Annotated in this window: 52 protein-coding genes and 1 riboswitch (2 of these 53 cut by a window edge); of the genes, 33 read left to right on the forward strand and 19 right to left on the reverse strand. The window is 72.2% G+C overall.

The annotated features are described in order from the left end of the window. Nucleotides 1–348: the start of an alpha/beta hydrolase gene (locus tag Sri02f_RS05095; protein ID WP_109000190.1), read on the reverse strand. The gene continues 432 nt to the left of window position 1, outside the view; the window shows 348 of its 780 coding nt (coding positions 1–348); it begins with the start codon at nt 346–348; the stop codon falls past the left edge of the window. Between the two features lie 160 nt (nt 349–508). Here Sri02f_RS05095 and Sri02f_RS05100 point away from each other — a divergent pair, with 160 nt between their 5' ends. From Sri02f_RS05100 to Sri02f_RS05115, 4 genes are read left to right on the forward strand one after another with little or no spacing between them, the layout of a single operon-like run. Continuing rightward, entirely contained in the window at nt 509–1267 is a 759-nt protein-coding gene (locus Sri02f_RS05100) for a lysophospholipid acyltransferase family protein (protein WP_069771245.1), read from the forward strand. Between the two features lie 23 nt (nt 1268–1290). Further along, complete coding sequence (gene macS / locus Sri02f_RS05105) at nt 1291–2529, forward strand: MacS family sensor histidine kinase (RefSeq protein ID WP_108999868.1); 1239 nt, start codon at nt 1291–1293, stop codon at nt 2527–2529. Nucleotides 2530–2555: 26 nt separating this feature from the next. Further along, the gene (locus Sri02f_RS05110) at nt 2556–3203 is read left to right on the forward strand and encodes a response regulator (protein WP_108999869.1); all 648 of its coding nucleotides are present in this window, start codon (nt 2556–2558) and stop codon (nt 3201–3203) included. A gap of 53 nt (nt 3204–3256) precedes the next feature. Then, on the forward strand, nt 3257–4285 hold the full coding sequence (locus tag Sri02f_RS05115) for a 6-phosphofructokinase (protein WP_108999870.1): 1029 nt from the start codon (nt 3257–3259) through the stop codon (nt 4283–4285). Nucleotides 4286–4289: 4 nt separating this feature from the next. Here Sri02f_RS05115 and Sri02f_RS05120 read toward each other — a convergent pair whose 3' ends face one another. Together Sri02f_RS05120 and Sri02f_RS44000 are read right to left on the reverse strand one after the other, a co-directional pair. After that, a complete protein-coding gene (locus tag Sri02f_RS05120) occupies nt 4290–6167 on the reverse strand; it encodes an anthranilate synthase family protein (RefSeq protein ID WP_108999871.1) in 1878 nt (625 codons plus the stop codon). A 116-nt stretch (nt 6168–6283) separates the two neighbouring features. Continuing rightward, on the reverse strand, nt 6284–6340 hold the full coding sequence (locus Sri02f_RS44000; RefSeq protein WP_350818382.1) for a trp operon leader peptide: 57 nt from the start codon (nt 6338–6340) through the stop codon (nt 6284–6286). A gap of 107 nt (nt 6341–6447) precedes the next feature. On the opposite strand from Sri02f_RS44000, the gene Sri02f_RS05130 reads away from it, so the two are divergent. Both Sri02f_RS05130 and Sri02f_RS05135 read left to right on the forward strand, forming a co-directional pair. Further along, entirely contained in the window at nt 6448–7800 is a 1353-nt protein-coding gene (locus Sri02f_RS05130; protein ID WP_108999873.1) for a class II 3-deoxy-7-phosphoheptulonate synthase, read from the forward strand. Nucleotides 7801–7915: 115 nt separating this feature from the next. After that, nucleotides 7916–8161 carry a (2Fe-2S)-binding protein gene (locus Sri02f_RS05135; RefSeq protein ID WP_108999874.1) on the forward strand — a complete coding sequence of 82 codons (246 nt, stop codon included), beginning with the start codon at nt 7916–7918 and terminating at the stop codon, nt 8159–8161. Nucleotides 8162–8176: 15 nt separating this feature from the next. Here Sri02f_RS05135 and bfr read toward each other — a convergent pair whose 3' ends face one another. Beyond that, nucleotides 8177–8656 (reverse strand): bacterioferritin, encoded by a 480-nt coding sequence (bfr, locus tag Sri02f_RS05140; protein ID WP_108999875.1) that lies wholly within the window; start codon nt 8654–8656, stop codon nt 8177–8179. 186 nt (nt 8657–8842) lie between these two features. Between bfr and Sri02f_RS05145 the strand changes: the two genes are divergently transcribed. Next, nucleotides 8843–9475, forward strand: a complete 633-nt coding sequence (locus Sri02f_RS05145) for a sulfite oxidase-like oxidoreductase (protein WP_108999876.1) — start codon at nt 8843–8845, stop codon at nt 9473–9475. A 13-nt stretch (nt 9476–9488) separates the two neighbouring features. Here Sri02f_RS05145 and Sri02f_RS05150 read toward each other — a convergent pair whose 3' ends face one another. From Sri02f_RS05150 to thiO, 5 genes are all read right to left on the reverse strand, one after another. Then, nucleotides 9489–10376: a deoxyribonuclease IV gene (locus Sri02f_RS05150; RefSeq protein ID WP_108999877.1), complete on the reverse strand. Its 888-nt coding sequence runs from the start codon at nt 10374–10376 to the stop codon at nt 9489–9491. Nucleotides 10377–10410: 34 nt separating this feature from the next. Further along, nucleotides 10411–12339, reverse strand: coding sequence for a Stk1 family PASTA domain-containing Ser/Thr kinase (pknB, locus tag Sri02f_RS05155; protein ID WP_167467487.1), 1929 nt, complete (start codon nt 12337–12339; stop codon nt 10411–10413). Nucleotides 12340–12461: 122 nt separating this feature from the next. Then, nucleotides 12462–13256, reverse strand: a complete 795-nt coding sequence (locus Sri02f_RS05160) for a thiazole synthase (RefSeq protein ID WP_108999879.1) — start codon at nt 13254–13256, stop codon at nt 12462–12464. Nucleotides 13257–13259: 3 nt separating this feature from the next. Then, nucleotides 13260–13460, reverse strand: a complete 201-nt coding sequence (thiS, locus tag Sri02f_RS05165; RefSeq protein WP_109000191.1) for a sulfur carrier protein ThiS — start codon at nt 13458–13460, stop codon at nt 13260–13262. A 17-nt stretch (nt 13461–13477) separates the two neighbouring features. Next, complete coding sequence (gene thiO, locus Sri02f_RS05170) at nt 13478–14644, reverse strand: glycine oxidase ThiO (protein WP_108999880.1); 1167 nt, start codon at nt 14642–14644, stop codon at nt 13478–13480. Next, a riboswitch (TPP riboswitch) is annotated at nt 14642–14753 on the reverse strand. (Overlaps the previous gene by 3 nt.) A 52-nt stretch (nt 14754–14805) precedes the next feature. Here thiO and Sri02f_RS05175 point away from each other — a divergent pair. From Sri02f_RS05175 to Sri02f_RS05200, 6 genes are all read left to right on the forward strand, one after another. Continuing rightward, on the forward strand, nt 14806–15213 hold the full coding sequence (locus Sri02f_RS05175; protein WP_108999881.1) for an avidin-fold protein: 408 nt from the start codon (nt 14806–14808) through the stop codon (nt 15211–15213). 27 nt (nt 15214–15240) lie between these two features. Next, nucleotides 15241–16488 carry an NAD(P)/FAD-dependent oxidoreductase gene (locus Sri02f_RS05180; RefSeq protein WP_108999882.1) on the forward strand — a complete coding sequence of 416 codons (1248 nt, stop codon included), beginning with the start codon at nt 15241–15243 and terminating at the stop codon, nt 16486–16488. A 75-nt stretch (nt 16489–16563) separates the two neighbouring features. Then, nucleotides 16564–16929: an Rv2175c family DNA-binding protein gene (locus Sri02f_RS05185; RefSeq protein ID WP_108999883.1), complete on the forward strand. Its 366-nt coding sequence runs from the start codon at nt 16564–16566 to the stop codon at nt 16927–16929. Nucleotides 16930–17005: 76 nt separating this feature from the next. After that, on the forward strand, nt 17006–17653 hold the full coding sequence (thiE, locus tag Sri02f_RS05190) for a thiamine phosphate synthase (RefSeq protein WP_108999884.1): 648 nt from the start codon (nt 17006–17008) through the stop codon (nt 17651–17653). A gap of 191 nt (nt 17654–17844) precedes the next feature. Beyond that, entirely contained in the window at nt 17845–18768 is a 924-nt protein-coding gene (gene metF / locus Sri02f_RS05195) for a methylenetetrahydrofolate reductase [NAD(P)H] (RefSeq protein WP_108999885.1), read from the forward strand. A 56-nt stretch (nt 18769–18824) separates the two neighbouring features. Beyond that, nucleotides 18825–19847, forward strand: coding sequence for an SCO2102 family sporulation regulator (locus Sri02f_RS05200; protein ID WP_108999886.1), 1023 nt, complete (start codon nt 18825–18827; stop codon nt 19845–19847). A gap of 60 nt (nt 19848–19907) precedes the next feature. On the opposite strand, the gene Sri02f_RS05205 is transcribed toward Sri02f_RS05200, so the two are convergent. From Sri02f_RS05205 to Sri02f_RS05225, 5 genes are all read right to left on the reverse strand, one after another. Further along, nucleotides 19908–21380 carry a phytoene desaturase family protein gene (locus Sri02f_RS05205; protein ID WP_109000192.1) on the reverse strand — a complete coding sequence of 491 codons (1473 nt, stop codon included), beginning with the start codon at nt 21378–21380 and terminating at the stop codon, nt 19908–19910. A 38-nt stretch (nt 21381–21418) separates the two neighbouring features. Next, complete coding sequence (locus tag Sri02f_RS05210; protein WP_108999887.1) at nt 21419–22036, reverse strand: DUF4126 domain-containing protein; 618 nt, start codon at nt 22034–22036, stop codon at nt 21419–21421. A 424-nt stretch (nt 22037–22460) separates the two neighbouring features. Then, complete coding sequence (locus tag Sri02f_RS05215) at nt 22461–23087, reverse strand: TetR/AcrR family transcriptional regulator (RefSeq protein WP_108999888.1); 627 nt, start codon at nt 23085–23087, stop codon at nt 22461–22463. A 44-nt stretch (nt 23088–23131) separates the two neighbouring features. Next, nucleotides 23132–25216: a YhgE/Pip family protein gene (locus Sri02f_RS05220; protein WP_108999889.1), complete on the reverse strand. Its 2085-nt coding sequence runs from the start codon at nt 25214–25216 to the stop codon at nt 23132–23134. Beyond that, nucleotides 25188–26099: an ATP-binding cassette domain-containing protein gene (locus Sri02f_RS05225; RefSeq protein ID WP_108999890.1), complete on the reverse strand. Its 912-nt coding sequence runs from the start codon at nt 26097–26099 to the stop codon at nt 25188–25190. The genes Sri02f_RS05220 and Sri02f_RS05225 overlap by 29 nt, the downstream gene beginning before the upstream one ends. 174 nt (nt 26100–26273) lie before the next feature. Here Sri02f_RS05225 and Sri02f_RS05230 point away from each other — a divergent pair, with 174 nt between their 5' ends. From Sri02f_RS05230 to Sri02f_RS05240, 3 genes are all read left to right on the forward strand, one after another. Continuing rightward, entirely contained in the window at nt 26274–26846 is a 573-nt protein-coding gene (locus Sri02f_RS05230) for an SAV_6107 family HEPN domain-containing protein (protein WP_108999891.1), read from the forward strand. Nucleotides 26847–27200: 354 nt separating this feature from the next. Then, nucleotides 27201–28028, forward strand: a complete 828-nt coding sequence (locus tag Sri02f_RS05235) for a class I SAM-dependent methyltransferase (RefSeq protein ID WP_167467488.1) — start codon at nt 27201–27203, stop codon at nt 28026–28028. Between the two features lie 276 nt (nt 28029–28304). After that, complete coding sequence (locus Sri02f_RS05240) at nt 28305–28709, forward strand: SCO2097 family morphological protein (RefSeq protein WP_108999892.1); 405 nt, start codon at nt 28305–28307, stop codon at nt 28707–28709. 190 nt (nt 28710–28899) lie between these two features. Here the strand turns inward: Sri02f_RS05240 and Sri02f_RS05245 are convergent, their stop codons facing one another. From Sri02f_RS05245 to Sri02f_RS05260, 4 genes are all read right to left on the reverse strand, one after another. Next, entirely contained in the window at nt 28900–31398 is a 2499-nt protein-coding gene (locus Sri02f_RS05245) for a transglutaminase TgpA family protein (protein ID WP_108999893.1), read from the reverse strand. Continuing rightward, nucleotides 31395–32777 (reverse strand): DUF58 domain-containing protein, encoded by a 1383-nt coding sequence (locus Sri02f_RS05250; protein WP_108999894.1) that lies wholly within the window; start codon nt 32775–32777, stop codon nt 31395–31397. The genes Sri02f_RS05245 and Sri02f_RS05250 overlap by 4 nt, the downstream gene beginning before the upstream one ends. Continuing rightward, the gene (locus tag Sri02f_RS05255) at nt 32777–33808 is read right to left on the reverse strand and encodes an AAA family ATPase (protein WP_108999895.1); all 1032 of its coding nucleotides are present in this window, start codon (nt 33806–33808) and stop codon (nt 32777–32779) included. The genes Sri02f_RS05250 and Sri02f_RS05255 overlap by 1 nt, the downstream gene beginning before the upstream one ends. Nucleotides 33809–34100: 292 nt before the next feature. Continuing rightward, a complete protein-coding gene (locus Sri02f_RS05260) occupies nt 34101–34646 on the reverse strand; it encodes a beta-class carbonic anhydrase (RefSeq protein ID WP_108999896.1) in 546 nt (181 codons plus the stop codon). A 326-nt stretch (nt 34647–34972) separates the two neighbouring features. Between Sri02f_RS05260 and rsmH the strand changes: the two genes are divergently transcribed. The 16 genes from rsmH (at nt 34973) to Sri02f_RS05345 (ending at nt 52957) form a co-directional block, all read left to right on the forward strand. After that, entirely contained in the window at nt 34973–35929 is a 957-nt protein-coding gene (gene rsmH, locus Sri02f_RS05265; RefSeq protein ID WP_108999897.1) for a 16S rRNA (cytosine(1402)-N(4))-methyltransferase RsmH, read from the forward strand. Between the two features lie 44 nt (nt 35930–35973). Then, complete coding sequence (ftsL, locus tag Sri02f_RS05270) at nt 35974–36513, forward strand: cell division protein FtsL (RefSeq protein ID WP_167467489.1); 540 nt, start codon at nt 35974–35976, stop codon at nt 36511–36513. 5 nt (nt 36514–36518) lie between these two features. Beyond that, nucleotides 36519–38480 (forward strand): penicillin-binding transpeptidase domain-containing protein, encoded by a 1962-nt coding sequence (locus tag Sri02f_RS05275; RefSeq protein ID WP_281261882.1) that lies wholly within the window; start codon nt 36519–36521, stop codon nt 38478–38480. A 126-nt stretch (nt 38481–38606) separates the two neighbouring features. Further along, nucleotides 38607–40277 (forward strand): UDP-N-acetylmuramoyl-L-alanyl-D-glutamate--2,6-diaminopimelate ligase, encoded by a 1671-nt coding sequence (locus Sri02f_RS05280; protein WP_373865069.1) that lies wholly within the window; start codon nt 38607–38609, stop codon nt 40275–40277. A 4-nt stretch (nt 40278–40281) separates the two neighbouring features. Further along, nucleotides 40282–41712 carry a UDP-N-acetylmuramoyl-tripeptide--D-alanyl-D-alanine ligase gene (locus Sri02f_RS05285; protein ID WP_108999901.1) on the forward strand — a complete coding sequence of 477 codons (1431 nt, stop codon included), beginning with the start codon at nt 40282–40284 and terminating at the stop codon, nt 41710–41712. After that, on the forward strand, nt 41709–42782 hold the full coding sequence (gene mraY, locus Sri02f_RS05290) for a phospho-N-acetylmuramoyl-pentapeptide-transferase (protein ID WP_069772583.1): 1074 nt from the start codon (nt 41709–41711) through the stop codon (nt 42780–42782). Before Sri02f_RS05285 ends, mraY begins: the two co-directional genes overlap by 4 nt. Further along, nucleotides 42764–44191: a UDP-N-acetylmuramoyl-L-alanine--D-glutamate ligase gene (gene murD / locus Sri02f_RS05295; protein ID WP_108999902.1), complete on the forward strand. Its 1428-nt coding sequence runs from the start codon at nt 42764–42766 to the stop codon at nt 44189–44191. Before mraY ends, murD begins: the two co-directional genes overlap by 19 nt. Nucleotides 44192–44281: 90 nt before the next feature. Further along, complete coding sequence (gene ftsW, locus Sri02f_RS05300) at nt 44282–45649, forward strand: putative lipid II flippase FtsW (RefSeq protein ID WP_108999903.1); 1368 nt, start codon at nt 44282–44284, stop codon at nt 45647–45649. 6 nt (nt 45650–45655) lie between these two features. Then, nucleotides 45656–46753, forward strand: coding sequence for an undecaprenyldiphospho-muramoylpentapeptide beta-N-acetylglucosaminyltransferase (gene murG, locus Sri02f_RS05305; protein WP_069772586.1), 1098 nt, complete (start codon nt 45656–45658; stop codon nt 46751–46753). A 26-nt stretch (nt 46754–46779) separates the two neighbouring features. Further along, nucleotides 46780–47574 carry a cell division protein FtsQ/DivIB gene (locus Sri02f_RS05310; protein ID WP_108999904.1) on the forward strand — a complete coding sequence of 265 codons (795 nt, stop codon included), beginning with the start codon at nt 46780–46782 and terminating at the stop codon, nt 47572–47574. 277 nt (nt 47575–47851) lie between these two features. Next, nucleotides 47852–49048: a cell division protein FtsZ gene (ftsZ, locus tag Sri02f_RS05320; RefSeq protein ID WP_108999905.1), complete on the forward strand. Its 1197-nt coding sequence runs from the start codon at nt 47852–47854 to the stop codon at nt 49046–49048. Continuing rightward, complete coding sequence (pgeF, locus tag Sri02f_RS05325) at nt 49045–49773, forward strand: peptidoglycan editing factor PgeF (RefSeq protein WP_108999906.1); 729 nt, start codon at nt 49045–49047, stop codon at nt 49771–49773. The genes ftsZ and pgeF overlap by 4 nt, the downstream gene beginning before the upstream one ends. 5 nt (nt 49774–49778) lie before the next feature. After that, the gene (locus Sri02f_RS05330) at nt 49779–50498 is read left to right on the forward strand and encodes a YggS family pyridoxal phosphate-dependent enzyme (RefSeq protein ID WP_109000194.1); all 720 of its coding nucleotides are present in this window, start codon (nt 49779–49781) and stop codon (nt 50496–50498) included. 128 nt (nt 50499–50626) lie between these two features. Further along, a complete protein-coding gene (locus tag Sri02f_RS05335; RefSeq protein WP_108999907.1) occupies nt 50627–51268 on the forward strand; it encodes a cell division protein SepF in 642 nt (213 codons plus the stop codon). Between the two features lie 62 nt (nt 51269–51330). Beyond that, on the forward strand, nt 51331–51615 hold the full coding sequence (locus Sri02f_RS05340; protein ID WP_020129925.1) for a YggT family protein: 285 nt from the start codon (nt 51331–51333) through the stop codon (nt 51613–51615). Between the two features lie 52 nt (nt 51616–51667). Then, entirely contained in the window at nt 51668–52957 is a 1290-nt protein-coding gene (locus Sri02f_RS05345; protein ID WP_108999908.1) for a DivIVA domain-containing protein, read from the forward strand. A 614-nt stretch (nt 52958–53571) separates the two neighbouring features. On the opposite strand, the gene ileS is transcribed toward Sri02f_RS05345, so the two are convergent. After that, nucleotides 53572–56715 (reverse strand): isoleucine--tRNA ligase, encoded by a 3144-nt coding sequence (ileS, locus tag Sri02f_RS05350; RefSeq protein ID WP_108999909.1) that lies wholly within the window; start codon nt 56713–56715, stop codon nt 53572–53574. Between the two features lie 605 nt (nt 56716–57320). Here ileS and Sri02f_RS05355 point away from each other — a divergent pair. Next, nucleotides 57321–57383: the start of a TraR/DksA family transcriptional regulator gene (locus Sri02f_RS05355; RefSeq protein ID WP_174855587.1), read on the forward strand. 954 nt of this gene lie beyond the right edge of the window; 63 of the gene's 1017 nt are visible here — the first part of the coding sequence; its start codon is at nt 57321–57323; its stop codon lies beyond the right edge, outside the window.

The following is a 57383-nucleotide window of genomic DNA, read 5'->3' on the forward strand; positions in this document are numbered from 1 at the left end:
GACGACGACGACGCCGTCCACCCCTTCCCCGTGCCGGGCGGCCAGCCGCAGGGCCAGCGCACCGCCCATGGACAGACCGGCCACGAACACCCGTGCGCACCGGCGGCGCAGAGCGCGCAGCTCGCGGTCCACCTCCGCGTACCAGTCCTGCCAGCCGGTGAGCGCCATGTCCTCCCAGCGCGTGCCGTGACCCGGCAGCAGCGGCAGCGAGACGGTGAGGCCCTGCCCGGCCAGGTGCCGTGCCCAGGGGCGCAGCGACTGCGGGGATCCGGTGAAGCCGTGACAGAGGAGCACTCCGACCTCCCCGCCCTCATGGCGGTACGGCTCGGCTCCAGGAAGGACCGGCACCATCGGTCTCCTGTCTTCGTCTGTTCTTCATGGGAGGGATGTGTGCTTCACCGTACGCGACCCCACTGACGCCGACCAGGGCCGCCGGAGCCTTTGCCGCCACGGGCGGGTTAAGGTCTGTGCGACACAAACAGGAGGCATTCGCTTGTTGTACGGCGCGATGAAGGTCGCTATCGGGGGACCGTTGAAGGTCACCTTCAGGCCCTGGGTGGAAGGCCTCGAGAACATCCCCGACGAAGGCCCCGCGATCCTGGCGAGCAACCACCTGTCCTTCTCGGACTCGTTCTTCCTGCCCGCGGTCCTCGACCGCAAGGTCACCTTCATCGCGAAGGCCGAGTACTTCACCACGCCCGGTGTGAAGGGCCGGCTGACGGCGGCCTTCTTCAAGGGCGTCGGCCAGCTCCCGGTGGACCGCTCCGGCGGGCGCGGCGCAGGCGAGGCCGCGATCAGGAGCGGCATGGACGTGCTGGAGCGCGGTGAGCTGTTCGGCATCTACCCGGAGGGCACGCGCTCGCCCGACGGCCGGCTCTACCGGGGCAAGCCCGGCGGCCTCGCGCGCGTGGCGCTCGCCTCGGGCGCGCCCGTGATCCCGGTCGCCATGATCGACACGGAGAAGATCCAGCCGCCCGGGAAGGTCCTCCCGAAGATCATGCGGCCCGGCATCCGCATCGGCAGGCCGCTGGACTTCAGCCGCTACCAGGGCATGGACCACGACCGCTTCGTGCTGCGCGCCGTGACCGACGAGGTCATGTACGAGATCATGAAGCTCTCCGGCCAGGAGTACGTCGACATGTACGCGACCGCCGCCAAGCGGCAGATCGCGGAGGCGGCGAAGGCCGAGAAGGAAGCGGAGAAGGCCGCGAAGGCGGCTCTCGCGCAGGCCGAGAAGGAACAGGCGAAGAAGGACGAAGAGCAGTAGTCGGCAGGCCGGGGGGCGGGCGGATGGCCAGGCGCGAGGCAGTGCTGAGGATGTCGGTCGAGCTGCCGCTGTGGCGTGCGCTCGCCGGGTACCGGGTGCTCACCATGCTGTACGCGGTGGGCTTCTTCGCCACCGCCTACGACGGGTTCGAGCGCCCCTGGGTCGCCGTCGTCTACTACTGCGTGCTCTTCGTGTGGACCGTGGCCACCCTGCCCAAGGTCGCGAACGCGGCGAGCTGCACCAAACGCTTCCTCGCCGCCGACCTGACCGTCGCGCTGACCGGCATCATGCTCACGGCCGTCGCGGACAGCCACGCGCGCATCCAGTCGGGCGGGCCGACGCTGCCGTCGATATGGACCGCCGGCTCGGTCCTGGCGTTCGCCATCAAGGGCGGCTGGCGCTGGGCGGCGTTCGCGTCCACGGCCGTCGCGGTGACCAACCTGGTCGAGCGCGGCGCCCCGGCCCGCGACACCGTGCACAACGTCGTCCTCGTGTGGGTCGCCTCCATCGCCATCGGCTACGTCGTCGAGGTCGCCCGCGCCTCCGAGCGCACCCTCGCCCGCGCCCTGGAGATCGAGGCGGCGACCCGGGAGCGGGAGCGCCTCGCCCGGGACATCCACGACGGCGTGCTGCAGGTGCTGGCCATGGTGCAGCGGCGCGGCGCGGTCATCGGCGGTGAGGCGGCCGAGCTGGGGCGGATGGCCGGCGAACAGGAGGTCGCGCTGCGCACGCTGGTCTCCGGCGGTCTCGTGCCGATCTCCCGGATCTCCCGGGACGCGGCCGACGGCGCCGTCGTCCACGCCGTCGACGAGCCCGCGCCGCAGGCGTCCGAGCCGGACGGCCCCCTCGATCTGCGCGCCCTGCTCGCCGCCTTCGCCGCCGCCCGCGTCAACCTCGCCGAGCCCGGCGCCCCGGTGATGCTGCCGGCGCCCGCCGCGAGGGAGCTGGCGGCGGCGGTCGGGGCCGCCCTGGACAACGTGCGCAGACACGCCGGCGACGACGCCCGCGCGTGGATCCTCGTCGAGGACGAGCCCGACGCGGTGATCGTCACCGTGCGGGACGACGGGCCGGGCATCCCCGAGGGGCGGCTGGCGCAGGCCGAGGGCGAGGGGCGGCTCGGCGTGGCCCAGTCGATCCGCGGCCGGCTGCGCGACCTCGGCGGCGGCGCCGAGCTGATCTCCACGCCGGGGCAGGGCACGGAGGTCGAACTGACGGTACCGAAGGAGAAGATCGTGCAGCGGGGGAAGGCGGGATCGCGGTGAGCGGGCGACAGGATCCGATCAGGGTCATGGTGGTCGACGACCACCCGATGTGGCGCGACGCGGTCGCCCGGGATCTGGCGGAGGCGGGCCTGGACGTGGTCGCCACGGCCGGCGACGGCGAGCAGGCCGTACGCCGCGCCAAGGCCACCACGCCCGACGTGCTCGTGCTGGACCTGAACCTGCCGGCGAAGCCGGGTGTGCAGGTGTGCAGGGAGGTCGTCGCCGCCGACCCGGCCCTGCGGGTGCTCGTGCTGTCGGCGAGCGGCGAGCACGCCGACGTGCTGGAGGCGGTGAAGTCCGGCGCGACCGGCTACCTGCTGAAGTCGGCGTCCACCGAGGAACTGCTGGACGCGGTGCGCCGTACGGCCGTCGGCGACCCGGTGTTCACTCCCGGCCTGGCCGGACTGGTCCTCGGCGAGTACCGCCGGCTGGCCTCCGACCCCGGGCCGGCCGCCGGCGGCGACGAGCCGAACGCGCCCCGGCTGACCGACCGGGAGACCGAGGTGCTGCGCCTGGTCGCCAAGGGCCTGAGCTACAAGCAGATCGCCGAGCGTCTCGTCATCTCCCACCGCACGGTGCAGAATCACGTCCAGAACACCCTCGGCAAGCTCCAGCTGCACAACAGGGTCGAACTGGTGCGATACGCCATTGAGCGAGGTCTCGACGACGAGTGAGGGACGAGCGACACTGACCCCTCGTCAGGCAGTAACGGCGAAGGGACTCGTCCATGCGCGTCGGAGTACTGACCGGAGGCGGGGACTGCCCCGGCCTCAACGCCGTCATCAGGGCGGTCGTCCGCAAGGGCGTCCAGGAGTACGGCCATGACTTCATCGGCTTCCGGGACGGTTGGCGCGGTCCCCTGGAAGGGAGGTCGGTCCCTCTCGGCATCCCCGCCGTGCGCGGCATCCTCCCGCGCGGCGGCACCGTCCTCGGATCCTCGCGGACCAACCCCCTCAAGGAGGAGGACGGCGTCCGCCGCATCAAGGACACCCTCGCGCGCCAGCGGGTGGACGCCCTCGTCACCATCGGCGGCGAGGACACCCTGGGCGTCGCGGCCCAGCTGTCCGACGAGTTCGGGGTGCCCTGCGTCGGCGTCCCGAAGACGATCGACAACGACCTGTCCGCCACCGACTACACCTTCGGCTTCGACACCGCGGTCGGCATCGCCACCGAGGCCATCGACCGGCTGCACACCACCGCCGAGTCCCATATGCGGGTCCTCGTGGTCGAGGTGATGGGCCGTCACGCGGGCTGGATCGCCCTCCACTCCGGCCTGGCGGGCGGCGCCAACGTCATCCTCATCCCCGAGCAGCGCTTCGACATCGAGCAGGTGTGCGCCTGGGTGGCCTCCCGCTTCCGGTCGTCGTACGCCCCGATCGTGGTGGTCGCCGAGGGCGCGATGCCCCGGGACGGCGACGTGGTGCTGAAGGACGGGTCGCTGGACTCCTACGGGCATGTGCGGCTGTCCGGCGTCGGCGAGTGGCTCGCCAAGGAGATCGAGCGCCGGACCGGGAACGAGGCCCGTACGACGGTCCTCGGTCATGTCCAGCGCGGCGGCACCCCGAGTGCCTTCGACCGCTGGCTCGCCACCCGCTTCGGCCTGCACGCCGTCGACGCCGTCCACGAGGGCGACTTCGGCAAGATGGTCGCCCTGCGCGGCACGGACATCGTCCGCGTGCCGATCGCCGAGGCGACGGCCCGCCTGAAGACCGTCGACCCCGAGCTCTACGCGGAGGCGGGGGTGTTCTTCGGCTGAGCCGCTACGAGCGCAGCCGCGTCTCGCGGAGGCGGGCGACCGCCTCCCGCACCACGGCCGCGCCGTTCAGCGTCAGCACCGACTCCGGATGGAACTGCACCCCGCCGAACCCGGGCCCGCGCACGGCGTGCACCTCCCCGTTCGGGGCCCGGCTCACCTCCACCCCGTGCACGGCGAGCCTCCGTGCGCCCTCGTCGTCGCACCGCGCCACGAAGCTGTTGTAGAAGCCGACGGTCTCGGCCCGCCCGAACAGGTCGATCACCGTCTGCGCCCCCTGGTACGGCACCTCCTTGCGGACGATGTCCAGCCCCAGCTCGGCCGCGATCAGCTCGTGCCCGAGGCAGACGCCGAGCACCCCGTGCCGGTGCTCCCGCAGCAGCTCGGCGGTGAGCTCCCTCAGGAACCGCATCTTCGGGTCGTCCGGGTCGCACGGGTCGCCGGGGCCGGGCCCCAGCACCACCGGCCCCGCGTGCGCGCGCACCGCCTCCCGCAGCCCCTCCTCGTCGTAGCGCCGCACGCTCACGTCGAGACCGCCGGAGCGCAGCATGTGCCCGAGCATCGCGGTGAAGGTGTCCTCGGCGTCGACGACGAGCGCGTGCCCGGCCAGGTCCCCGGTCCGCTCCTGCATCCGCAGCCAGAACGGCGCGAGCGAGGCACGGCGTCCGTCGAGCGCGGCCCGCACCCGGGGGTCGTCGGCGAGCCGCGGCCGCCCGTCCCCCGCGCGCGGGGGACGGGCCCGCACCCCCAGCGCCGCCAGCACCCCCGCGGCCTTGGCGTGCGTCTCGGCCACCTCGCCCGCCGGGTCCGACCCCCGCACCAGCGTGGCCCCGACCGGCACCCGCAGCCCTCCGGCCGCGTCGATGTCGGCGGTGCGGATGAGGATGGGGGAGTCGAGGGTCTGTGCCCCGCCCGGGTCCCGTCCCAGCAGGGCCAGCGCTCCCGCGTAGTACGCCCGCCCCACACCGTCCGGCCCGAGGGGCTCGTGGCGCTCGATGACCCGGCAGGCGTTCTGCACCGGCGAGCCGGTCACGGTCGCCGCGAACATGGTCTCCTTGAGCACCTCGCGCACGTCCAGCGAGGACTTCCCGCGCAGTTCGTACTCCGTGTGCGCGAGGTGCGCCATCTCCTTCAGACGCGGCCCGACCACCACCCCGCCCATGTCGCCGACGGTGCACATCATCTTGAGCTCCTCGTCGACGACCATCGACAGCTCCTCGATCTCCTTGCCGTCGGCGAGGAAGTGCAGCAGGCCCTCGGGGGTCGGCCCCTGGACGGGATACCGGTACGTCCCGCTGATCGGGTTCATGACGACCGTGCCCCCGGACATCCGCACATGGACCTCGGGGCTGGCCCCCACCAGCGTCCTGTCCCCGGTGTGCACGACGAAGGTCCAGTACGCCCCGCGCTCGCCCTCCAGGAGCCGCCGGAACAGGGCCAGGGCGTCGGCCCGGGAGAAGCCGGGGATCTCGCCCCGGTAGGTCCGCCGGATCACGAAGTTGGCGCCCTCGCCCCGGCCGATCTCGTCCCGCAGCACGCGTCCGACGATCCGCGCGTACTCCTCGTCGTCCACGTCGAAGCCGCCGTCCTCGACGCCCACCCGGTGCGCGGGAAGCTGGTCGAGCACGGTGGAGAGCGGGATCTCGTGCCGTTCCTCGGGGGTCAGCACGCTCAGCGGGGTCCCGTCGTCGCGCACCTCGAACCCGCGCTCGCGGATCTGCCGGAAGGGGACGAGCGCCAGCCCCTCGTCGGGGAGGTCGGCCAGCCGGTCGTGGACGGCGACCGGGCCGAGGAGCAGTTCCACGAGGTTCTCGTCGCGGCCCGGCGTGCGGCGGCGCAGCAGGGCGAACGGGCGGGGGTCGGTCAGCAGGTCGAGCAGATGCATGGGGCGTGTCCTTCTCGCTGGGAGCTGGGAGGAGCTGTCAGGAGAGGGACGGCCGGCCCGGAAACACCGAAGGCCGCCCCTCGGGGCGGCCTTCGCGACGTCTTGGGTACGCGCAGTCAGCGGGCCGCCGGATGAGCGGTCCACCACCAGTTCTGGGTCGAAAGCGCGAACATGGGCCGCACCCTACCCCACGCGCCCCGGGTCCACAGGTGAGCGCCGTGATGTCTCACCTGTCGAGCCGTGCGAAAACGACTCGACACGACCCCGTAATGTGGGGGGCGTGACCGTGAACGCGAAGACCGGCGCCAGCGCCGGCAACACCTGGCGAGACCTGCCCGCGGCGCAGCAGCCCGAGTACCCCGACACCGAGGCTCTGCGCGCAGTGATCGCGGACCTCGAGTCGTATCCGCCGCTCGTCTTCGCGGGCGAGTGCGACCAGCTGCGCGCCCGGTTGGCGGCCGTCGCCAAGGGAGAGGCGTTCCTCCTCCAGGGCGGCGACTGCGCCGAGGCCTTCGACGCGGTGTCCGCCGACCACATCCGCAACAAGCTCAAGACCCTGCTCCAGATGGGCGCGGTGCTGACGTACGCGGCCTCCGTGCCGGTCGTCAAGGTCGGCCGCATCGCCGGCCAGTACTCCAAGCCGCGCTCCAAGAGCACGGAGACGCGCGACGGCGTGACCCTGCCGACGTACCGCGGCGACTCGGTCAACGGCTTCGACTTCGACGAGAAGTCCCGCATCCCGGACCCCGAGCGGCTGAAGCGGATGTACAACGCGTCCGCCTCCACGCTCAACCTGGTGCGCGCGTTCACCACCGGCGGCTACGCCGACCTGCGCCAGGTGCACGCCTGGAACCAGGACTTCGTGAAGTCGTCCCCGTCCGGTCAGCGCTACGAGCAGCTCGCCCGCGAGATCGACAACGCGCTGAACTTCATGCACGCCTGCGGGGCCGACCCGGAGGAGTTCAAGACGGTCGAGTTCTTCGCCTCGCACGAGGCGCTGCTGCTCGACTACGAGTCCGCGCTCACCCGCGTCGACTCCCGCACCGGGCGGCTGTACGACGTCTCGGCGCACATGGTGTGGATCGGCGAGCGCACCCGGCAGCTGGACCACGCGCACATCGAGTTCGCCTCGAAGATCCGCAACCCGATCGGCATCAAGCTCGGCCCGACGACCACGGCCGAGGAGGCGCTGCAGTACATCGAGCGTCTCGACCCCGACCGCGAGCCCGGCCGGCTGACCTTCATCGTCCGCATGGGCGCCGACAAGGTCCGCGACAAGCTGCCCGAGCTGGTCGAGAAGGTCACCGCCTCGGGCGCGACCGTGGCCTGGATCACCGACCCGATGCACGGCAACACCTACGAGGCGGCCTCGGGTCACAAGACCCGTCGCTTCGACGACGTGCTCGACGAGGTCAAGGGCTTCTTCGAGGTCCACAAGGGCCTCGGCACCCACCCGGGCGGCATCCACGTCGAGCTGACCGGCGACGACGTCACCGAGTGCGTGGGCGGCGGCGACGAGATCTTCGTCGACGACCTCCACCAGCGCTACGAGACCGCCTGTGACCCGCGTCTGAACCGCAGCCAGTCCCTGGACCTGGCGTTCCTGGTGGCGGAGATGTACCGCGACCAGTAGGCGCACGCGCAAGGGCGGTGGGGCGCGGATCACACACGATCCGCGCCCCACCGCCCTTTTGCACTCCACGGGACGCCGGGTAAGGTTAGGTTAGCCTTATTGATCTCGGCGGGAGGTGAACCGCGTGTACGTCTGCAGCTGCTTCGGCGTGACCGAGGCGCAGGTCCAGCGGCACGTGGACGACGGAGCCTGCACCCCCCGCCAGGTCGCCTCCGCCTGCAAGGCCGGCACCGACTGCGGCTCGTGCGTCCGCCGTATCCAGGCGCTCCTCGGCCGGGGAGCCTCTTCGCGCCGCGACCTCGCCGGCCGCGGGGAACCGGCGCTCACCGGATTCGAGGACACGGCCGCGGCGGCTGCCTAGCTCCGTTCGGGCCGGTCAGCTCTCCGGCTGTTCGATCAGCTGCGCGATGTACAGCGCCTCACCGAGCTTCTCCACCAGCTCCAGCTGGGTGTCGAGGTAGTCGATGTGGTGCTCCTCGTCCTCCAGGATCGACTCGAAGATGTTCGCCGAGGTGATGTCGCCCTTCTCGCGCATCACCTTGATGCCGCGCTTGAGGCGGTCGATCGCCTCGACCTCGACCTGCCGGTCGGCCTCGAACATCTCCCTGACCGTCTGCCCGACCCGCACGTGGAAGAGCCGCTGGTAGTTCGGCAGGCCGTCCAGGAAGAGGATCCGGTCGGTGAGCACCTCGGCGTGCTTCATCTCGTCGAACGACTCGTGCCGCGTGTACTTCGCGAGCTTCGTCCAGCCGAAGTTCTCCTGCATCTTGGCGTGGAGGAAGTACTGGTTGATGGCGGTGAGCTCGCCGGTGAGCTGCTCGTTGAGGAACTCGATGACCTCGGGGTCGCCCTGCATCGCAGAGGCTCCTTCCACGTCGGGACTGCGGGGAGGTTGCCGCCGCATGATTTCACCGGTGCCGAAGATCGTCCAGTAAGTGCGTACTTAGTAAGTTGGTCCTTGCTTGGAAGCAGTTGCCCGATTCGGGATATGCCCGGTCATGGCTGGTCATGTGCACCGTCCCAGGTCTGTCAGGATGGAGTCATGGGTCATCCGGTGGAGCGCGCGTCTGGAGAAGAAGCGGTGTCCGAGCTCCCGCCGGGTCAGCGACTGCAGCGCGGCTGGCCGGTCACCCACTACGGCCCGGTGCCCAAGTTCCGGCCCGAACGCTGGGACTTCCGGGTCTTCGGCGCCACCGCCGACAGCGAGAAGCACTCCTGGAACCACGAGGAGTTCACGGCCCTGCCGTACGCCTCCGTCATGGCCGATCTGCACTGCGTGACGAAGTTCAGCATGCTCGGCGCGGAGTGGGGCGGGATCCCGGCCCGTACGATCCTCGACATCGCGCCGCCCGCCCCGAACGTCACCCATGTGATGGTGTGGGCCGAGTACGGCTTCAGCTCGAATCTGCGCCTGGCCGACTTCGTCGCCGAGCGCACGATCTTCGCCACCCACAAGGACGGCGAACTGCTCACGGCGGAACACGGCTTCCCCCTGCGGCTCGTCGTCCCCCACCTGTACGCCTGGAAGGGCCCCAAGTGGGTCCGGGGCGTCGAGTACATGACCGCCGACCGGCGCGGCTTCTGGGAGGAGCGCGGCTACCACAACGTCGGCGACCCCTGGCGGGAACAGCGCTACTCGTACCAGGAGGAGCCGGGGGACGGCCCCGAGCTCTGACCCGGCCGGCGCCTCAGCCGTCCCGGAGCTTCTTCAGCCGCTCCACGTCCGCGGCGTGGCCTTCCTTGCCGCCCGGCGTCTCGATGATCAGCGGGACGCCCGCGGTCGCCGGATGGGTCATCAGCGCCCGGAACGGTTCCTCGCCGATGTGACCCGAGCCGATGCTCTCGTGCCGGTCCTTGTGAGCGCCGACGACGTCCTTGGAGTCGTTGGCGTGGATCAGCTTCAGCCGCCCCTCGCCCACCGTGTCCACCAGCAGGTCGAGCGTCTGGTGCATGCCGGCCGGGCCGGTCAGGTCGTGCCCGGCCGCGAAGACGTGGCAGGTGTCGAGGCAGACGCCCAGCTTGGGATGGGCGTCCAGCGCCTCGAAGTACGGCCCGAAGTCCCAGGTCCGGGAGCAGAGCGAGGAGCCCTGGCCGGCGGTGGACTCCAGCAGCAGGAACGGGTCGTCCTCGTGGGTGAGCTCGTCCAGCAGCGGCAGCAGATGCTCGCGCACCTGCTTCAGCGCCACCGACCGGTCGCGTCCGCCGGTCGCGCTGCCCGTGTGCACGACCACGCCCAGGGCCCCGATCGCCCGTCCGCGGCGCAGCGAGTGCCGCATCGACTCCACCGACCTCTCCACCGTCGCCTCCGTGTGCGAGCCGAAGTTGATGAGGTACGGCGCGTGCACGTAGGCCGGGACCGACTCCGCCGCGCACCGCTCCCGGAACGCCTCGTCCTGACGGGGGCTCCCGACGGGCGTGGCCCAGCCGCGCGGGTTGGCCACGAACACCTGGACCGTCTCGGCCCCCAGGTCGTGGGCGTACGACATGCCCACGTCGTGCAGACCGCCGGCCACGGGGACATGGCTGCCGACGGGATTGCGGGAGGGGAACGGGGAGGAGGGGGCTGCGGAACTCACCCGCTCAGGGTGTCACGCCCGCCGGCCCCGCCGGTCACCGGATGGTGATCGTGATCGTCGACCCCTTGGGCGCGGTGTCGCCGGCCGTCACGGACTGCTTCTTCACGGTGTCGCCGAACAGCCCGAGCAGTCCCCGGTCCTCCTTGACCTCGAACCCGGACTGCTCCAGGAGCGACGTGGCGTCGTCGACGCTCGCGCCCACCACGTCCGGGACCTCGACCATCTCCGGGCCCTTGGACAGCGTCAGCGTCACGGTGCCGCCGACGGCGAGCCGGCCGCCCTCCTTGGGCGTCTGTGCCGCGACCTTCCCCTTGTCGAACTCGGAGTCGACCTGCTGCGCGGCGATCCTCACCTTCAGACCGGCCTCCTGCAGCTCGGTCCGGGCGTCGTTCAGGTCGTCGCCGGTGACGTCGGGGACGTCGACCGGGCTGCCCTTGCTCACGACGAGCGAGACCGCGGCGCCCGCGCGGCGCTGCACGCCCGCCTCGGGGTCGGTGCCGATCACCGCGCCCCGGTCCACGTCGTCGCTGAACTCCTCGGTGACCAGGCCCGGTTCCAGGCCGCCCTCCTTGAGCGACGCCTCGGCCTTGTCCAGCCGCGAGCCCCGCACGTCCGGCACCTTCACCATCTCGGGGCCGTCGGAGAGGGTGAGCGTCACGGCGTCGTGCTTGCGGATCCGGGCGCCCGGCCGGGGGTCGGTGTCCAGGACCGTGCCACGCTTGACGGTGTCGCTGTGCCGGTGGTCGACCTTGCCCACCTTCAGTCCGGCCGCCTCCAGCCGCTTCCTGGCCTCGGCCTCCTTCTGGGTCAGCACCGCCGGGACCTTGGTGAACTGACCGGAGTTGATGTACCAGACGCCCGCGCCCACGCCGAGCACCAGCAGCAGGGCGGTGACGAGCGCGAGCACCCCGCGCCGGGGCCGTGCGAAGCGGCGCCGGGGCGGCAGGGGCGGCGGGCTGTGGAACCGGGAGGTGCGGTGGACCGCGGCCTCGTCGTCCCCGTCGATCGGCAGCGGTCGCGGCACCGTGAGCGAGCGCGGGATCACGCTGGTGCGGTCCTCGGCGATGTCGTGCCCGGCGGAGACGGCCTGCGGGGGCAGCGCGTCCAGCTGCTCCTCGCTGAGCGCGCCGTGCGCCTCCCGCGCCTCGCCCAGCAGCGCGACGGCGTCGGGCGGCCGAAGGCCGGGCGTGCGGGCGGTGGCGACGGCGACCAGTTCGTCCAGCGCGAGCGGCAGGCCCGGGACGACGGCCGACGGCGGCGGAACGTCGTCGTGGAGGTGCTTGTAGAGCACGATCGCCGGGGAGTCCCCGTCGTGCGGCTTCTCGCCGGTGAGCATCTCGTAGAGCACGACCCCGCACGCGTAGACGTCGACCCGGGGGTCGGCCGCGCCGGGCTGCTCGATCTGCTCGGGGGCGAGATAGGCGACGGTGCCGAGCACCGCGCCGGTGGTGCTGGTGACGGTGTCCACGGATCGCACGAGCCCGAAGTCGGCGACCTTGACCCGCCCGTCGTCCCCTATCAGCACGTTCTCGGGCTTCATGTCCCGGTGCACGAACCCGGCCCGGTGCGCGGCGCCCAGCGCCGCGAGCACGGGCTCCAGGATGTCGAGGGCGGCCCTCGGCTGCAGCGCCCCGCGCTCGCGCAGCACGTCACGCAGCGTGCAGCCGGCGATGTACTCCATGGCGAGGTAGACGTACGACCCGTCAGCACCCTGGTCGAACACCTGTACGACGTTCGGGTGGGCGAGACGGGCGACGGACTTCGCCTCCCGGATGAACCGCTCGACGAACGCGCCGTCGGCGGCCAGCGCCGGATGCATCACCTTGAGGGCGAGCACGCGGTCGAGGCGGGTGTCCACGGCCCGGTAGACCGTGGCCATCCCGCCGACCGCGATCCGCGCCTCGACGCGATACCGGCCGTCGAGCACCTGCCCGACCAGAGGGTCCTGAAGGGTCGTGTCCACGCAGGTGAGTGTACGAGCCGCCGCTGACACCTCGCCGGTCCCGCCGGGATCGCAGCCCTACTGCAGCCGACCTGTGACGCGCGTCGCGGTACCCGGACGTCACCACCGTCACCGCACACGGGTCAGAACGCGGGACGCTCCGGGTCCAGCGAGGCCAGGCCCGCGACGGGGGACGAGGCCTGCGCGAACCAGCGGCGCGGGATGCGGCCCGCCAGCCGGGCCAGCCGTCCCGCCTCGACGCCGGCCCGCATGGCGGACGCCATCCGTTCGGGATCCTGCGCCCGCGTCACCGCCGACGCCAGCATCACTCCCGCACACCCCAGCTCCATCGCCAGCGCCACGTCCGACGCCGTGCCGGCGCCCGCGTCCAGGATCACCGGCACGCGCGCGTGCTCCACGATCAGCTGGAAGTTGTGCGGGTTGCGGATGCCCAGGCCGGAGCCGATCGGGGAGCCCAGCGGCATGACCGCGGCGCATCCGACGTCCTCCAGCCTGCGCGCCAGCACGGGATCGTCGTTGGTGTACGGCAGCACCGTGAAACCGTCGTCCACCAGCGTCTCGGCCGCGTCCAGCAGCTCGACCGGGTCCGGCAGCAGCGTCCGCTCGTCGGCGATGACCTCCAGCTTGACCAGATCCGTCCCGAGCGCCTCCCTGGCCAGCCGCGCCGTCAGCACGGCCTCGCCGGCCGTGAAGCACCCCGCCGTGTTCGGCAGCACCCGGATGCCCAGCCGCTCCAGCACGGACAGCACCGAGCCGTGCACCGTGGGGTCCACACGGCGCATCGCGACCGTCGTCAGCTCGGTCCCGGACGCCACCAGCGCCCGTTCCAGCACGTCCAGGCTGGGGGCGCCCCCCGTGCCCATGATCAGCCGCGAGGAGAAGGCCAGGCCCCCGAGGACGAAGGAGTCGTCGGCCATGGCTCAGCCCCCCTGGACCGCGGTGAGGATTTCCACGCGGTCGCCCTCGCGCAGAGCCGTCGAGGGCCACTGCGCGCGCGGGACGACGGTCTCGTTGAGCGCGGCGGCCACCCCGGAGGGCGCCCGCGTCAGGGACCGCACCACGCTGTCGAGAGCGGTGCCGGGAGCGAACTCCCGCGGCTCGCCGTTGACCGAGACGTTCAGACGCGTGCTCAGGGTGCTCATGCGGACTGCTCCGAGAGTGCGGCGACGCCGAAGCGCCGGGGTGTGAAGGGACGTGCCTCGTCCGGGAGTTCCCCGGTGGCCAGGACCTGCGCCATCGCGTCACCGGTCACCGGCGTCAGCAGCACGCCGTTGCGGTAGTGCCCGGTCGCCAGCGACAGCCCCGCCAGCCCGGTCGGCCCGAGCAGCGGCGCGTTGTCCGGGGACGCGGGACGCAGTCCCGCGCGCGTCTCGGTGAGCGGCAGCTCGGTGATCCCCGGGACCAGCTCATGGGCGTCGCGCAGCAGCTCGTAGACGCCCCCCGCCGTCACCGTCGTGTCCCAGCCCAGCTCCTCGCTGGTCGCGCCGACCACCAGCTCGCCGTTCTCCCGCGGCACCAGGTAGACCTGGCTGCCGCGCACCACGGCCCGCACGGTGCGGCTCAGGAACGGCGCGTACCGCTGCGGCACGGTCAGCCGCAGCACCTGCCCCTTGACGGGCCGCACCGGCGCCACCACGTCCGGCGGGACCCCCGCGAGCCGTCCGCTCAGGCTGCCGCCGGCGAGCACCACCTGCCCCGCCGCCAGCGCCGTGCCGTCCCGGGCGACGATCCCCGCGGCACGCTCGCGCACCACGGTCAGCCGCTCCGCCCAGGACCGGCGGAAGACCACGCCCGCCCGCTCGCACGCGCTCACCAGGGCCCGCGCGAGCCGCCGCGGGTCGACCTGGTGGTCGCCGTCCACCCGCAGCCCGCCGCGCACCCCCGGCGCGAGCATCGGCTCCAGACGCCGGCACTCGCGCCCCGACAGCCACTCCGACTCCAGCCCCGACTGCCGCTGCAGCGCGTGCAGTTCGCGCAGATGGGCCCGGTCGTCGGCGTCCAACGCCACCGCCAGCGTGCCGCACCGCCGGTAGCCGAGGTCCCGCCCGGTCAGCTCCGTGAGCTCGGCCGCGAAGTCCGGATAGCGCCGGGCCGACGCCAGATTGAGGCCGAGCAGCGTCTGCTCGCCGTGGTGCAGTTCCGTGACGGCGGCCAGCATCCCGGCGGCCACCTGGGCGGCCCCGCCGCCCGGGTCCGGGTCCACCACCGCCGTGGCCAGACCGCGCTGCGCGGCCCGCCAGGCCGTGACCAGCCCGATGATCCCGCCCCCGATGACGAGGACGTCTGACGTACGCGGAGACGACATGGGCGTCCAGCCCCTCCCTTCGCCGGCATGACCCGGATCAGGTTCGTACGGTCGGAGGCCGCCAGCCTCCCTCTCAGCCCGGTGCGTCCGGGCTCCCGCGAGTGCTCTACGGTGGCCACCCTAGCCCGCCGCCGCACACCGCAGTAAGGGAGCCACCGCGCATGGCCCGGTCACTAAACGGCCTCGTCCTCGCCCCCGTGGCCGACCAGGCGCCCGGCCAGGTCGGCGTCCGCACCCGCTTCGCGTACCACGAGCGGGACGGGGCGGTCTGGGCCGACTACGCGGGCGGCGACGTCGTACGCGGGCATCTCCTGGGTACCCGGGAGGGAGACCGGCTCGACTTCCGGTACGTCCAGCTCAAGCGCGACGGGACGACGTCCTCGGGGCACTGCGTGTCCACGGTCGTCGACCTGCCCGACGGCCGGGTGCGCCTCGAGGAGAGCTGGGAGTGGGAGTCGCGGCCCGGCAGCGGCACGAGCGTCGTGGAGCAACTCTCCAACGGCACGCACGGCACGCACGGCACGCACGGCACGGACGGTGTGGAGCAGGTCACGGAGCACGACGGCTGACTGACTGATCGTCAGTTGTCTAAGGTGATGCAGGTGAGCGAGCAGAGGCAGGAAGAAGGCAGGCCGGGCGGGCGCCGCGTGGTGGTCGTCGGCGCGGGCATGGCCGGGGTGCAGACGGCGGTGGCCCTGCGCGAACTGGGCTTCGACGGCCGGGTCACGCTGATAGGCGCCGAACCCCATCAGCCCTACGACCGACCGCCGCTGTCCAAGGCCGTGCTGCTCGGCAAGGCCGAGGGATCCGCCCTGGACGTCGACTTCGACGGCCTCGGCATCGAGCTGGAACTCGGCCGCGAGGTCCTCGGCCTGCGCCCGGCCGACCGCGAGCTGGACACCGAGCGCGGACCCGTCCCCTACGACGTCCTCGTCCTCGCCACCGGCGCCGAGCCGATCCGGCTGCCCGGCGCGGAGGGCGTGCCCGGCGTGCACCTGCTGCGCACCCTGGACGACGCCGAACGCCTGCGGCCCGTCCTCGCCGGCCGGCACGACGTCGTGGTCGTCGGCGCGGGCTGGATCGGCGCGGAGTTCGCCACGGCCGCGCGGGAGGCCGGCTGCGAGGTCACCGTGGTCGAGGCCGCCGACCGGCCGCTGGCCGGCGCGCTGCCCGCCGAGGTCGCCGCCCCGATGGCCGCCTGGTACGCCGACAGCGGCATCGCTCTGCGCACCCGCGCGCGGGTGGAGCGCGTCGAGTCCGGCGCGGTGGTCCTCGACGACGGCTCTCGGCTGCCCGCCGACGCCGTCGTGGTCGGCATCGGCGCCCGCCCCGCCACCGCCTGGCTGGCCGGCTCCGGCGTCGAGCTCGGCGCGCACCACGAGATCGTGGCCGACGCCGGTCTGCGCACCTCCCGGCCGGACGTGTACGCGGTCGGCGACTGCGCCTCCTTCCCGTCCGCCCGGTACGGCGAGCGCCTCCTCGTCCACCACTGGGACAACGCGCTCCAGGGGCCGCGCACGGTCGCGGCGAACATCGTGGGCGAGGCCACCGACGAACCCGCGGCCGTCTACGACCCCGTCCCGTACTTCTGGTCCGAGCAGTTCGGCCGCTTCGTCCAGTACGCCGGACACCACGCGGACGCCGACGGCGCCGTGTGGCGCGGCGACCCCTCCGGGCCGGCGTGGACGGTCTGCTGGCTGCGCGAGGACCGGCTCGTCGCCCTGCTGGCCGTGGGCCGGCCCCGCGATCTCGCCCAGGGCCGACGGCTGATCGAGGCGGGCACTCCCATGAATCCCCGGCTCCTCGCGGATCCGGCGAGGCCGCTGAAGGCCGCGACCGCCTGAGCCCGGGGGCTCGGTCGGACCCGGTCGGACCGGCCCGGCTTCCGACTGTCAGCGGCAGATGGCAGGCTTGTTCCCGTGACCGAGATTGACGCAAAGACCGATGCTCTCGTCCCCGCCTGGCTCACCGTGCCCGACATCGCGGAGATGCTCGATGTCGACGTGATCCGCGTGCGGCAGCTGATCAAGGACGGGCAGCTCATCGCCGTGCGCCGTGGCGAGAACCGCGCGCTGCACATCCCCGCCGCCTTCATCGACGGGGACAAGGTGGTGAAGGGCCTGGCCGGGACCCTGACCCTGCTGCGGGACGACGGCTTCAAGGACGAAGAGATGCTGGAATGGCTCTTCACCCCGGACCCGAGCCTGCCTGGCACGCCGGCGCAGGCCCTGAGTGAGAATCGCGGCACGGAGGTGAAGCGCCGCGCCCAGGCGCTCGCCGTCTGACCTGCGGATTCGAATCGACACCCGGCGTACGGGGGCGCACCCGGCCCCGTACGCCACCACCCTGGGGGGACTTCGTATGCCCGACACCGCCCGACCGTCGCTGTCCGGAGCACGGCTGTATCTGTGCACGGACGCCCGCACCCGTCAGGGCGACCTCCCGGAGTTCCTCGACGCCGTCCTCGCGGGCGGCGTCGACATCGTCCAGCTGCGGGACAAGGGCATGGAGGCGGCCGAGGAGCTGGAGCACCTGCGGGTGTTCGCCGACGCCTGCGCCCGGCACGGCAAACTGCTGGCGGTCAACGACCGCGCGGACGTGGCCCACGCCGCCGGCGCCGACGTGCTCCACCTCGGACAGGGCGACCTGCCCGTCCCCGCCGCCCGCGCCGTCCTCGGCGACGGCGTCCTCGTGGGCCGCTCCACGCACTCGGCGGCGGAGGCGGAGGCCGCCGCCGTCCAGGAGGGCGTGGACTACTTCTGCACCGGCCCGTGCTGGCCCACCCCCACCAAGCCCGGCCGCCACGCGCCCGGCCTGGACCTGGTGCGGCACACGGCGTCCCTCGGCGCCGACCGCCCCTGGTTCGCCATCGGCGGCATCGACCTCGGCAACCTCGACGAGGTGCTGGCGGCGGGCGCCCGCCGGGTCGTCGTGGTCCGGGCGATCACGCAGGCGGACGATCCGGGCGCTGCGGCGGCGGAGTTCGCCAAACGCCTGAGCGAGGGGTAGCCCGGCCGCGCCTGCTCGCGGTGCCCGCTCTCCTGCTCTCCTGCTCTCCTGCTCTCCTGCTCTCCCGGTCTCCGGCCGCTTGGCCGTGCCGTCCTCGTACGATTGTCCAAGGGGTGGACAACAACTCGACAATCCGGGCAAATTTCCCGCATCCGGTTGGGTGACCGCCCGCCCCTGGCTAACCTGCCGGTATGGCCCTAGGAACCGCATCCACCAGGACGGACCGCGCGCGCACCGTGCGCGACATCCTGGCGACCGGCAAGACGACGTACTCGTTCGAGTTCTACGCGCCGAAGACGCCGAAGGGTGAGCGGAGCCTGTGGGACGCGCTGCGCAGGGTCGAGGCGGTCGCTCCCGACTTCGTCTCCGTGACCTACGGCGCCGGCGGGTCCACCCGTGCCACCACGGTCAAGGAGACCCAGCAGATCGTCGTCGACACCACCCTGACGCCGGTCGCGCACCTCACCGCCGTGGACCACTCCGTCGCCGAGCTGCGCAACATCATCGGCCAGTACGCCGACGCCGGGATCCGCAACATGCTCGCCGTGCGCGGTGACCCGCCCGGCGACCCGATGGGCCCCTGGGTGCCCCACCCGCAGGGCCTCACGTACGCCGCCGAACTCGTGCGGCTCATCAAGGAGTCCGGCGACTTCTGCGTGGGCGTCGCCGCCTTCCCCGAGATGCACCCGCGCTCCGACGAGTGGGACCTGGACGTGTCGCACTTCGTCGACAAGTGCCGGGCCGGCGCCGACTACGCCATCACGCAGATGTTCTTCGAGCCCGACTCCTATCTGCGGCTGCGCGACCGGGTCGCGGCGGCCGGCTGTGTGACTCCGGTCATCCCCGAGGTCCTTCCGGTGACGAGCGTGAAGATGCTGGAACGCCTGCCCAAGCTCAGCAACGCCCGCTTCCCGGCCGCCCTGAAAGAGCGGATCCTCACAGCCAAAGACGATCCGGCCGCTGTACGCTCCATTGGCATCGACTTCGCCACGGAGTTCTGCGCACGGCTGCTGGCCGAGGGAGTGCCCGGACTGCACTTCATCACGCTCAACAACTCCACGGCGACGCTGGAAATCTACGAGAACCTGGGCCTGCACCATCCGCCGCAGGCCTAGACCGGTCGCACCCACATACGACACACTGCGTAGCGGCCACTGGGAGAGGGGCGTACATGGGCTGGACGGTCCTCTACATCGCGTTCGGCATTGTCGCGCTGTGGCTGCTCGGCGAGGTTCTGCTGCAGTACAAGGCCCGGCTGCGCTGGCGGCTGCTGGCCTTCGTCGGCTTCCTCGGCGTCGTCCTCGGTGTCCTGATCCCGTCGGTCGTCGTCATCGCGCTGGGCGCGGCCGCCTTCGCGGTCGGCCAGACCTACGTCACCCTGTCGTTCCGCCGCGGCTTCGCCGAGGGCTGGGCCTTCCGCCGCGCGGACACGGAGGGCGACGGCGCCCCGGTCGTCAAGCGCCGCCGCGGCAAGGCCGAGCGACAGGACCCCACCCTGGAGGTCTCCGGCCTGGAGTCGGCCGAGGCCGGCTTCGACTCCGGCGCGCCCCACGGCGACGACGTCGCGTTCGGCGGCCAGGACAAGAACGCCTTCGGCGACAAGAGCGACTACGGCGACGACGACTTCGACCGCGACGACGTCTTCACCCCCGCACCGCGCTCCTTCGATCCGGCGGCCGCCGGGGCCTCCTCCGTCTACGAGCCGCAGCCCCTGCCGGACGACACCGGCTCCTACGGCATATACAGCGACACCGCGTACGCGGGTGCGAACGGCCAGGGCCAGTCCCAGGGACAGCCCCAGGACCAGTACGCCACGGCCGCCCAGGGCGCGGACCAGAACTACGGCTACGACACCTACGCCGGGTACCACCAACAGCAGTACGGCTACGACGCCACGGGCGAGCAGCAGTACGCCGCCTACTCCGACCCGTACATCGGCACCCAGACCTACGGCGGCGGCTCCTACGACGCCGGCTACGGCCAGCAGCAGTACGGTCAACAGGGCTACGGGCAGGACCAGTACGGCACGGGCGGCTACGGGGAGACCCCGGCCGGCGGGGTCTGGGTCCCGCAGCAGCGCAACACCGACGACCCGTTGGGCGGCGAACTCCCGCCCGAGCAGCAGTACCCGTACCAGGGCGACGGGCAGCAGCCCGGCCAGGGCAACGGATACGACGAGCAGTATCGGTTCTGACGGCCGCGTTCGCACCGGCGCCCGCCCGCAGGGCCCCGCGCCCGGCGGGCCGTCCCGGCCTCACCGCGAGCCGCGGAACTCCGGTCCCTCCACGATCAGTCCGGACACCAGCGTGCCCGACATGCCCGCGTGCGGAAGGCCGCCGCCGGGGTGCGACCAGCCGCCGACGGTGAACAGGCCCTCCAGCCCGGTGGAGTTGCCGGGATGCAGCAGCCGCCCCCCGGCCGCGGCCAGCGCGGGCGCGGGGACGGACCCGCCCACCGCGCCGGTCTCCCGCGCGATGTCGGCAGGGGTGCGCACCTCGCGCCACAGGACGCGCTCGCGCAGCCCGGGCACGGCCCGCTCGGCGACCGCGAGCAACGCGTCCACGCCCGCGTCGGACACCTGCGCCCCGGCGGGGACCACGGCGCTGAGCGTGACCGGCTCATGGTCGCCGTCGGGCGCCAGCCGGACGTCGTCGGGCCGCAGCACCGTGACCGTCGGCCGCGCCGGCACGGAAGGCGTCGGACCGAACAGGCTCTCCAACTCCGCCTCCCGGTCCGGCGCGTGCACCACCGTCCGGTGCGCGACGCCCTGCGGCCGGGGGCCGCGCAGCGCCAGCAGCACGGTCAGCCGGCTCGGCAGCCCCCGCTGAGGCGCGACCTCGCCCTCTCCGAGGGCGGGAAGGCCGCCGAAGCCGCCCGGCGCGAGAACGAAGTCCGCCTCCGCCACCGTGCCGTCGGCGAGCTCCACGCCCGCCGCCCGGCCGTCCTTGTCCAGGATCCGCGCGACCTCGGCGCCGAAGACGAACTCGACCCGGCGGGCCAGACAGCGCTCGTACACCGCGCGGGCCAGCTCCCGCAGCCCCCCGCGCACGTACCACGTGCCGAAGGCATGCTCCATGTAGGGCAGGACGGCCGCGCTCGCCGGGGTGGTCCGGGGATCCAGGCCGTACGCGAGCGCGTGGCCCTCCAGCAGCGCGGCGAGCCGGGGATCGCGCAGCTCCCAGGCGCCGACCTCGGCCAGGGTGGCGGCCTGACGGGTGCGCAGCAGACGCTTGTGGGGGACCGCCGGATAGGGCTCGCGGTCGGCGAGGACCGACCAGTTCGGCCACAGCGGTTCCTCCAGGAGCGGGCGCCGGGTGCGGTCCCAGGCCTCGCGGGCACGCACCAGGAAGTCGCCCCAGCGCTGCCCGGCCCGCGCGCCGAGTGCGTCGTCCAGCGCGGAGACGACCCCCGCGCGCGAGGCGTTCGGCAGGGACACCTCGGCGCCGTCGGCGAACACGTGCCGTGCGGAGGGGTCGACCTGGACCAGCTCGACGCAGGACTCCAGCGGCTCCTTGCCGGTCTTGACGAACAGGTCACGGTAGACCGCGGGCAGCGGGAGCAGCGTCGGGCCGGTGTCGAACACGAACCCGTCCCGCTCGAAGCGGCGCACCGCTCCGCCGTACGTCTGCGTCCGCTCGTACACCGTCACCCGGTGGCCCGCCACGGCCAGCCGGGCGGCCGCCGTCAGCGCGCCCATCCCGGCGCCGATCACCGCAATTGCTGCCATGCCCGTGACTGTAGCGGCCGCCACCGACAGTGACGTGATCAGCCCGGGGGCGGCGGCCACGAGGGCGCGCCGAGCCGGCGTTCCTCGCGCCGCTGCGCCCTGCGCCGCAGGAACCGGCGGATGCGTGAGACGAGGAAGTACAAGGCCAGCAGCCCGGTCAGCAGCAGGGCCCCCGCGACGACCGAGGCGGCCACCGGGTGGAAGACCGCGAACGTGACGATCCCGGCGACCCCGAGATCCTCCGCCAGGCTCACCACGATGTTGCTGAAGGGCTCCGGGGAGGTGTTGACCGCCATCCGGGCGCCCGCCTTCACGGCATGGCTGGCGAGCGCCGTCGAACCGCCGAGAGCCGCGGCGGCCGCGTCGGAGAGCGAACCGCTCTGTCCGGCGAGCAGCGCGCCGACCCAGGCGCCGGCCACCGGCCGGACCACGGTGTGCGCCATGTCCCACGCCGTGTCCACGTACGGGATCTTGTCGGCGACCGCCTCGCACAGGAACAGGACGGCCGCGACGGCGAGGACCTCGGGGCGCTGCAACGTCTGCGGGACGTCGTCGCTCACGCCGGTCGCGCCGAAGACGCCGAGCAGGAGCACCACCGCGTAGGCGTTGACGCCGCTGGCCCAGCCGCTGGTGAACACGAGAGGGAGTACGGACACGGACGCGATCGTAACCAGTGGGCGGCCCGGCGTCCTGGGGATGAGCACGCAGACCTGAGTACCCGTACTCAGGGGAGGAGTTGAGTACGCGCGCGGATGGGGTGCGAGCTGCGCGGACGGGAGAGTGGAGGCACGGAGAAGGGGCGCGGCTCCGGTACCGGCGACACGGGGTGCCGGAACGGGGCGGCCCTCGATCCGCTCCTTCCGCCGGCCGGCCGGCTCGGCGGGAGCGAGACACGGGGGGATCCCCGGGGGAACGACCGCACGGGGGAAGCACGGGGGAAGCACGGGGGAAGCACGGGGGAACGACGGGGGAGGGAACGGGGGAACGGGGGAGCACGCGCAAGCGCCGGCTCGAGGCGGCCCACGGGGGACGTGGCCGTCACGGACCGGCGTTTGCGCGTCCACGCGCGCGTGGGCCGCGCTAGGGTCGACCGCTCACCCGCCCCTGCAACAGCCGGGACAGCGCCGAGTGGACGTCGTCCAGGGACCGCTCGGGCTGGAAGGCCTGCCAGTCCAGGGCGGCCACCAGCACCATGCCGACCAGCGCGGCCGCGGTCAGCTGCACGTCGATCTCGGCGCTGAACTCGCCGTTGTCCACGCCCTCGCGCAGCACTCCCTCGACGACGGCCACCGCCTGCTGCCGCACGACCATGAGCGTGGACTGCCAGGCCCGGTTGGTGCGCCACAGCTCGGCCACGTACAGCTGCGTGAAGGACGGGTAGCGGTCCATGAAGACCAGTCCGGCGCGGATCATCGCGTCCAGCGCGTCGACCTTGCTTCCGCCGTTTCGCGCCGTGTCCTCTACGGCCTCCCGCAGCGAGGCGGTGAGCAGGCCCACGCCGTGCCTCAGCAGCTCCTCGAAGAGGACCGACTTGCTCGCGAAGTTGTAGTAGACCGTGCCCTTGGCCACGCCGGCGCGCTCGGCGATCTCGTCCACGGTGGTGGCGGAGAAGCCCTGCTCGGCGATGAGGGTGACGGCCGCCTCGTAGAGCTTCTGCCGGGTGGCCTCGCGGCGGGTGCGGCCGCCCGGGGCGGTGCTGCTTTCCATGGTCCTGATTGTCACAGGAACGCGGCCCCCCGGACGCCCGATCGTCACAGGGTCAGCTCCGGGTGCAGCCGGTCCAGGGTCCACACCTGGCGCCGGTGCGCCGACAGGGCGGTCAGCGCCAGGGCGCCCGCGGTGAACGCGACGAGCACCGCGCACGCCTGCCACACCGGTCCCAGGCCGCCGCCGCTGATGAGCCTCCTGAGCGCCTCGACGACGTAACTCATCGGCAGATAGGGATGGACGGCGTTGAAGAACCCGGGGCTGGTCTGCACCGGATAGGTGCCGCCGGCGGACGTCAGCTGGAGCATCAGCAGCGCCAGGACGAGGATCCGGCCCGCCGCTCCGAAGCGCGCGTTCAGCCACTGCACGAGAGCCGCGAAGCACGCCGCGACCAGGAACAGGAAGCCCACGGTGCCGGCCGCGCGGTCCATCTCCAGGCCGATCGCCCAGTGCAGCACGGCCATCAGCGCCGTCGTCTGCAGCACCCCGACCGCGACCACCGGCAGCCAGCCGGCCAGCGCGATCCGCCATGCCGGGGCGCCCGCGGCGAGCGCGCGCCGGTTCATCGGCGCGATCAGCATGTACGCCACCATCGCGCCCACCCACAGCGACAACGGGATGAAGTACGGAGCGAATCCGGTGCCGTAGTTGGGCGCCTTGTGCTGGTCGTGGGAGGCGAGCTGGACCGGGTCGGCCATGACGGCGGTGCGCGCGTCGCGCTGCCGGGCGTCGTAGTCGGGAATCCGTCCGGCGCCGTCGTGCAGACCGTCGGCGAGCTTGCCGGAGCCGTCGGACAGCTTGAACATGCCGCCGTTGAGGTCCTGGGCGCCCGTCTCCAGCTTGCCGACGCCCGCGTCCAGGTTCTCGGAACCCGTCTTGGCGTTGCCGAGCCCGGCGTTGATCTTCTTGGCGCCCTTGGCGACCTTCGCGGCCCCGGTGTTCAGCGCGTTGACCTGGGACACGGCGGCGTCGAGGTCCTCGGAGAGATGCGGGGCGTTGTCGGCGAGGGCCTGGGCCTGCTTCCGCAGGGCGGTGAGGTTCGTGCGGAGCGTCGTCAGGTCGCCGTCCTGGTCGGCGACCAGGGTGTTGACGTCGTCGGCGACCTTCGCCACGTCGGCGGCCGCGTCCCTGGCCCTCTTCAGGTCGGCGCACGCGGGATCGGGCAGCACCGGCGTCTCACAGCGCGCCTTGTACACGGCGGCGAGCGTGTCCGAGGCCGTGTGGGCGCCGGTGGCGGCCGTCGGGGCGGCCTTCACCAGGGTGTCCAGGTTGTCGTGGATCACCTTCGAGGAGTCCGCGACCAGTCGGGCGGTGTCGCCGATGGCCTTCTCGTTGGTCTTGACGAAGGGTCCCAGGTCGCCGGCGACCCCGTTGACCTTGTCGGCGAGCTTCTGCGTGCCGTCCGCGACCTTCTGGGACCCGTCCTGGAGGCTGTCGGCGCCCTTGTCGAGTTTCTTCAGCCCCTTCGCCAGCTTGCCGCTGCCGTCCTTGGCGTTGCCGAGGCCGTCCGCGAGGTCCTTGGAGCCCTGCTCGGCCTTCCCGATGCCGCCGGTGAGGTCGTCGGCGCCGTCGGCGGCCTTCGCGGTCGCGCCGTGGATGTCGGAGAAGGAGACGAAGATCTTGTCCAGGAAGGACCGGGAGGCCTTCGTGGACGCGGCCCTGCGCACCTCGCTGAAGACCGTGCGCGAGATCTGCCCGACGATGTAGTTGTTCGCGTCGTTGGTGCGCACCTGGAGCGCGCTCGTCTCGGGGGAGTCGCCCGAGCTGGAGGCGATCCGCCGGCTGAAGTCGGCCGGCATGGTGAGCGACAGGTAGTACCTGCCGTCCTCCACGCCCGCGCGTGCCTCGGCGGAGCTCACCTCGCGCCAGTCGAAGACCTTGCTCTCGCGCAGGTTCTCGGTGATGTCGTCCCCGGCGGTGATCTTCTTGCCCCCGGCGGTCGCCCCCCGGTCGTCGTTGACCAGCGCCACCGGGATGCGGTCGAGCCGGCCGTAGGGGTCCCAGAAGGACCACAGGTACAGCGCGCCGTACAGCAGGGGCAGCAGCAGAAGCGCGACGAGGGCGGCCCGGGGGAGCCTGCCCCGGGCGAAGCGCCTGAGCTCAAGCGTGGCGAGTCTCGGCGAGCGCATCGGGCTCCTCCTCTTCCCTCGGGCCGGCCTCCGGTGCGGCGTGCGGCGCCGCGTCCGGTTCGGCTTCCTGTTCGTCCTGCGGTGCGGCTTCCGTCCGGTCCTTCGGTACGGCTTCCGCGCCGTCCTGCGGTCCGGTTCCCCGGGCCGCTCGCCGGTCCTCCTCCGGGGCGGCCGGCCGATCGCCGGACGGGAGGGTGTCCGCGCCGGTGGTGACCCTGACGGCGCCCTCGGGCGCCTCGGCGCACACCGCCAGGACCGTCGTCCCCGCCTCGGCGAGGGAGCCGAGCAGCGCCCAGACCTCCGCCCGCTCGGCCTGCGTCAGCTTCAGGTCGACGTCGTCGACGCCGAGCAGCCGGGGCCGTCCGACGAGCGCCAACGCCACCGACAGCCGCAGCGCCTCGATCCGCTCCAGATCGCGCACGGCCGTCCGCGAGCCCTTGGGCAGGGCCTCGCGGTCGAGTCCGGCGGCGTCGAGCGCGGCGTCGGTCTGCAGTTCCGCCTCGGCCGCCCGGTCCGCGCGCGGCCGCAGCAAGTCGCGCAGGGAGCCGCCGAACCGCCGCTGCAGCAGGGCCCGTTCGCGCAGATGCTCCCCCACGGTCAGGGCCGGTTCGAGATCGGTCACACCGGGTACGTGCGCGAGTGCGGCGATGCGACGCACGGCCGTCAGCTGCTTGGGCAGCCGTGCCCCGCCCACGGTCGCCGTCCCCTCGGTGGCCTTCATCCGCCCGGTGAGGGCGAGCAGCAGGCTCGTGCGACCGGAGCCCGAGGGCCCTTCGATCGCGATCAGCGAGCCGGGCTCCGCATCGACGGCGACGTCGCGGAACGCCCAGCCGCGAGGGCCTCGGAGACCGAGGCCGTCGGCTGTGACACCGACTCCGTCCACTGGTTCCCCCTGGAATCCACGTTTTTGAACTGACTGGTCAGTGCAAAAACTAGCCCGAACCTTCGATCGAAGCAAAAGCCCAGGTCGGAACGGATTGTCAGTGGCATACCGCACGATGGGGGCATACGGCAGCCCGTATCGGACGTGCCGTCACACGACGACAGGAGGTTCGTCATGGCCCCCTACCACGCAGCCGCCGCACACCGGCGCCGCGCCACCGGCCCTGCCCCCTCACTGAACGGCCCCGCGAGCGACGTGCACCCCGTGCTGCGCCGCACCACGGCCCCGCCCGCCGCCCTCGACCTGCTCGCCCAGGCCCGCGCCGGGCTGGACGAGGCGGCCGTCCTCGAAACCCCCAACGAGCGTTACGCCACAGCTCATCTGGCGGCCCTGCGCACCGCGGCCGCCGTGCTCGCCGCCCGGGGCCGCCCGGAGCCCTCGCCCCGCCGCCGGGCCCGTATCCGCAGCGCCTGGGAGGTGCTTCCCGAGATAGCGCCCGAACTCACCGAGTGGAGCGCGCTGTTCGCCTCCGGGGCCCGGCGCCGGGCCCGGGCCGAGGCCGGCATCCAGGGCGCGGCCAACCGCCGGGACGCCGACGATCTGATCCGCGACGTGGCGATGTTCCTGCGTCTCGTCGAGCGGATGCTGGTGCTCCAGCCGGTCCTGCCGCAGCCGCGTCAGCAGGAGGGCGGCTCGGGCGGCCCGGGCGGCCCGGCAGCGGGCCGCGACCTCCCGGACGCGGGCTGACATGGCCCCGCGGCCCTGCTCACGTGCGTCGGCCCGGCCCACCGGTCCGGCCTTTCGGCGAGGTCCGCCGACACGGTGCGCCGCCGGAGTGCGCGGGCGTGACCGGTCGAACGGGCGGGCGTGACCGTGCCCGGTGGGCGGGTGTGACCGGCCGGAGGAGCGGGCGTGGCCGGCCGGGGGTGCGCAGGCCGGTCGCGTGACCGGGCGGGACGCCGGAGGCAATAGGGTGGAAGGCGCCTGAAGTCTTCCCTCCGTCCGTCCGTCCGCCCGCACGCCGGTCCGGACCGGCTCGGGGAGGGCAGCCCGTTCGCTCCGCCGCGCAAGAGGCGGTGCCGCGCCGAGGAGTCAACTGCCGTGTCGGACCCGATGCGCCCGCCCGTCTCCCACCCCGGCCCCCAGCCGACGCCGTCACGCTCCGGGCCCGCCCGGTCCCGTGCCTCGCTGCGTACGGCCGTGGTCTGGGAGGTTCTGCGCGACGCTCTCGAACGCCGAGTCAAGGCGACCGGCCACGAGTCGCTGGACGTCCTGGACACCGGGGGCGGCAGCGGCAACTTCGCGGTGCCCGTGGCTCTCCTCGGGCACCGGGTCACGGTCGTCGACCCCAGCCCCAACGCGCTGTTCGCCCTGGAACGGCGCACCGCCGAGGCCGGCGTGGCCGACCGGGTGAAGGGCGTCCAGGGCGATGTCCACGGCCTGTTCGACGTGGTCGAGCGCGGCGGCTACGACGCCGTCCTGTGCCACGGCGTCCTGGAGTACGTCGACGACCCGGCCGAGGGCGTCCGCAACGCGGTCGCCGCGCTGCGCGCCGAGGGCGTCCTCAGCCTCCTCGCCGCCGGACTCGGCGGCGCGGTGCTCGCGCGCGCCCTCGCGGGCCACTTCACCGAGGCCCGCCACGCGCTCACCGCGCCCGACGGCCGCTGGGGCGAGGGCGACCCCGTGCCGCGCCGCTTCACCGCCGGGCAGCTCACCGACCTCGTCGAGGGCGCGGGTCTCACGGTGGGGGCCGTCCACGGCGTGCGGGTCTTCGCCGACCTGGTGCCCGGCGTCCTCGTGGACACCGAGCCCGGAGCGCTGGAGGCCCTGCTGAAGCTGGAGGAGGCCGCCGCCGAACTCCCCGCGTTCCACTCGGTCGCCACCCAGCTGCATGTGCTGGGTGAGGCACGGGGGGCCGACGGGAGCTGAGCGCCTCCTGGTACGTACCGCTGATCAGGGGCTTGGCAGCGCATGGAGTACGCCACAGGCCCCCCGTTCGGCCGCTGTGCGCCGTATGATCGAGGGAGACCGCCCGGCATGACGGGCCGGCTGCCGGGGAATGAAATCCTCAGCGAGCCGGGACGTGCATGACGGGCGTCGGTTGGCCAATTGGCGTAGAGGGGCGGGTTTCACGGGGGCGATTCCCCGCCTATCCTGAAGGGACCCCCCGGGTCGCCCCGGCGACTGCACGATGAGGAGGACTCCGTGCCGCTCTCGGAGCACGAGCAGCGCATGCTCGAGCAGATGGAGCGAGCGCTGTACGCCGAAGATCCCAAGTTCGCGTCGGCGCTCGAGGGAAGCGGGCTGCGTACGTACACCCGGCGTCGGGTCTACCAGGCGGTCGCCGGCTTCCTCGTGGGAATCGCGCTCCTCATGACCGGTGTGGCCGCCAAGCAGGTGTGGCTGAGCGTGGTCGGCTTCCTCGTGATGCTGGGCTGCGCCGTACTCGCCGTCACCGGCTGGCGCAAGGCCCCCAAGCCCGGGGAACAGCCCGCGGCAGGAGTCGCGGGCGCCCCGCCCACGCGCGGTCAGGTCAGGCAGAAGCGCTCGATGATGGACCGGATCGAGCAGCGCTGGCAGCGCCGCCGTGACGAACAGGGCGGTCACTGACACCGCCGTACACGAACATGGTTGAGGGGGTGACCACCTGGTCGGGTGGTCACCCCCTCAACCATGTCCCGCTGTTTCCGTTCCCCGGCTGCCCGGCTGCCCGGCTGCCCGGCTGCCCGGCTGCCCGGCAGGGCGGCTCCCCAGCGGGACGGCTGATCGGCCGACCCCCTTGATCGGCCGACCCCGCTGATCAGCTGCCCTGCTGGCCGGACGGCCGGCGCACGAGCGCCGTCAGCCGGGCCGTCCACGACGTCCTGAGAGCCGTCCAGCGGTCCGCCACGTCCCAGAGCGCGCGGACGGCCGAGCGCGGCGCCACGACGGCCCGCACCCGCGCGGTCCAGTCGGCCTTCTCCTGCAGGGCCGCCCGTACCGTGCGGACCTCGTCGGCCAGCCCCGCCTCCGCCCTCGGCTCCGGGGCGTACAGCACCTGCTCCACCGCGCCCGCGACCCGGTGCACCGAACGGTCCGCCGCCTCGTCGAGCCCGCCGATCCGGACGATCCGCGCCGCCGCCCGCCGGGGGGTCAGCGCCTCGTCCGGCTCGATGCCGAAGTCCCAGGCCGTGTCGGTGAGCTCGCGCCAGACCGCCAGGACATGCCCGGCGGCGGCCCCGGCCTCCTCCACGGGCTCGTCCAGCAGGACCGCCGGTTCGGCGTCGTTCCCGGCCGCACCGCCCGCGGCCGCCTTGTCACGCCGGCCCGGGGGAGCCCCGGCCGCCGCCGCGGAGTGCTGGGCGGACGCCAGCCGCGCCGAACGCCGTCTCAGCCGCCACAGCATCGGCAGCATCGGCAGGACCAGCGCCGCGCCGCCCAGCAGCGTCCAGGCGGCGATCCTGTACCAAGGGGCGCCGCCGCCGCCCTCTCCCGACCGGCCCACCGGCAACGCGCCGGCGCAGTCGTCGAGCTTCTTCTCCCGGGCCGAGCAGCCGGAGCTCCCCGAGGGCGCGTTCGACGGCGCGGCGTCCGCCGGGCGCGAGGTCTGCGGGACCGCGGGGAGCGCCTCGCCCGGGGAGTCCGGCACGGTGTACGTGGGCGTGGTGCCACGGGTCGGGGTCGGCTCGAAGCGGGTCCAGCCGACGCCCTCGAAATACAGCTCCGGCCAGGCGTGCGCGTCCTTCAGGCCCACCGCCACCGAACCGTCGGCCTGCGGGGAGCCCGGCGCGAAGCCCACCGCGACCCGAGCCGGTATGCCCAGGGTGCGGGCCATCGCCGCCATCGCGAACGAGAAGTGCACGCAGAAGCCCTGCTTGTCCCGCAGGAAGCGGGCGATCGCGTTCGGGCCGCTGCCGACCTCGACCTGGGTGTCGTACTCGAAGCCGCCCGTCACCGCGAAGTAGTCCTGGAGCTTGACGGCCTTCTCGTAGTCGTTCGCGGCGCCCCTGGTGATCTCCCGGGCCTGCTGGGTCACCACCGACGGCAGGGAGTCCGGCACCTTGGTGTAGTCGCGCCGGATCGAGTCCGGAGCGTTCTGCGCCGCCGCCAGCTGCTCCGCCGTCGGCCGCACGTCCAGGCTCGTCACCTGGTACGTCTTGCCGCTGGTGTTCTGGCCGTGGTCGCCGACCAGGGTCATGCCGACCGGCTCGTAGCGCCAGTTGCCCTTGATCTGCACGCCGCTGGGCGGGTAGGGCATCGGCAGCCAGTCCTGGGCGTAACCGTCGGCGGCCGCGATCCGGGTGGTGATCTCCGTGCGCTTGACGTCGGGACCCAGCCCGGTGGGCGAGGGGAAGTCGTCGGGCACGGCGACGATGTGGCGCTTGGCCGGCCGCCACGTCGTGCCGTCGAAGTCGTCCAGCGAGACGATCCGCAGATACATGTCGGAGAGGTCGCTGGTGTTGGTGCGCAGCGTCAGGACCGTCTGGTCCTCGTCCACGTTCAGGCTGTCGCGCAGCGACACCAGCGGGTTCACGGCCGAGATCGTGCCCCCGCCGCCGTTGCCCGCGCCCACGCCGGCGCCCGTCGCGCCGAGCAGGCCGCCCTGTATCGCCGGCAGGGGCAGCAGCGGCACCACGAGGGCGACGCCCAGCGCGGCCATCCCGATGCGCCGGCCGGTGCGCACCGGGGCGACCGGACCGGGCTGCCCGCCCGGACCGCGCCCGGATCCGCCGAAGACCCGCCCCCACTGCGAGAGCCGCTCCCGGCTCTCGGCGAGCAGCAGGACCAGATAGCCGGCGGCGGCGACCAGGAACCACAGCCAGTCGGCCGCCCCGTCGGACAGGCCCGCGGCGACCGAGTACAGCGCCAGCAGCGGCAGACCGGCCGGAGCCGCGTTGCGGAACGTCACCGCGAGGGTGTCCACCGCCAGGCCGATCACCAGCACCGCGCCGATCACCATCAGCCGGATGCCCTCGGACAGCGGGGCCGGGATCGCGTACCGCCCCACGTCGTCGGCCCCGCTCTGGAGCAGATCGCCGAAGTGGCGGACGGCCTCCGGGCCGGGGATCAGACCGACGAGCGCCTGCTCGCGGGCGAAGACCAGGGTCAGCATCACCAGGGTGACCAGCGCCTGCACCGCCACGGTCAGCAGCCGGGCCAGCGGGACCCGGCGGGCCGCCGCGCCCGCTGCGGACTGGATCGCCAGCATGAACGCCGCCTGCACCAGCCAGGTCGCCGGAGCCACCAGGGGCAGCAGGGCGCACGACGCCATCAGGGTGGCCGCCGCCGAGCACAGCGTCAGCCGAGCACGCCCGCTCATGACCGCCCCTCCCCGCCGCTCGCCGCGCCCGCCGTCAGCACGCCCGCCCGGTCGTGGTCCGCCTGGCGCCACAGTGCGTCGAGCGAAGCGCCCCGGGGCACGCTCAGGGCCGTCCAGCCCGCCTCGCGCAGCATCCGCAGCCGCTCCTCCTGCCTGGTCACCGGATCGGACGCGCCGTTCGGTTCGCGCACCCAGTGGTCGCCGTCCAGCAGGAAGGCGACCGCGCCTCCGCTGCGCTGGCGCATCTTCGCGGCCACCGCCGCCTCTTCGTCGTCGAGATCGCCGAGGAACGCCACCAGCAGGCCCTCGTTGCCGCCGCGCAGCACGTCGTACGCCCGGGACAGGCTCGTGCCGTCGGAATGGTCCACCACGGCGAGGGTGTCCATCATCAGTCCGGCCGCGTCGGCCGACTCCTGGTTCGCTCCGGCGAAGCCGTCGGCCCCCTCGCCGGGCACCGAGTTGCCGGTGTCGGTCAGCAGCCGCACGGAAAAGCCCCGCTCCAGCATGTGCACGAGGACGGACGCGGCGCCGGAGACCGCCCACTCGAACGCCGAGTCCGGGCCGGCGCCCTGGTAGGCCAGGCCCCTGGTGTCGAGCAGCACCGTGCAGCGAGAGCGCTGGGGCTGCTCCTCGCGGCGCACCATCAGCTCGCCGTAGCGGGCGGTCAGGCGCCAGTGCACGCGGCGCAGGTCGTCGCCGTAGCGGTAGCCGCGCGGGATCACGTCGTCCTCGCCGGCCAGCGCCAGCGAGCGCTGCCGGCCCTCGCCGTACCCCTTGGCCTCGCCGGTCAGACGGACCGGGGGCAGCGGCTCCACGCGCGGTATGACCGTCAGCGTGTCGTGGGTGGAGAAGGACCGGGTGAGCTCGCACATCCCGAACGGGTCGTTCAGCCGCAGCTGGAGCGGGCCCAGCGGGTAGCGGCCGCGCAGGTCGGAGCGGACCCGGTAGGACACCTCGCGGCGGCCGCCCGCCTCGACCCGGTCCAGGACGAAGCGGGGGCGCGGGCCGAGCACGTACGGCACCCGGTCCTGGAGCATCAGCAGGCCGGTGGGCAGCCGCGAGACGTTGTCCATGCGCAGATGGACGCGGGCCTCGCTGCCTGCGGGCACGCGCGCGGGGGAGAGCCTGCGGCTGCCGGCGACCCGGTAGCGGGTGCGGTAGACGACGGCCGCGCAGATCAGCGGCAGTGCCGCCAGCAGCAGTCCGACCCGGAGCAGGTCGGGCTGTCCGAGCACGTAGGCGCACACGGCGGCCGCGATGCCGGCGGCCAGGAAGGACCGGCCCCGGGTGGTCAGACCGGCCAGCGCCGTGCGCACGCTGCCCTTGTCGCCCTTCCTCCCCCGGCCGGTCGCCGGCTGTCCGGATCCCCCGGCGGCCATCACAGCCTCCGCGACTGCTGGCCGTACGCCTGCGGGCCGTGTCCCAGCCCGTACCCGTGCTGCTGCGGGGTGGCGGGCACCGGGGTGCGCTGGATGATCTCCTCGACGACCTGCTCCGCCGTGCGGCGGTTGAGCTGGGCCTGCGCGGTGGGCAGCAGACGGTGGGCCAGGACGGCCACGGCGAGGTTCTGCACGTCGTCAGGCAGGGCGTAGTCCCGGCCGCTGAGGGCCGCGGTCGCCCTGGCCGCGCGCACCAGGTGCAGCGTCGCGCGCGGGGAGGCCCCGAGTCTGAGGTCCGGGTGGGTGCGCGTGGCGGTCACCAGGTCGACCGCGTAGCGCCGCACCGCATCGGCGACGTGGACGCTCCGCACGGCGTCGATGAGCTTCACGATCTCGTGGGCGTGGGCGACCGGCTGGAGGTCGTCCAGGGGGTTGACCCCGCCGTGCACGTCGAGCATCTGCAGCTCGGCCTCGGGGCTCGGATAGCCGATCGAGACCCGGGCCATGAAGCGGTCGCGCTGGGCCTCGGGCAGCGGGTAGGTGCCCTCCATCTCGACCGGGTTCTGCGTCGCGACCACCATGAACGGACTGGGCAGCTCGTACGTCTGCCCGTCGATGGTGACCTGGCGCTCCTCCAGCGACTCCAGCAGCGCCGACTGGGTCTTGGGCGAGGCGCGGTTGATCTCGTCGCCGATCACGATCTGCGAGAAGATCGCGCCCGGCTTGAACTCGAACTCCCGGCGCTGCTGGTCCCAGATGGACACGCCCGTGATGTCCGAGGGCAACAGGTCGGGGGTGAACTGGATGCGGCGTACCGAGCAGTCGATGGACTTCGCCAGCGCCTTCGCCAGCATCGTCTTGCCGACGCCCGGTACGTCCTCGATCAGCAGATGCCCCTCGGCGAGGAGCACGGTCAGCGAAAGCCGTACGACCTCGGGCTTGCCCTCGATCACTCCCTCCACCGAACTGCGGACACGCTCCACAGTGGCGGTCAGATCTGTGAGGCTCGCTCGCTCGTCATAGGTCGTCACCCGGCCCTCCTCGGCCCAAACTTTCTCCGGGCCGACGCACTGTGCGGCAAACCGGCCCACCCCGAATCACGGACGCCGCTCCCGAACTGCTCAGCGTGGCGTCACCCTCGCATTCTTGCTGCCGTTATCGATTCGTGTCACTCGCCTGTGGACAACTGTCCGCGATATGTCGGCGTTATGGGGATTCGGGTGCCCTGGGGACCGAAATCAACAGCGGAGCGACAGCGAACGACCTGGCTCGTGAACGGTCGCACGGGCCACGGCTACGGACTGTGCGGGGCCGGGGAGGAGGTTACGCGGGGGCGATCTCCCGCAGTGAACCCGTCCGCACGTCGAACACGAACCCGCGCACGTCGTCGGTGTGCAGCAGGAACGGCGAGGTGCGCACCCGCTGCATCGACTGGCGGACGTCCTGGTCGACGTCGCGGAAGGCCTCCACCGCCCAGGCCGGGCGCTGGCCGACCTCCATCTCCAGCTCCGTGCGGAAGTCCTCGGTGATCGCCTCCAGACCGCAGCCCGTGTGATGGATCAGGACGACGCTGCGCGTCCCCAGCTTGCGCTGGCTGATGGTGAGCGAGCGGATCACGTCGTCGGTGACCACACCGCCCGCGTTGCGGATCGTGTGACAGTCGCCGAGCTGCAGGCCCAGCGCCGCGTGCAGGTCGAGACGGGCGTCCATGCAGGCCACGACCGCGACCTGCAGAACGGGGCGGGCGTCCATGCCGGGGTCGGAGAACGCCGCGGCGTACCGCTCGTTCGCCTCCACCAGGCGGTCGGTCACGGCGCCACCGTGTATGGCGCCTTCGGATTCGACGGGTACGGATGCGGAAGTCGTCATACCCATGACGGTACTGGTCAAGGGCGTTCCGGTCTCGCTGTGGGGAGGGAAAAAGAGCGTCATCACGCCCTCTTTGTGAGGTATGACACAGTGGCCTGGAGGGGGCGCGCGCCCCTGGGCCGCGCCGTGCAGGCCGGTTGATTGACCGCGCGACACCGTGGACTAAAGTGACGCGAAGCGGGAGGCGACGATCTCCCTGCTGGACTGAACCCCGAGAGACCCCGGCCCGGCCGCCGGAGATCTCCCCGCGGCGCCGGCAGGCCTTCCCTTCACGAGGGGGCGGGGACCCGGCGGTGCGTACCACCCGCCGGATCTGAGAGGGCCCCTTGAGTCACAGTCGACATGTCCCGGTGATGCTCCAGCGGTGCCTGGACCTGTTGGCCCCCGCCCTTCGGGAACCCGGCGCGGTGGTCGTCGACTGCACGCTCGGCCTCGGCGGCCACAGCGAGGCGCTGCTGACGCAGTTCCCCGAGGTCCGGCTCGTCGCCCTCGACCGCGACAAGGAGGCCCTGCGCCTGTCCGGTGAGCGGCTCGCCCCCTTCGGCGACCGCGCCGCCCTCGTGCACGCCGTCTACGACGAGCTGCCCGAGGTGCTGGACCGGCTCGGGCACGCGCGTGTGCAGGGCGTCCTGTTCGACCTCGGCGTCTCCTCCATGCAACTGGACGAGGCCGAACGCGGTTTCGCCTACGCCCAGGACGCCCCGCTCGACATGCGGATGGACCAGACGACCGGCGTCAGCGCCGCCGAGGTCCTCAACACCTACCCGCCGGGCGAACTCGTGCGGATCCTGCGGGCGTACGGCGAGGAGAAGCAGGCCAAGCGGATCGTCTCCGCCGTGGTGCGCGAGCGCGACAAGGAGCCGTTCACCAACAGCGCCCGGCTCGTCGAGCTGATCCGGGCCGCGCTTCCGCAGGCCGCCAAGCGCACCGGCGGCAACCCCGCCAAGCGCACCTTCCAGGCGCTGCGCATCGAGGTCAACGGCGAACTCTCCGTCCTGGAACGGGCGATCCCGGCGGCCGTCGGGACGGTCGCCGTGGGCGGCCGGATCGCCGTCCTGTCGTATCACTCGCTCGAAGACCGGCTGGTCAAGCACGTGTTCGCGGCAGGCGCCGCCAACACCGCGCCGCCCGGACTGCCCGTCGTCCCCGAGCGTTACCAACCGCGGCTCAAGCTGCTCACCCGTGGTGCCGAACTTCCCACCGAGGAAGAGATCGCCGAGAACCGGCGCGCCGCCCCGGCGCGACTGCGCGGGGCCGAGCGGATCAGGGAGTCCATCGAATGACGGGCGTGAGCCGAGGGTGGCGAGTTCCACCCGGGGGAGGGCGAGTGAGCAGGAAACCCGAACTGAAAGGGAGGGCCGCCCGCCTCGCGCGGCTCTTCCCGGCAGGCCCCCGGCAGGCGGCCCGCACCCCGTTCGTCCTCCTCGTCGTCCTTCTCCTCGGCGGCGGCCTCATCGGACTGCTCGTACTGAACTCCGCGCTCAGCGAGGGCTCGTTCAGGATGGACGACCTGCACAGGGACACCAAGAGCCTCACCGACGAGGAGCAGGCGCTCCAGCGCGACATCGACTCCTACTCCGCCCCGGACGCCCTCCAGCGCCGCGCGCGCGAACTGGGCATGGTCCCGGGCGGCGACCCCGCCTTCCTGAACCCCGACGGCACCGTGAAGGGCGTCCCCACGCCCGCGGCCCGGCAGGCCGCCCAGGAGGCCCCCGCCGTCCGGCCGCCCGAGGCCCTGATGTTCTCCCAGACGATCGGGTCGCCGCCGTCGCCGTCGCCCGCCCGGAGCGACACCCCGCTCGGCTCCCCGGCGCACAGCGCGGCCCCCGACCCGACCGCAACCACCCCCGAGACCCCCGGCAGGTGACGGAAGTGTCCGACAGGGAACCGCCGCGCCGGCGGGTGCCCGGCCCCGCCCGGCCCTCCCGCCCCGCGTCCGCCCAGCGGCGCCCGGGTCCCGGCGGCCGCCCCGCCCGCCGCCCGGCCCCCGGCCGCCCCGCGGCCCCGCGCGTCATCCGGCTCGGCAGCCCCCGGCCCCGGCTGCGCATGGTCAGCCTCGCGCTGACGCTGGTGCTCCTCGCCTTCGTGGTCCGCCTCCTGCAGGTGCAGGCCGTCGACGCGAGCAGCTACACCGCCAAGGCGGAGCAGAACCGGTACGTCGGCCAGGTGCTGGCCGCCGAGCGCGGCGAGATCACCGACCGCACCGGCGTGGCCTTCGCGACCAGTGAGGACGCCTACGACATCACGGCCGACCCCACGATGTTCGCCCGCCCGCAGCTCAAGATCGACGACGGGCCGGAGCAGGCCGCCGCCCTGCTCTCGCCCATCCTCGGCCAGGATCAGGCCACCCTCGTCAGGAAGCTGCGGCCCCAGGACCGCGACCTGCGCTACGTCAAGCTCGCCGGCCGGCAGACCCCCCAGGTCTGGAAGCAGATCAGGGACCTGAGGTCCGCGCTCTCCGCGAAGGCGGAGACGGACAGGACCACCGTCAACGTCCTCGCCGGGGTCTTCTCCGTGCCCAGCAGCAAGCGCGTGTACCCCAACGGCGACCTCGCCGCCGGGATACTGGGCTGGGTCAACGCCGACGGCAAGGGCGGCGGCGGCGTCGAACAGCAGCTGAACGCCACCCTGGCCGGCAAGGACGGCAAGATCCGCTACGCCCAGTCCGGCGGCCGCCAGGTGCCCACCGCGGGCTCCACCGAGACCCCGGCGGTGCCCGGCTCCGACGTCGAGCTCACGATCGACCGCGACATCCAGTGGGCCGCGCAGAACGCCATCACCGACCAGGTCGAGCAGTCGAAGGCGGACCGCGGCTACGTCATAGTGCAGGACACGCGCACCGGCGAGATCCTCGCGATGGCCAACTCGCCCGGCTTCGACCCCAACGACCTCTCCAAGGCCCACGCCGCGGACCTCGGCAACCCGGCCGTCCAGGACGCCTACGAGCCCGGCTCCACCGCCAAGGTCATGTCGATGGCCGCCGTGCTGGAGGAGAACGCCGCCACCCCGCTGACCCACGTCACCGTGCCCAACCGGCTGCACCGCGGCGACCGGCTGTTCCAGGACGACGTCGACCACGCCACCTGGTACCTCACGCTCAACGGCGTGCTCGCCAAGTCCAGCAACATCGGCACCATCCTGGCGACCGGCCAGCTCGGCAGGACGCAGGCCGAGACCAACCGGATCCTGTACTCGTACCTGCGCAAGTTCGGCATCGGCAGCCACACCGGGCTCGGCTTCCCCGGCGAGACCAAGGGCATCCTCGCCGCGCCCGGCACATGGTCGACCTCGCAGCAGTACACGATCCCTTTCGGCCAGGGGATGTCCCTCAACGCGCTGCAGGCCGCCTCGGTGTACTCCACGATCGCCAACGGCGGGGTCCGCGTCACGCCCACCCTGGTGCGCGGCGCCAGGGGGCCGGACGGTCGCTTCACTCCGGCCCAGCCGCCCGCCAGGTCGCGGGTCGTCAGCCAGAAGACGGCGAAGGCCCTCGCCCAGATGCTGGAGTCGGTCGTGGACGACGAACAGGGAACCGGCGCCAAGGCGCGCATCCCCGGCTACCGCGTCGCGGGCAAGACGGGCACCGCCAACCGCGTGGATCCGGCCACCGGCACCTACAAGGGATACACCTCGTCGTTCGCCGGGTTCGCGCCCGCCGACAACCCCCGGATCACCGTGTACTGCGCGATCCAGAACGCCACCGAGGGCAGTTACTTCGGCGGCCAGATCTGCGGTCCCGTCTTCAAGCAGGTCATGGAGTTCGCCCTGAAGACCCTGCAGGTCCCGCCGACCGGGGCGAAGGCCGCGAACCTCCCGGTCTCCTTCACGCCCTGACGGCCCGCGCCCGACCGGGCCGCCCCCGGCGGGCGGCCCGGGACGCGCCCCCGGCCGAGCCTCCCCCGCCCGCCCACGACCCCCGCCCGCCACTGTTCAGCGCCGAACAAGCCAGGAACCGAGCCCGTGACCATGATCACTCCCGACCCCGGGAAACCCGCACCGCCCGAGTCCCCCGCAGCGCCCTCGCTTCGCCCCCGGGCGGGTGCGCCCGGTACGCTCACCGCCGTGCCACACGCTGATCAGTCCCAAACCACCCAGAAGGGCGCTTCCGTGACATACCCGGGACCGCCGCGACCGGCCCAGGTCTCCGCCACACCCCTCGCGGACCTCGCCGATCAGCTGGGCGCCGCGCAGCCGGAGAGCGCCGCCGTCGAGGTCACGGGCATCACCCATGACTCGCGCGCGGTCCGCCCCGGCGACCTGTACGCCGCCCTTCCCGGGGCCCGCCTGCACGGCGCCGACTTCGTCACCCAGGCCGCGAGCCTGGGCGCGGTCGCCGTGCTGACCGATCCGGCCGGCGCCGAGCGCGTCGCCGCGACCGGTCTGCCGGCCCTGGTCGTCGACGACCCGCGCGGGCAGATGGGCGAGCTGGCGGCCACGATCTACGGGCGGCCCGGCCGCGGCCTGCTCCAGATCGGCATCACCGGCACCTCGGGCAAGACGACCACCGCGTACCTCGTCGAGGGCGGCCTGAAGGCCGTCAGGTCCACCGGGCTCATCGGCACCGTGGAGATGCGCATCGGCGACGAGCGCATCAAGTCCGAGCGCACCACCCCCGAAGCCACCGATCTGCAGGCCCTGTTCGCCGTCATGCGCGAGCGCGGCGTCGAGGCGGTCGCCATGGAGGTCTCCAGTCACGCCCTGGTCCTCGGCCGGGTCGACGGCTGCGTCTTCGACATCGCCGTGTTCAACAACCTCAGCCCGGAGCACATGGAGTTCCACTCCGGGATGGAGGACTACTTCCAGGCCAAGGCGCAGCTGTTCACCCGGAAACGCAGCAAACTCGGCGTGGTGAACTTCGACGACGAGTACGGCCGCCGGCTCATCGAGGAGGCGGAGGTCCCGGTCGTCACCTTCTCCGCCGAGGGCCATCCGGACGCCGACTGGCGCGCGGTCGACGTCGAGATCGGCCCGATGGACTCGACGTTCGCCGTGGTGGGCCCCGGCGGGGTGCGGGCGGCCGCCAGGGCGCCGCTGCCCGGCTCGTTCAACGTGGCGAACACCCTCGCCGCGATCGTCTCGCTCGCCGCCGCCGGCATCGACGCGCAGACCGCCGCCGACGGCGTCGCCGCCGTGCCGGGCGTGCCGGGCCGCCTGGAGCGGGTGGACGCCGGACAGCCCTATCTGGCGGTCGTCGACTACGCCCACAAGACGGACGCCGTCGAGTCGGTCCTGCGGGCCCTGCGCAAGGTCACCAAGGGCCGCCTGCACGTCGTCCTCGGCTGCGGCGGCGACCGGGACCGCACCAAGCGGGGCCCGATGGGCGCCGCCGTCGCCCGGCTGGCCGACACCGCCGTGCTGACCTCCGACAACCCCCGCTCCGAGGATCCGCTCGCGATCCTCGCGACCATGCTCGAAGGCGCGGCGTCCGTGCCCGCGCACGAACGCGGCGAGGTCCTGCTGTTCGAGGACCGGGCCGCCGCCGTCGCCGCGGTCGTGGCCCGCGCGCACGCCGGGGACACCGTGCTGGTCGCGGGCAAGGGCCATGAGCAGGGCCAGGACATCGCCGGCGTCGTCCGTCCGTTCGACGACCGCCAGGTGCTTCGCGAAGCTATCCAGCAGACCCAGGGATGAACTTGTGATCGCCCTCTCCCTCGCCGAGATCGCAGCAGTCGTCGGCGGGCAGACGCACGACATACCGGATCCGTCCGTGCGGGTCACCGGACCGGTCGTCCGGGACTCCCGCGAGGTGGAGCCCGGCAGCCTCTTCGTCGCCTTCGTCGGCGAACGCGTGGACGGCCACGACTACGCGGCCCAGGTCGTCGAGGCGGGTGCGGCGGCCGTGCTGGCCTCACGGCCCGTCGGCGTCCCCGCGATCGTCGTGGACGACGTCCAGGCGGCGCTGGGCGCCCTCGCCCGGCACGTCGTGCACGCCCTCGGCGCGACCCTCGTCGCGCTCACCGGCTCGGCCGGCAAGACCAGCACCAAGGACCTCGTCGCGCAGGTGCTCCGGCGCAAGGCGCCGACCGTGTTCACGCCCGGCTCGCTCAACAACGAGATCGGGCTGCCGCTGACGGCGCTGTCGGCCACCGAGGAGACCCGGTTCCTCGTCCTGGAGATGGGGGCCCGCGGGATCGGGCACATCCGCTACCTCACCGGTCTGACGCCCCCGCGGATCGGCCTCGTGCTGAACGTCGGCACCGCCCACATCGGCGAGTTCGGCGGCCGCGAACAGATCGCACAGGCAAAGGGCGAGTTGGTCGAGGCCCTTCCGCCGGCGAGCGAGGGCGGCATCGCGATCCTCAACGCCGACGACCCCGCGGTCCGCGCCATGGCCTCCCGTACACAGGCGAAGGTGGTCCTTTTCGGAGAGTCCGGCGAAGCGGACGTTCGGGCCGAGAACGTGCGACTCACGGACAGCGGACAGCCCGCCTTCAGCCTTCGCACACCCTCCGGGTGCAGCGATGTGACCATGCGCCTGTACGGTGAGCATCACGTGTCGAACGCGCTCGCCGCGGCCGCCGTCGCCCATGAGCTGGGCATGTCCGCGGAAGAGATCGCCACCGCGCTCTCCGAGGCGGGCTCCCTCTCCCGCTGGCGGATGGAGGTCACCGAGCGCCCGGACGGCGTGACGATCGTCAACGACGCCTACAACGCGAACCCCGAGTCCATGCGAGCCGCCCTGCGCGCGCTCGCCGCAATGGGCAAAGCCTCACAGGCGAGGGGGGGCCGGACCTGGGCGGTGCTCGGCAAGATGGCCGAGCTCGGGGACGAGGCGCTCGCCGAGCACGACGCGGTCGGACGGCTCGCCGTCCGGCTCAATGTCGGCAAGCTCGTCGCGGTCGGGGGCAGGGAAGCCGCCTGGCTGCAACTGGGCGCATATAACGAGGGTTCGTGGGGTGAGGAGTCGGTGCACGTGTCCGACGCACAGGCGGCTGTCGACCTGTTGCGCAGCGAGTTGCGCCCGGGGGACGTCGTGCTCGTGAAGGCGTCCCGTTCGGTCGGTCTCGAGAGCGTCGCGCAGGCGCTGCTCGCGACCGGCTCCGAGGGTGAGGTCGCCGCCCGATGATGAATCAGATCCTGTTCGCGGGTGTGATCGGCCTCTTCCTGACGCTGGTCGGCACGCCGCTGCTGATCAAGCTGCTGGCGCGCAAGGGCTACGGTCAGTACATCCGCGACGACGGCCCGCGCGAGCACGCCAGCAAACGCGGCACGCCGACCATGGGCGGCATCGCCTTCATCTTCGCGACGGTCGCCGCGTACTTCCTGTCCAAGGTGATCACCGGCAAGCCGCCGACCTACTCCGGTCTGCTGGTGCTGGGTCTGATGTGCGGCATGGGCCTGGTCGGCTTCCTCGACGACTACATCAAGATCGTCAAGCGTCGTTCGCTGGGTCTGCGGGCCAAGGCGAAGATGGCCGGCCAGCTGATCGTCGGCATCGCCTTCGCCGTTCTGTCGCTGCAGTTCTCCGACAACCGGGGCAACACGCCCGCCTCCACCAAGCTGTCGTTCATCACGGACTTCGGCTGGACGATCGGCCCCGTGCTGTTCGTGGTCTGGGCGCTGTTCATGATCCTGGCGATGTCCAACGGCGTGAACCTGACCGACGGTCTGGACGGCCTCGCCACCGGGGCCTCCGTCCTGGTCTTCGGCGCCTACACATTCATCGGCGTCTGGCAGTTCCAGGAGTCCTGCGCCAACGGCGAGACCCTGACCAACCCCAGCGCCTGCTACGAGGTGCGCGATCCGCTGGACCTCGCGGTCATCGCCTCCGCGCTGATGGGCGCCTGCCTCGGCTTCCTGTGGTGGAACACGTCCCCGGCCAAGATCTTCATGGGCGACACCGGTTCGCTGGCGCTCGGCGGCGTGCTCGCCGGTCTCGCGATCTGCTCCCGCACCGAGCTGCTGATCGCCCTCCTCGGCGGCCTGTTCGTGCTGATCACCATGTCGGTGGTCATCCAGGTCGGTTCCTTCAAGCTCACCGGCAAGCGCGTCTTCCGCATGGCGCCACTGCAGCACCACTTCGAACTCAAAGGCTGGTCCGAGGTCCTGGTCGTGGTCCGCTTCTGGATCATCCAGGGCATCTGTGTGATCGTCGGACTGGGTCTCTTCTACGCGGGATGGGCAGCGGACAAGTGACCGACTGGCAGGGGAAGAACGTCACCGTCGCCGGACTCGGCGTCTCCGGCGTCCCGGCGGCCAAGGTGCTGCACGGGCTCGGCGCACACGTCACCGTCGTCAACGACGGCGACGACGCCCGCGCGCGGGAGCAGGCCGCCGAACTGGAGGCGCTGGGCGTGACCGTGCGCCTCGGCGACGGGGACACCCTGCCCGACGGCGCCGAACTCGTCGTCACCGCGCCCGGCTGGAAGCCGGACAAGCCGCTGTTCACGGCGGCGCGGGAGGCCGGCGTGCCGGTCTGGGGCGACGTCGAACTCGCCTGGCGGCTCAGGGGGCTGGACGGCAGGCCGGCCGCCCCCTGGCTCTGCGTCACCGGCACCAACGGCAAGACGACCACCACCCGGATGCTGGCCTCGATCCTGGAGGCCGCCGGCCTGCGCACGGCCGCCGTCGGCAACATCGGCGTCTCGCTGCTGGACACGGTGGTCGGGGACCAGGAGTACGACGTCCTCGCCGTCGAACTCTCCAGCTACCAGCTGCACTGGGCGCCCTCGCTGCGCGCCCACTCCGCCGCCGTCCTCAACCTCGCCCCCGACCACCTCGACTGGCACGGCTCCATGGAGGCGTACGCCAGGGACAAAGGGCGCGTCTACCAGGGCAACCAGATCGCCTGTGTCTACAACGTGGCCGACAAGGCCACCGAGGACCTGGTGCGCGAGGCGGACGTCGAGGAGGGCTGCCGGGCCGTGGGCTTCACCCTCGGCGCTCCCGCCCCGTCGCAACTCGGCGTGGTGGACGGCATCCTGATCGACCGCGCCTTCGTCGAGAACCGGCACAAGAACGCCCAGGAGCTCGCCGAGGTCTCGGACGTCAACCCGCCGGCCCCGCACAACATCGCCAACGCCCTTGCCGCGGCGGCCCTCGCGCGCGCCTTCGGGGTGCCTGCCAGGGCCGTCCGGGACGGTCTGCGGGCCTTCACCCCGGACGCCCACCGCATCGCCCACGTGGCGGACGTGGACGGCGTCGCCTACGTCGACGACTCCAAGGCCACCAACACGCACGCGGCGCAAGCCTCGTTGGCGGCCTACCCGTCGATCGTCTGGATCGCGGGCGGACTCGCCAAGGGCGCGACCTTCGACGAGCTCGTGGCCGAGTCGGCCGCGCGCCTTCGCGCCGTGGTGCTCATCGGCGCCGACCGCGCCCTGATCCGTGAAGCCCTGGCGCGACACGCCCCGGAAGTACCCGTCGTCGACCTCGACCGGACCGACACTGGGGCGATGCTCGCGGCTGTCCGGGAGGCCCGGCGCCTGGCCGTCGCAGGCGACACGGTGCTCCTCGCCCCGGCCTGCGCCTCCATGGACATGTTCGTCAACTACAACCAGCGCGGTGACGCGTTCGCACAGGCCGTCCGCGAACTCGGCGCCTGACCCGGCCGCCTGCCGGGCGACCTTGGGAGGGACGCGTGGGACCGTCACGGCCGACGTACAGCGGACGACTCAGCGGGTACGGAGCGGAAGATGCCCGGTAGCCGTACCGGGCGTCGTCCGCCCGTGCAGCGGACCGTCCGCCGACCCCCGGCCCTCTCCCGGGCGGGCCGGGACAACCTGGTACGACGGTTCCACACGCGTGCCAGGAAGGCCTGGGACCGCCCGCTGACGGCCTACTACCTGATCTTCGGCGGCAGTCTGCTGATCACCGTGCTGGGCCTCGTGATGGTCTACTCGGCCTCCCAGATCACCGCGCTGCAGATGTCGTTGCCGGGTTCGTTCTTCTTCCGCAAACAGTTCCTGGCCGCCTCCATCGGCGCCGTGCTGCTGTTCGTCGCGTCGCGGATGCCGGTGAAGCTGCACCGCGGGCTCGCCTATCCGATCCTCGCGGTCGCCGTCTTCCTCATGGCCCTGGTGCAGGTGCCGGGGATAGGGATGTCGGTCAACGGCAACCAGAACTGGATCTCGCTCGGCGGCTCCTTCCAGATCCAGCCCAGCGAGTTCGGCAAGCTCGCGCTGGTGCTGTGGAGCGCCGATCTGCTCGCCCGCAAACAGGAGAGGAACCTGCTCGCGCAGTGGAAGCACATGCTGGTGCCGCTGGTGCCGGTCGCGTTCATGCTGCTCGGGCTGATCATGCTGGGCGGCGACATGGGCACGGCGATCATCCTGACGGCGATCCTGTTCGGCCTGCTGTGGCTGGCGGGGGCGCCCACCCGGCTCTTCGTCGGGGTCCTGTCGATCGCCGCCACCCTCGGCGTGATCCTCATCAAGACCAGCCCGAACCGCATGGCCCGCCTGCAGTGCATCGGCGCCACCGACCCCGGCCCGGGCGACGCCTGCTGGCAGGCCGTGCACGGGATCTACGCCCTGGCCTCCGGCGGGATCTTGGGCTCCGGCCTCGGCGCGAGTGTGGAGAAATGGGGGCAACTCCCCGAAGCGCACACCGACTTCATCTTCGCCGTCACCGGCGAGGAACTGGGCCTCGCGGGGACGCTGTCGGTGCTCGCCCTGTTCGCGGCTCTAGGCTATGCGGGTATCCGCGTGGCCGGACGCACGGAGGACCCCTTCGTGAGGTACGCCGCGGGAGGTGTGACCACCTGGATCACCGCTCAAGCGGTGATCAACATCGGTGCGGTGCTCGGCCTGCTGCCGATCGCCGGCGTCCCCCTCCCGCTGTTCTCCTACGGGGGCTCCGCCCTGCTGCCGACCATGTTCGCCATCGGGCTGCTGATCGCCTTCGCACGCGACGAGCCCGCTGCGCGGGCGGCGCTTGCGATGCGGCATCCCCGCTTTGGTAGAAAGCGGGGGTCGGGGGGCTCGGCGTTCGACCGGAGTCCCCGGAGATGGAACACGATGCGACGGCGTGCCTCGGCGGCGCGCCCGTCCGGAGAGCGGTGAATTTCGGTGCATGTCGTACTCGCTGGTGGGGGGACCGCCGGCCACATCGAGCCCGCGCTCGCCCTCGCGGACGCCCTGCGCAGGCAGGACCCCGGTGTGGGGATCACGGCCCTGGGCACGGAGCGCGGCCTGGAGACCACGCTCGTTCCGCAGCGGGGCTACGAGCTCGCGCTGATCCCCGCCGTGCCGCTGCCGCGCAAGCCCACCCCTGAGCTGATCACCGTTCCGGGCCGGCTGCGCGGCACGATCAAGGCCGCCGAGCAGATCCTGGAGCGCACCAAGGCGGACGCCGTCGTCGGCTTCGGCGGTTACGTGGCCCTGCCCGGCTACCTGGCCGCCAAGCGCCTCGGTGTGCCGATCGTCGTCCACGAGGCCAACGCCCGCCCCGGCCTGGCCAACAAGATCGGTTCGCGCTACGCGGCCCGGGTCGCCGTCTCCACGCCCGACAGCAAGCTGCGCGACGCCCGCTACATCGGCATCCCGCTGCGCCGCTCCATCGCCACCCTGGACCGCGCCGCGGCCCGCCCCGAGGCCCGGCACATGTTCGGCCTCGACCCCAACCTGCCGACCCTGCTGGTCTCCGGCGGCTCCCAGGGCGCCCGCCGCCTGAACGAGGTCGTCCAGCAGGTCGCGCCCTGGCTGCAGCAGGCCGGCATCCAGATCCTGCACGCGGTCGGGCCGAAGAACGAACTGCCGCATGTGCAGCAGATGCCGGGGATGCCCCCGTACATCCCGGTACCGTACGTCGAGCGGATGGACCTCGCGTACGCCGCCGCCGACATGATGCTGTGCCGGGCGGGCGCGATGACCGTCGCCGAGCTCTCCGCCGTCGGACTTCCGGCCGCCTACGTTCCGCTGCCCATCGGCAACGGCGAACAGCGGCTGAACGCCCAGCCGGTGGTCAAGGCGGGCGGCGGACTGCTGGTCGACGACGCGGAACTGACCCCCGAGTGGGTCCGGGAGACCGTCCTTCCCGTCCTCGCCGACCCGCACCGGCTGTACGAGATGTCCCGCGCGGCCAGCGAGTTCGGCCGCCGCGACGCCGACGACCTGCTCGTCGGCCTGGTGTACGAGGCGATCGCCGCCTCTCGTGCACACCGTTAGGCACGTCTGACGAAAGGGCAGGGAGCGTGGCCGGATCAGACACCGCCGAGCGCGGTGCACGCCAGCAGGAGTCGTCCGGCCCGCCCCTCGTCCGGCGGCCGGGACCGCGTCGGCTTCGTACGATCATCATCCTGGCGTGCGCCGTCGTGCTCCTGGGCGCCGGCGCCGTCTGGGTGTTGTACGGCTCGCAGTGGCTGCGGGTGCGCAGCGTCGCCGTCTCGGGAACCGCGGTGCTGACGCCGCAGCAGGTGCGCGAGGCCGCCGACGTACCCGTCGGGGCGCCGTTGGTCTCCGTCGACACCGACGCGATCGAGGCGCGGCTGCGCAGGGAACTGCACCGGATCGACTCGGTGGACGTGGTCCGTTCCTGGCCGCACGGGATCGATCTGAAAGTGACCGAACGCACTCCGGTTCTGCTGGTGCGCAAAGGATCGAAGTTCGTGGAAGTGGACCACGAAGGCGTCCGTTTCGCCACGGTTTCCCAAGCTCCCGGCGGGGTGCCGCTTCTCGAGACGGCCGTGTCCTCCTCGCGTTCGGCCGCCGCGAGTCTGCGCCGGTTCGGCGAGGAGCGACTGGTGCGGGAGGCGGTCGCGGCCGCCGGCTCCCTTCCGGCCGCCGTCGCCCGGGAGACCCGGCTCGTCAAGGTCCGCTCCTACGACGACATCTCGCTGGAGCTGGGACACGGCCGCACGGTCGCCTGGGGGAGCGCCGAGCAGGGCGCCGCGAAGGGCCGCGCACTGACCGCTCTGATGAAAGCGGCACCGACCGCCCGGCACTTCGACGTGAGCGCTCCCACCGCCCCCGCGTCATCGGGGAGTTGACGCACATTCGCGCAGGCCAGCACCCTGGTTGGGCAGCGACACGGCTGATCACATAGGGTGAAAAGAAAAACGGGAGGTTCGGCGTGTTCGTTGAACGGGCGCCACTTGTCGACTTAGTGTCCTGTTCAGAAGACTTCAAGGAACGGACACACTGGTAACCCTAAACTTCAGCGTTAGGGTTCGGGTCGGCGAAACGGACCGTCCCATTCGGCATCAGTCGTCGCATCGCATCACCTGCGAGACGACGACACGTAACTCGAGGCGAGAGGCCTTCGACGTGGCAGCACCGCAGAACTACCTCGCAGTCATCAAAGTCATCGGTGTCGGCGGCGGTGGTGTCAATGCCATCAACCGGATGATCGAGGTCGGTCTCAAGGGCGTCGAGTTCATCGCCATCAACACCGACGCGCAGGCGCTGTTGATGAGCGACGCCGACGTCAAGCTCGACGTCGGCCGCGAACTCACCCGCGGACTCGGCGCCGGCGCCAACCCGGCCGTCGGCCGCAAGGCGGCCGAGGATCACCGCGAGGAGATCGAGGAGGTCCTCAAGGGGGCCGACATGGTCTTCGTGACGGCCGGCGAGGGCGGCGGCACCGGCACCGGCGGCGCGCCCGTCGTGGCCAACATCGCACGCAACCTCGGCGCCCTCACCATCGGCGTGGTCACCCGCCCCTTCACCTTCGAGGGCCGGCGCCGCGCCAACCAGGCCGAGGACGGCATCGCCGAACTCCGCGAAGAGGTCGACACCCTCATCGTCATCCCCAACGACCGCCTGCTGTCCATCTCGGACCGCCAGGTCTCGGTCCTGGACGCCTTCAAGTCGGCCGACCAGGTCCTGCTCTCCGGCGTCCAGGGCATCACCGACCTGATCACCACCCCGGGCCTGATCAACCTCGACTTCGCCGACGTGAAGTCGGTCATGTCCGAGGCCGGTTCGGCCCTCATGGGCATCGGCTCGGCCCGTGGGGACGACCGTGCGGTGGCCGCCGCCGAGATGGCGATCTCCTCGCCGCTCCTCGAGGCCTCCATCGACGGCGCCCGGGGCGTCCTGCTCTCCATCTCCGGCGGCTCCGACCTCGGCCTGTTCGAGATCAACGAGGCCGCCCAGCTGGTCAGCGAGGCCGCCCACCCCGAGGCCAACATCATCTTCGGCGCGGTCATCGACGACGCGCTCGGCGACGAGGTCCGGGTCACCGTGATCGCGGCCGGCTTCGACGGGGGCCAGCCCCCGGCCCGCCGGGAGACCGTCATGGGGTCGTCCTCGTCCTCGGCCCGCCGGGAGGAGCCCACTCCGGTACGGCAGCCCGAGAGCCGTCCGTCGTTCGGCTCGCTCGGCAGCGTCACACCGAAGGAGGAGCCGGAGCCGGCCCCCGAGCCGGTGGCCGACCTCTCGGTCTCCCCGCCGGTGCCGCCGTCGCGGACCTACACGGACAGCGCGGCCGAGGAACTGGACGTGCCGGACTTCCTGAAGTGATAGGACAGCGCGAGAGCGTGAGCGGCGCGCACTTCGCCTTCACCGACCGGTGGGGCGGGGTGAGCGCCGCTCCGTATGAGCAGCTCAACCTCGGCGGAGCGGTCGGTGACGATCCCGACGCCGTGCACGACAACCGTGGGCTGGCCGCCGAGTCGCTCGGTCTGGAACCGGGCCGGGTCGTCTGGATGAACCAGGTGCACGGCAACGAGGTGGCCGAGGTCGCCGGTCCGTGGACCGACCCGCACATCCCCGCGGTCGACGCCCTGGTGACCGCGACCTCCGGGCTCGCTCTCGCCGTGCTGACGGCGGACTGCGTCCCGGTGCTGCTCGCCGACCCGGTGGCCCGGGTGGTCGCCGCCGCCCACGCGGGTAGGCCCGGCATGGTCGCCGGGATCGTGCCCGCCGCGGTCGACGCCATGAAGAAGCTCGGCGCCGACCCCGCCCGGATCGTGGCCCGCACCGGGCCCGCCGTGTGCGGCCGGTGCTACGAGGTGCCGGAGCCGATGCGCGCCGAGGTGGCCGCCGTCGAGGCGGCGGCGCACGCCCAGACGAGCTGGGGCACTCCCGCGGTCGACGTGACCGCCGGCGTGCATGCGCAGCTCGACCGGCTCGGGGTGCACGACCGGGCGGCCTCGCCCGTGTGCACTCGGGAGTCGGACGATCACTTCTCGTACCGCCGCGATCGCACCACGGGGCGACTCGCGGGATATGTCTGGCTGGACTGATGCACATGACGCACCGTGAGGACGAACTCGCCGCGAATCTGGCGACAGTTCGCGAGCGCATCGCCGCCGCGTGCTCTGCGGCCGGGCGCCCCCGGGAGGACGTGACCCTGATCGTGGTCACCAAGACCTACCCGGCGAGCGATGTGCGGATCCTGTCGGAGCTCGGCGTACGGCACGTCGCCGAGAACAAGGACCAGGACGCGGCGCCCAAGGCGGCCGAGTGCTCCGACCTGCCGCTCAGCTGGCACTTTGTGGGCCAGTTGCAGACCAACAAGGTCCGATCCGTGGTGGGTTACGCGGACGTGGTGCAGTCCGTGGACCGCGCCAGGCTGGTGACGGCCCTGTCGAAGGAGGCCCTACGGGCCGGCCGTGAGGTGGGCTGCCTCATCCAGGTCGCCCTGGACGCCGGGTCGAGCGAGCGCGGCGAGCGCGGCGGCGTCGCCCCGGGCGGCGTCCGGGAGTTGGCCGACCTGATCGCCGGCTCGCCGGGGCTGCGGATCGACGGACTGATGACCGTCGCACCTCTGACCGGGGAGTACGCGGGGCGGCAACGGGCGGCGTTCGGGCGGTTGATGGATTTGTCGACTGACCTGCGCCGAGCCCATCCGGCTGCGAACATGGTGTCGGCAGGGATGAGTGCGGACCTCGAGGAGGCCGTGGCAGCCGGAGCGACACATGTACGCGTAGGTACCGCGGTACTCGGAGTCCGCTCCCGGCTCGGGTAACGTCGCCAGGAAGTCGGACCACAGCAGAAAATATGGTCATTACCGCCGAAAGGCGGACACAAGGGCCACGTGGATCGCGGGACTTGGCAGTCGGAAGTCGATCCACCACAGAGCGGAGGACTCAGAGAATGGCCGGCGCGATGCGCAAGATGGCGGTCTACCTCGGCCTCGTGGAGGACGATGGGTACGACGGCCGGGGATTCGACCCCGACGACGACTTCGAACCCGAGCTCGACCCGGAACCAGAGCGGGATCACCGGCGACACGAGCCGTCCCACCAGTCACACGGTACGCATCAGTCCCAAAGGGACGAAGAGGTGCGAATCGTGCAGCCGCCCGCGCCGCGTGAGCCGGTGGCCCGATCCGCTTCGCTCCCCGCGGAATCCGGACGTCCGGCGCGTATCGCGCCCGTGGCATCCATCACACAAGAACGTCAGTCCCTGGAGAAGAACGCACCGGTGATCATGCCCAAGGTCGTGTCGGAACGAGAGCCGTACCGGATCACCACACTTCACCCCCGGACCTACAACGAGGCCCGTACCATCGGGGAACACTTCCGTGAGGGCACCCCGGTGATCATGAATCTGACCGAGATGGATGACACGGACGCGAAGCGACTTGTCGACTTTGCGGCCGGTTTGGTGTTTGGTCTTCACGGCAGCATCGAGCGGGTGACGCAGAAGGTGTTCCTGTTGTCGCCTGCTAACGTCGATGTCACGGCGGAGGACAAGGCCCGCATCGCAGAGGGCGGGTTCTTCAACCAGAGCTGAGACGCAAGACCGGAACAAGCAGTACAGAGCAGTGCAGAGCAGGGGAGAGGGAAGCACCGAACATGAGCGTGGTCCTGGATGTCGTCTACATCGCGCTGATGGTGTTCCTCATCGTGCTCATCTTCCGGTTGGTCATGGACTACGTCTTCCAGTTCGCCCGCTCATGGCAGCCCGGCAAGGCGATGGTGGTCGTTCTGGAGGCCACTTACACTGTCACCGATCCACCGCTCAAGCTTCTGCGGCGGGTCATCCCGCCGTTGCGTCTCGGGGGCGTGGCGCTCGACCTGTCCTTCTTCGTACTGATGATCATCGTCTACATCCTGATCTCGATCGTGAGCCGGCTGTGAGCGATGTGAACTACCGTCTTGCCGATGCCGACGACTACGTTGAGGTGAAGAGATGCCGTTGACCCCCGAGGACGTGCGGAACAAGCAGTTCACGACCGTCCGCCTCCGAGAAGGCTATGACGAGGACGAGGTCGATGCCTTCCTCGATGAGGTCGAAGCCGAACTGACGCGCCTGCTCCGCGAGAACGAGGACCTGCGCGCCAAGCTGGCCGCGGCCACGCGCGCTGCTGCCCAGAACCAGCAGAACATGCGCAAGCCCCCCGAGCAGGACCAGCAGCAGGGCGGCATGCCCCAGCAGGGTGGTATGCAGCAGCAGGGTGGCATGCAGCAGGGTGGCATGCAGCAGGGCGGTATGCAGCAAGGCGGTATGCAGCAAGGCGGAATGCCTCAGCAGGGGATGCCTCCGCAGGGCATGGGGCAGCAGGGCATGCGAGGTCCCGGCGCTCCGGTGCCCGCCGGCATATCTGGCCCGCCGCAGCAGCAGATGGGCGGCCCCATGGGAGGCCCGCCCCAGCTGCCGAGCGGTGCGCCGCAGCTGCCCGCCGGTCCCGGCGGACAGGGTGGCCCGCAGGGTCCCGGCCCGATGGGCCAGGGTCCGATGGGCCAGGGCCCCATGGGTCAGGGTCCGATGGGCCAGGGCCCCATGGGCCAGGGCATGGGCGGCCAGTCCCCCATGCAGCAGCAGATGGGTGGTCCGATGGGCGGCCCCATGGGCGGTCCGATGGGCGGCCCCGGTCAGGGTCCGGGTGGCGACAGCGCCGCGCGTGTCCTCTCGCTGGCTCAGCAGACCGCCGACCAGGCGATCGCCGAGGCGCGTTCCGAGGCCAACAAGATCGTCGGAGAGGCGCGTTCGCGTGCCGAGGGTCTCGAGCGCGACGCCCGTGCCAAGGCCGACGCCCTGGAGCGGGACGCGCAGGAGAAGCACCGCGTCGCGATGGGCTCCCTGGAGTCCGCCCGCGCCACGCTGGAGCGCAAGGTCGAGGACCTGCGCGGCTTCGAGCGCGAGTACCGCACGCGCCTGAAGTCGTACCTCGAGTCCCAGCTGCGTCAGCTGGAGACCCAGGCCGACGACTCCCTCGCGCCGCCGCGCACCCCGGCCACGGCCTCCCTGCCGCCGTCCCCGGCGCCCTCGATGGCTCCGGCCGGCGCCAGCGCCCCGTCCTACGGCAGCAACCCGGGCATGGGTGCTCCCAGCCCGGCCGCTCCGTCCTACGGCGGTCAGCAGCAGATGTCCCCGGCGATGACTCAGCCGATGGCTCCGGTACGTCCGCAGGGTCCCTCCCCGATGGGCCAGGCTCCCTCGCCGATGCGCGGTTTTCTCATCGACGAGGACGACAACTGACGGCCAGTAGTACGCCTTAGGCGTCGGCAGCGTTCAAAGGGCGGGACCCCGGATCATCATCCGGGGTCCCGCCCTTTTTACGCGCGTTGCGACCGAGTACGGCCGGCCTGCGTGCCAAGGGGGGTGCAAACGGGAGCAGCTGTGGGAGGCCGGGCAGGCCGATGCGGAGACGCTGCGGGCACGGCAGCGGGTGGCGGCGGGGCCCGGCGGCATCCGGCCTGTGCGGGTCTCCCGGTCCTGCCGGACGGTATGTCGGCGGGGCGGGGCAGGGCGGGCGCGGAGCCGGAGCCGTGGTACGCCCGGCTCCCGGAAGGAGGCGGCGGGCGCCGGGGTCCGGACCGGCTGAGGTGCGGCGCCGGCCGTGCGCGTGCGCCGAGGGCAGGACCGGGCCGGCATCGAGGGGGCGTCGCCGCAGCGGGCTCCGGCCGCGCGGTCGTCCGGGCGATGTCCGGTGCGACGCGGGATGCCCCCGTCGCCCGCCACCCGCCGCCCGCCGCCGGCGTGAGGGTGCCCTTCGACGCGGACCCGTCCTGCACCGTCTGCGCCGTGACCGTTCCGCCGGAACGGGCGCGGGGCCCGGCTCCCTGAGGATCCGGGCCCCGCGTCGTACGGCGTTACGCCTTGCGCAGGCGGAACGTCAGCGTCAGGGCCTCGTCCGTGAACGCGGCGCCGTAGGAGCCGTCCGCCTCGCCCTGGGCGAAGTCCGTGGCGAGGACCTCGTCGGCGATGAGACCGGCGTGCCCGGACAGGGCGTCGACGGTCGCCCGGTCGCTCGCGCTCCAGCGCAGCGCGATGCGGTCGGCGACGTCCAGGCCGCTGTTCTTGCGGGCCTCCTGGATCAGGCGGATCGCGTCGCGGGCCAGGCCCGCACGGCGCAGCTCCTCGGTGATCTCCAGGTCGAGGGCGACCGTGGCGCCGGAGTCGGAGGCGACCGACCAGCCCTCGCGCGGGGTCTCGGTGATGATCACCTCGTCGGGGGCCAGGGCGACCGTCTCGCCGTCGACGTCCACCGACGCCGTGCCCTCGCGCAGGGCGAGGGAGAGCGCGGCCGCGTCGGCGTTCGCGACGGCCTTGGCCACGTCCTGGACGCGCTTGCCGAACCGCTTGCCCAGGGCGCGGAAGTTGGCCTTGGCGGTCGTGTCGACCAGTGACCCGCCCACCTCGGAGAGCGAGGCCAGCGACTCGACGTTCAACTCCTCCGTGATCTGCGCGTGCAGCTCGGGGGAGAGGGCGTCGAAACCGGCGGCGGCGACCAGCGCGCGGCGCAGCGGCTGGCGGGTCTTCACGCCGGACTCCGCGCGCGTGGCGCGGCCCAGCTCCACCAGGCGGCGGACCAGGACCATCTGCTTCGACAGCTCCGGGTCGATCGCCGAGAGGTCCGCCTCGGGCCAGGAGGACAGGTGCACCGACTCCGGGGCGCCGGGGGTGACCGGCGCGATCAGGTCCTGCCAGACCCGCTCGGTGATGAACGGGGTCAGCGGCGCCATCAGCTTGGTGACCGTCTCGACGACCTCGTGCAGGGTGCGCAGCGCCGCCTTGTCGCCCTGCCAGAAGCGGCGGCGCGAGCGGCGGACGTACCAGTTGGACAGGTCGTCGACGAACGCGGAGAGCAGCTTGCCGGCGCGCTGGGTGTCGTAGGCCTCCAGCGCCTGGGTCACCTGGTCGGTGAGGGCGTGGAGCTCGGACAGCAACCAGCGGTCGAGCAGCGGGCGGTCGGCCGGGGCCGGGTCGGCCCCGCTGGGCGCCCAGCCGGCCGTACGGGCGTACAGGGCCTGGAAGGCGACCGTGTTCCAGTACGTCAGGAGCGTCTTGCGGACGACCTCCTGGATGGTGCCGTGGCCCACCCGGCGGGCCGCCCACGGGGAGCCGCCGGCCGCCATGAACCAGCGGACCGCGTCGGCGCCGTGCTGGTCCATCAACGGGATGGGCTGCAGGATGTTGCCGAGGTGCTTGGACATCTTGCGGCCGTCCTCGGCGAGGATGTGACCGAGGCAGACGACGTTCTCGTACGAGGACTTGTCGAAGACCAGCGTGCCGACCGCCATCAGCGTGTAGAACCAGCCGCGCGTCTGGTCGATGGCCTCGGAGATGAACTGGGCCGGGTAGCGGGACTCGAAGAGGTCCTTGTTCTTGTACGGGTAGCCCCACTGCGCGAACGGCATCGAACCCGAGTCGTACCAGGCGTCGATGACCTCCGGCACGCGCGTGGCCGTCTCGCCGCAGCCGTCGTGCGGACAGGCGAAGGTGACGGCGTCGATGAACGGGCGGTGCGGGTCCAGCTCCGACTGGTCCGTGCCGGTGAGCTCGGTGAGCTCCGCGCGCGAGCCGACGACGGTGAGGTGGTCGTCCTCGCAGCGCCAGATGGGCAGCGGGGTGCCCCAGTAGCGGCTGCGCGACAGGGCCCAGTCGATGTTGTTGTTCAGCCAGTCGCCGAAACGGCCGTGCTTGACGGTGTCGGGGAACCAGTTGGTCTTCTCGTTCTCCTGCAGCAGGCGGTCCTTGACGGCCGTCGTGCGGATGTACCAGGAGGGCTGCGCGTAGTACAGGAGCGCGGTGTGGCAGCGCCAGCAGTGGGGGTAGCTGTGCTCGTAGGGGATGTGCTTGAACAGCAGGCCGCGCTGCTGGAGGTCCTCGGTGAGCTGTTCGTCCGCCTTCTTGAAGAAGACGCCGCCGACCATCGGGACGGACTCCTCGAAGGTGCCGTCCGGGCGGACCGGGTTCACCACGGGCAGACCGTAGGAGCGGCAGACCTTGAGGTCGTCCTCGCCGAAGGCGGGGGACTGGTGGACCAGACCGGTGCCGTCCTCGGTGGTGACGTACTCGGCGTTGACGACATAGTGCGCCTCGGCCGGGAACTCCACGAGCTCGAACGGACGTTGATAGGTCCAGCGCTCCATTTCGGCGCCGGTGAAGGTCTGGCCGGTGGTCTCCCAGCCCTCGCCGAGCGCCTTGGCGAGCAGCGGCTCGGCGACGACGAGCTTCTCCTCGCCGTCGGTGGCGACGACGTAGGTGACCTCCGGGTGCGCGGCCACGGCCGTGTTGGACACCAGGGTCCACGGGGTCGTCGTCCACACCAGGAGCGCTGCCTGGCCTGCCAGCGGACCGGAGGTGAGCGGGAAACGGACGTACACGGACGGGTCGACGACCGTCTCGTAGCCCTGGGCCAGTTCGTGGTCGGACAGGCCGGTGCCGCAGCGGGGGCACCAGGGGGCGACGCGGTGGTCCTGGACCAGCAGGCCCTTGTTGAAGATCTCCTTCAGCGACCACCAGACCGACTCGATGTACTCGGGGTCCATCGTGACGTAGGCGTCGTCGAGGTCGACCCAGTAGCCCATGCGGGTCGTGAGGTCGGAGAAGGCGTCGGTGTGCCGGAGCACGGACTCGCGGCACCGGGCGTTGAAGTCGGCGATGCCGTACGCCTCGATGTCCTTCTTGCCGCTGAAGCCGAGCTCCTTCTCGACCGCCAGCTCCACCGGGAGGCCGTGGCAGTCCCAGCCGGCCTTGCGGGCCACGTGGTAGCCGCGCATGGTGCGGAAGCGGGGGAAGACGTCCTTGAAGACGCGCGCCTCGATGTGGTGGGCGCCCGGCATGCCGTTCGCGGTGGGCGGGCCCTCGTAGAACACCCACTCGGGGCGGCCCTGGGACTGCTCCAGGCTCTTGGCGAAGATCTTCTGCTCGCGCCAGAAGTCGAGCACCGCGTGCTCGAGGGCGGGCAGGTCGACCTGGGCGGGCACCTGGCGGTACTGCGGCGTTGTCATCTGCGAGCTTCCTCCGGCGGACGTGCTGCCTTCCGTCGGAGGGACGAGAGCCTTCTTGCCTGTCTACGCCGTGTGCGGCGCGCTCCCGCGGTACCACCCTCCTTGGCCCTCCGGGGCGTGCTGCGCTCCGGTGAGCCCCCTCATTGGGGTCGCGATGCCGGGTCTACCAACCCCTGCGGGGTCTTCTTCCGGCGGCTCCGGGGTGATCTTCACGTCGCGCTCGCCCCCGGGCTTCCACCGTCCCCGGGTCGCTCTGGGCTGCGTACGCCGCTACTCGTCCCCATCCACGCTTCTCGCTGCGCCCAGTGTACGGCTCGACGACGACAGCGGCCGACCGGTTTACGGGGGCGGCGGGCGCGGTGGGCGCGTGCGTCCCAGATGCCCCGAATGGTGGCTGAATGTGGAGGTGCACGTGTTCGGATCGCGGGACGTCCGGCTCGGCGGATTACCCGGCGGGGAGCTGGGCACAACGCAGGCAGGCTTGCCGCGTGGCGTGCGCGAGGCGGGCGAATCGGGCGGTGTGCCCCGTTGCCGCGGGCTCCAAGTCGATTTATCGTCCCAGCACGATTCGCGTGCAAGATCACATATGTGAAGGGGCCGCGGCCATGGTGGCGAAGAAGACGGCCGTTCAGCAGTCGGCGTCCGGAAGGGACACGGGCGCCTCCGGC

The organism is Streptomyces rishiriensis (genome assembly GCF_003112535.1).
GTDB classification, from domain to species: Bacteria; Actinomycetota; Actinomycetes; order Streptomycetales; family Streptomycetaceae; genus Streptomyces; species Streptomyces rishiriensis.

Excerpts from the sequence above, each read along its gene's own strand:
- macS (WP_108999868.1), top strand. The coding sequence starts at position 1,291 with ATGGCCAGGCGCGAGGCAGTGCTGAGGATGTCGGTCGAGCTGCCGCTG.
- Sri02f_RS05160 (WP_108999879.1), bottom strand. The coding sequence starts at position 13,256 with ATGGCCGACGACTCCTTCGTCCTCGGGGGCCTGGCCTTCTCCTCGCGG.
- Sri02f_RS05245 (WP_108999893.1), bottom strand. The coding sequence starts at position 31,398 with ATGAGCGGGCGTGCTCGGCTGACGCTGTGCTCGGCGGCGGCCACCCTG.
- Sri02f_RS05340 (WP_020129925.1), top strand. The coding sequence starts at position 51,331 with ATGAGCGTGGTCCTGGATGTCGTCTACATCGCGCTGATGGTGTTCCTC.
- mraY (WP_069772583.1), top strand. The coding sequence starts at position 41,709 with ATGATGAATCAGATCCTGTTCGCGGGTGTGATCGGCCTCTTCCTGACG.
- Sri02f_RS05215 (WP_108999888.1), bottom strand. The coding sequence starts at position 23,087 with ATGGAAAGCAGCACCGCCCCGGGCGGCCGCACCCGCCGCGAGGCCACC.
- Sri02f_RS05220 (WP_108999889.1), bottom strand. The coding sequence starts at position 25,216 with ATGCGCTCGCCGAGACTCGCCACGCTTGAGCTCAGGCGCTTCGCCCGG.
- metF (WP_108999885.1), top strand. The coding sequence starts at position 17,845 with ATGGCCCTAGGAACCGCATCCACCAGGACGGACCGCGCGCGCACCGTG.
- bfr (WP_108999875.1), bottom strand. The coding sequence starts at position 8,656 with ATGCAGGGCGACCCCGAGGTCATCGAGTTCCTCAACGAGCAGCTCACC.
- Sri02f_RS05110 (WP_108999869.1), top strand. The coding sequence starts at position 2,556 with ATGGTGGTCGACGACCACCCGATGTGGCGCGACGCGGTCGCCCGGGAT.
- Sri02f_RS05180 (WP_108999882.1), top strand. The coding sequence starts at position 15,241 with ATGCAGGTGAGCGAGCAGAGGCAGGAAGAAGGCAGGCCGGGCGGGCGC.
- Sri02f_RS05100 (WP_069771245.1), top strand. The coding sequence starts at position 509 with ATGAAGGTCGCTATCGGGGGACCGTTGAAGGTCACCTTCAGGCCCTGG.
- Sri02f_RS05230 (WP_108999891.1), top strand. The coding sequence starts at position 26,274 with ATGGCCCCCTACCACGCAGCCGCCGCACACCGGCGCCGCGCCACCGGC.
- Sri02f_RS05200 (WP_108999886.1), top strand. The coding sequence starts at position 18,825 with ATGGGCTGGACGGTCCTCTACATCGCGTTCGGCATTGTCGCGCTGTGG.
- Sri02f_RS05205 (WP_109000192.1), bottom strand. The coding sequence starts at position 21,380 with ATGGCAGCAATTGCGGTGATCGGCGCCGGGATGGGCGCGCTGACGGCG.
- Sri02f_RS05250 (WP_108999894.1), bottom strand. The coding sequence starts at position 32,777 with ATGGCCGCCGGGGGATCCGGACAGCCGGCGACCGGCCGGGGGAGGAAG.
- Sri02f_RS05145 (WP_108999876.1), top strand. The coding sequence starts at position 8,843 with ATGGGTCATCCGGTGGAGCGCGCGTCTGGAGAAGAAGCGGTGTCCGAG.
- Sri02f_RS05345 (WP_108999908.1), top strand. The coding sequence starts at position 51,668 with ATGCCGTTGACCCCCGAGGACGTGCGGAACAAGCAGTTCACGACCGTC.
- thiO (WP_108999880.1), bottom strand. The coding sequence starts at position 14,644 with ATGTCGTCTCCGCGTACGTCAGACGTCCTCGTCATCGGGGGCGGGATC.
- murD (WP_108999902.1), top strand. The coding sequence starts at position 42,764 with ATGGGCAGCGGACAAGTGACCGACTGGCAGGGGAAGAACGTCACCGTC.
- thiE (WP_108999884.1), top strand. The coding sequence starts at position 17,006 with ATGCCCGACACCGCCCGACCGTCGCTGTCCGGAGCACGGCTGTATCTG.
- Sri02f_RS05120 (WP_108999871.1), bottom strand. The coding sequence starts at position 6,167 with ATGCATCTGCTCGACCTGCTGACCGACCCCCGCCCGTTCGCCCTGCTG.
- ftsW (WP_108999903.1), top strand. The coding sequence starts at position 44,282 with ATGCCCGGTAGCCGTACCGGGCGTCGTCCGCCCGTGCAGCGGACCGTC.
- Sri02f_RS05115 (WP_108999870.1), top strand. The coding sequence starts at position 3,257 with ATGCGCGTCGGAGTACTGACCGGAGGCGGGGACTGCCCCGGCCTCAAC.
- Sri02f_RS05175 (WP_108999881.1), top strand. The coding sequence starts at position 14,806 with ATGGCCCGGTCACTAAACGGCCTCGTCCTCGCCCCCGTGGCCGACCAG.
- Sri02f_RS05260 (WP_108999896.1), bottom strand. The coding sequence starts at position 34,646 with ATGACGACTTCCGCATCCGTACCCGTCGAATCCGAAGGCGCCATACAC.
- Sri02f_RS05335 (WP_108999907.1), top strand. The coding sequence starts at position 50,627 with ATGGCCGGCGCGATGCGCAAGATGGCGGTCTACCTCGGCCTCGTGGAG.
- Sri02f_RS05330 (WP_109000194.1), top strand. The coding sequence starts at position 49,779 with ATGACGCACCGTGAGGACGAACTCGCCGCGAATCTGGCGACAGTTCGC.
- ileS (WP_108999909.1), bottom strand. The coding sequence starts at position 56,715 with ATGACAACGCCGCAGTACCGCCAGGTGCCCGCCCAGGTCGACCTGCCC.